This is a genomic window from Phenylobacterium sp. (assembly GCF_036495085.1).
Taxonomy (GTDB): domain Bacteria; phylum Pseudomonadota; class Alphaproteobacteria; order Caulobacterales; family Caulobacteraceae; genus Phenylobacterium.
On record NZ_DASXNL010000098.1, the window covers coordinates 1 to 55641 of the forward strand.

Sequence of the window (55641 nt, forward strand, 5' to 3'; positions counted from 1 at the left end):
ATGCCGACCGCGGTGATCGCATAGCCGATCGAGGAGACCTTGTTCCAGTAGGCGAAGCCTTCCGGGTAGTCGACGTAACGACGCGGCATGCCCTGCAGGCCCAGGAAGTGCTGCGGGAAGAAGATCACGTTCACGCCCACGAAGGTGATCCAGAAGTGGGTCACGCCCAGCCACTCGCGGTACTTCACGCCGAAGATCTTCTCGAACCAGTAGTAGAAGCCGGCGAAGATCGCGAACACGGCGCCGAGGCTCAGCACGTAGTGGAAGTGGGCCACCACGTAGTAGGTGTCCTGGAATTGGTAGTCGACGCCGGCATTGGCCAGGACGACGCCGGTGACGCCGCCCAGGGTGAACAGGAAGATGAAGCCGATCGCCCACAGCATGGGCGTCTTGAAGTCGATCGACCCGCCCCACATCGTGGCGATCCAGCTGAACACCTTGATGCCCGTGGGCACCGCGATGACCATCGTGGCGGCGACGAAATAGGCCGTCAGGTTCACGTTCATGCCGGTGGTGAACATGTGGTGCGCCCACACCAGGAAGCCGATGAAGCCGATGGCCACCATGGCGTAGGCCATGGCGAGATAGCCGAACACCGGCTTGCGGCTGAAGGTCGACACGATGTGGCTGATCATGCCGAAGCCCGGCAGGATCAGGATGTACACCTCGGGGTGACCGAAGAACCAGAACAGGTGCTGGTACATGACCGGGTCGCCGCCGCCGGCCGCGTCGAAGAAGTGGGTGTGGAAGTTGCGGTCGGTGAGCAGCATGGTGATCGCGCCGGCCAGCACAGGCAGCGAGAGCAGAAGCAGGAACACCGTCACCAGGATCGACCAGACGAACAGCGGCATCCGGTGAAGCGTCATGCCGGGCGCACGCATGTTGAAGATCGTGGTGATGAAGTTGATGGCGCCAAGGATCGAGCTGGCGCCGGCAAGGTGGATGGCCAGGATCGCGCAATCCATCGCCGGACCCGTGTGGCCCGACGTCGATAGCGGTGCGTACATGGTCCATCCGCCGCCGAACCCTCGTCCCGGTCCGCCGTCGACGAACATCGACGTGCACAACATGATCCACGAGGCGACCAGCAGCCAGAAGGAGATGTTGTTCATCCGCGGGAAGGCCATGTCCGGCGCGCCGATCATCAGCGGCACGAACCAGTTGCCGAATCCGCCGATCATCGCCGGCATGACCATGAAGAAGATCATGATCAGGGCGTGCGCGGTGACCACGACGTTGTAGCCATGCTTAGACCCTTCGATCAGGCCCAGCTGGGCGATCAAGGAGTGCGGCTGGAAGACCTGGATCCCCGGCTCGGCGAGCTCCCAGCGGATCAAGCCGGAGAGCGCCCCGCCCACCAGGCCCGCCATGATGGCGAACAGGATGTAGAGGGTGCCGATGTCCTTGTGATTGGTCGAGAACAGCCAGCGAGCGATGAAGCCCGGCTTGTGGTCGTGGGTGTCGTGATGATCGTGGGCGGCGGCGTGGGCCATCTTACGCGGGTCCTGGATCAGTGCGCGGCCGGCGCCGGGAGCGCTGGCGTGGTGGTGGGGGCGGGGGCGGCGGCCACAGTCGTCGGCGCTGCGGCGGGCTTGGCGGCGGTCTTGGAGGCCACCCAGGCGTCGAAGTCGGCCTGGCTCACCACCTTCACCTCGATCGGCATGAAGGCGTGGTCCACGCCGCAGAGCTCACGGCAGCTGCCATAGTAGGTGCCGATCCGGTCGACCTTGAACCAGGTCGAATTCACCCGGCCGGGGACGGCGTCCATGATTACGCCGAAGGCCGGCACGGCGAAGGCGTGGATCACGTCAGCGCCCGTTACCAGCACCTGGATCGTCTGGTTCACCGGGACTACGAGCGGCTGGGTGGCCGCCAGACGGTACGGCACGCCCTTGGCCTTGGCCTGATCCTCAGGAAGCACGTTGGAGACGAATTCGGGGATCTTCTTGTCCGGATATTCGTAGCCCCAGTACCACTGATAACCGGTGGCTTTCACGGTCATGTAGGGCTTGGGCATGTCGTGGTACTCGAACAGAAGCTTGAACGAGAAGACCGCGATCACCACGAGAATCAGCACCGGGACCAGCGTCCAGGCGACCTCGAGCGGGGTATTGTGGCTCCACTTCGCCGGCACCGGGTTCGCCCGCTTATTGAACCGGACGATGCACCAGATCAGCAGCCCCAACACGAAGAACGTGATCCCCGTGATGATCGGCAGCAGGATCGCGTTGTGGAAGAAGATTGCGTCATGCTTCAGGGGCGTGACCCCAGGCTGCATGCCCATCGCCCCGTCTGTAGGCTGACCGATTAGATCGGCCGCAAAGGCCGACGCACTCCAAAACGCTGTCACCGCGCCGGTCGCGATTCCCGCCGCCAACGCCTGCATCCCCTGAAACCTAGACTTCATGTCCCCTCGGTCTGGTTGGCCGGCCTCGCCGCGCGAATCTGGCGGTCGAGTCGACTGAACAGAACGGCGCGCGCAGGCGCTCACGCGCCGCCTAGCCCTTCATCGCGGGTGCATACGCGCATCGCTTGTGCTTGCCAAGGCGCTAGGACGCGACCACGGCGCCGCTGTGCGCACGGCGGCGGAAAGAAGCCCGAACAACCACGTTCTTTGGCAATTTTCAGCGATCCGCGTTCGAAAGGAGCGGGTCCGCCGCATCGCGATTTGTGATTCATGGGTGAGCACGGCCGCCGGGGCCCGCCATGACGCTGTGGCGAAATAGCCGCCGCCTGTCGCAAGTCGCTGGGTGACGCCCCGCGGTCGCCCTCCTATCTTGCTGGGATGAACGCCCACACCCCCTCCCCCTCGATCCTCGAATCAGCCGGCGTCGCCCCCGATCGGGCCGGCGACATCCTAGGCGAGGCGCTGCGAGGCGCTGACGACGGCGAACTGTTCGTAGAACGCTCCGAAAGCGAAAGCTTCCTGTTCGACGACGGCCGGCTGAAATCGGCGGCGTTCGACGCCACGGAGGGATTCGGCCTGCGCGTGGTGGCCGGCGAGACGGCCGGCTACGCCCACGCCAGCGAGATCTCCGAGGCCGCCATCGGTCGCGCCGGCCAGTCGGCGGCCCTGGCCAAGCGAGGCTACTCGGGCGTCGCCGCCGAGGGGCCGCGTGCGACCAACGCCAAGCTCTATGGTGAGGACGATCCCCTCGCTTCGCCGGATTTCTCGGACAAGGTCGCCCTGTTGCAGGAGATCGACGCCTGGGCCCGCAACCGCGACCCGCGCGTCGTACAGGTGATGGCTTCGCTGGCCGGCGAGCGACGCACGGTCGAGATCCTGCGCGCCGACGGGCGGCTGCTCCGCGACATCAGGCCGCTGGCCCGCATCAATGTGCAGATCACCGTCGAAGGCGATGGCAAGCGTGAAAGCGGCTACTCGGGGGCCGGCGGCCGCGCGGGCTTCGAGGCCTGGATCACCCCGCAGAAGTGGCAGGAGCAGGTCGATGAGGCGCTGCGCCAGGCGCTGGTCAACCTCGAGGCCGTCCCCTGTCCCGCCGGGGAGATGGATGTGGTCCTGGGCCCCGGCTGGAACGGGGTCCTGTTGCACGAGGCCGTAGGCCACGGGCTGGAAGGCGACTTCAACCGCAAGGGCACGTCGGCCTTTTCGGGCCGCATCGGCGAGCGGGTCGCCGCGCCGGGCGTCACCGTATTCGACGACGGCGCGATCCAGGGTCGCCGCGGCTCCCTGACCATCGACGACGAAGGCACCCCGACCGGCCGCACGGTACTGATCGAGGACGGCGTGTTGGTGGGATACATGCACGACCGGATGAGCGCGCGATTGATGGGGTTAGAGCCCACAGGAAACGGACGGCGCCAGTCCTACGCCCACCTTCCCATGCCCCGGATGACCAACACCGGCATGATGGCCGGCGACACCCCCCGCGAGGAGATGATCGCCTCGACCAAGCGCGGTCTCTATTGCGCCAATTTCGGCGGCGGCCAGGTGGACATCACAAACGGCAAGTTCGTCTTCCAGTGCACCGAGGCCTATCTGATCGAGGACGGCAAGGTCACGACCCCGGTGAAAGGCGCGACCTTGATCGGGGATGGACCGTCGGCCCTCACACGCGTGACGATGATCGGCAACGACTTCGGGTTCGATCCCGGCGTCGGGGTTTGCGGCAAGTCCGGCCAGAGCGTGCCGGTCGGCGTCGGCCAACCCTCCCTCAAAATCACCGGGCTGACGGTCGGAGGAACCAGCGTCTGACGCACCGATTGACTCTTAGATTTACAGCTGTAGTTTTCAGCTGGCGTCAGTGGCCGATGCACAACCTGTCGGCGAATTAATCCAGGTTACGGTCATTTAATTGGCCCCTGGAAGCCGGCGCGGGCCACCTGCGCGGACTTCTGGGGAGTTGCATGCTGTTCCTTGTCCTCGCCCAGGTGGCGGCCGGCGCCGCGCCTGTCGCAATCACAGATTCAGTCGCAGGCAAGGGCGTCGTGTCCTACGGGCCGGAGTTCTTCGCCGCGCAGAATCCGAACAACGCCCTCGACATGGTGGGTCGACTCCCGGGTTTCATCCTCGATACGGGCGACACCGTGCGCGGCTTCGAGGGCGCGGCGGGCAACGTTCTGATCGACGGTCAGCGTCCCTCGTCCAAGACCGACGCCCTGGACCTGATCCTGCAACGCACGCCGGCCTCCAAGGTCGCGCGCATCGATGTGATCCGCGGCGGGGCGCCCGGCATCGACATGCAGGGCAAGACGGTGATCGCCAACGTGATCCTCAAGACCGGCGGCGGCACGCGGGGCCTGATGGCGCTCTCCAACTACACCCTTGGCGACGGGCGCACCTTCCTGGCCGGGCGCGCCGAAGCCTCGGGCGCCTGGGGAGGTCAGCGCACATGGGAAGCGGCGCTGCGCGCCGGCTCCAGCCCGGACGACGGGGTATCGACGGGCCGCAGCGAGACCACCTTTGCGGACGGCAGCCCCACGCAAGTGGCGCTTCTCGAATCCCGAGGCACGGACGTCAACGGCTCGGCCACCGGGGCCGTCGAAACCCCTCTGGCCGGCGGGCGGCTCCGGCTGAGCGGTCGGCTCTACCAGGAAAAATTCGACGAGCCGGAAGTCGACACGATCATCGCGCCCACGCCGGACGTCCAGACCTTTGGCTACGTGCAGAAGACCACCGACACCGAACTCGGCGGACGCTACAGCCGCGCGTTCGGGTCCAGCACCAACCTGGAGCTGATGGCGTTGCGGACAACACGTGATCGCGACACCGATTCACTGTCCGTCATCTCCGGGTCGATCAGCGACTTTCTGTCCACGGCGAAAAGCAGCGAGGCCATCGTCCGCGGGGTGGTCAAGCGCCGCTTCGGCGAACGCGTTTCGCTTGAGGCGGGCGCGGAGGGCGCTGACAACAAGTTGGACAGCCGCACCCGCTTCACCGTCGACGCCGTCGATCAGCCCCTGCCTGCCGCCAACGTTCAAGTCGAGGAAAAGCGAGCCGAGATCTTCGCCAAGGGCACTTGGCGGCCGAGCGCCAAATGGACCATTGACGGGGCGCTCCGGTATGAAGGTTCCGACATCACCTCGAGAGGCGATGTCGTTTTTGCCAAGACCCTTTATTTCGCCAAGCCCCGGCTAACGGTGAGTTGGGATCCCATCGCCGCGACCGAGGTGCGCCTTCGCCTCGAGCGGTGGGTCGGTCAGCTCGATTTCAACTACTTCGTCGCCTCGTCGAACCTCAACAACAGTGTCGGTGTCACCGCGGGCAACCCCGACCTGAACCCGCAGCAGGCGTGGATCAGCGAGATCGCCGTCGAGCAGCAGCTGTGGAAGGGCGCCAGCGTCCTGCTCACCGCCCGCCATCAACAGCTTTCCGACGTGATCGATCTCGGGCCGGTGTTCGCCAGCGACGGGACGGTGTTCGATCGTCCGACCAATATCGGCGACGGGACCGAAGATGAGCTGATCTTCGATTTCACCTTGCCGTTCGATCGGCTGGGCTGGGCGGGCGCGCTCGTCAAAGGTGAGGTGCTGCGGCGGTGGACCGATGTTCGCGACCCGACGACGGGCGAGCACCGCGAGATATCCGGCCTGCACCCCAGTGACTGGAACCTGAGTTTCAGCCAGGACCTGCCGAAACAGAAGCTGACCTTCGGGGTCGATTTCTACGGCGGCTTCCGGCGCAACTACTTCCGCTTCGACCAGATCGAGAACTTCAAGCTCGCGACCTACATCCGGCCCTACGCGGAGTGGAAGCCGACGCCGGCCTGGAGCCTCCGAGTGGAACTGCCGCTCGTTAATGCGCCTCCGGTCCGCCTGCGCGACACCTTCCAGGTCTTCCCAGGTCCGCGCAATCTAGGCGGACAGCCTGACATTCAGGATCGGCACTTCAGCTTCCCGAACGGCCTTTATCTCCGCGTGCTGAAAAACTTCAACTGACCGCAGGCGGCGCCTGCGAACGCCAATTCGCTCCGCGCCTCTTTCGGCGCGCAGGACTTTAGGAGGCGCGATCCGCGGGGATCGCGATCGCCTCAGGCTGGATGTGGCCGGCCGCCTCGTTCGCCCCGTTCGCCCAATGCTTGATGAAGAAGCTGGCGGCGATGAACACGACCCCGCAGCCGACACCCGCCCACCCCAGCTTGTTGAAGCCGTCGAGCGAGGTCATCAGCGCGCCGTGCGGATCCAGCACCTGCCCCCCCACCGTCTCGGTCCCCATCAGCCCGGCGATCTTGCCGCCGACAAACTGGGCGATGGAGGAGGACAGGAACCAGACCGCCATCATGAAGGAGACGATCGAGGCCACCGATAGCTTGGTGATCTCAGAGAGGCCCACCGGCGACAGGAAGAGCTCGCCCGTGGTGTGCAAGAGGTAGAGCAGGCCCAGCATGAACAGCGGCATGCGGAAATGCTCATCGGCCATGCCCTGCGCCCAGACCACCACCAGGAAACCCAGACCGACTTGGACGAGGCCCAGCCCGAACTTCATTGTCGGGTCAGGATCGCGACCGCGGGCGGCCAGCCAGGCCCACATAGCCGCAAAGATCGGCGCGAAGATCAGGATGAAACCGGCGTTGAACGACTGGGTCTGGGCGGCCGACACGCCCATCAGATCGACGTTTCGTGCTGCGAACAGGTTCAGTGAGGTGCCGGCTTGTTCGAAGAGCGTGAAGAACACCACCGCGCCGAAGATCAGCACCATGGCCAGGCCCATGCGCTCCCGTTCCACCCGAGTGCACTTCGCCACCATGAAATAGCCGATGTAGGCGATGGACAGGACCGTGCAGATCCCCAGTCCCCATCCCACGATGGTGTTCACCTGCACGAGGAAATAGACCGGGATGACGCCAAGCAGGCCCAGCGCATAGATCGTCCACTCGCGGTTGACCGGGCCGACGACCTTTTCCCGAAGCACCGCCGGCGCCGGCGGCTCGCCATGGCCCTCCAGGTATTTGCGGCCGAGCATGAAGACAACGAAGCCCGCGCTCATGCCGACGCCCGCCAGGCCGAAGCCGGCCCACCAGCCGATGCTTTCACCCACCAGGCCGCAGAGCACCGAGGCCCAGAACGCGCCGAGGTTGATGCCGTAATAGTAGAGGGTGAACCCGCTATCGCGCCTGGGGTCGCCTTGCGGATACAGCTGTCCCACGATCGTCGAGATATTGGGCTTCAGGAAGCCGACGCCCATGATGATCAGGCTCACCGCCAGGTAGAAGGCCGCCTTTCCGAAGGGGTCGACCTTCGACGTCATCGTAAAGGAGCCCTTGGGCAGGTCGGCCGGAAGGGAGGCGCTTACGGGCAGGCCCTTGATCGCCATGCCGCCGTCCGCCGCCGGGCCGAACTCATAAGGCTTGCCCGCCACCATCAGTCGGACCTGGCGGCTCTCCATGCGACCCTCCGCCGCAACCGGGAAGCTCTGGCCGGCGTACTGCAGGGTCTGCTGGGCGGGGTGTCCCTCGACCGCCATGGTCAGGTGCCCGGCCACCAGCAGCAGCGCGCCGAACGCCACGGCCTTGCGGGTGCCCAGCCAGCGGTCCGCGATGATCCCGCCGGCCAGCGGCAGCAGATAGACCAGGGAGGTGTAGGAGCCGTACTGGGCGCTCGCTGTCTTGTCGTCGAACAGCAGATGCTGGGTCAGGTAGAAGATCAGGATGCCGCGCATCCCGTAATACGAAAACCGCTCCCACATCTCCGCGAAGAACAGGATGATCAGGCCGCGCGGGTGGTTCTTGCGCAACTGAAGCATCACCGGCACGCCCGTCGCGAGTGTGACGATGACGCCGATAAGGACGATGGGATTCATTAGCTCGCGGTTCCTGGGCGGCGCGCGAACTTAAGGGACACGCTTCCCCGCAGCAGCGCATTTGCGGGGAGAAAATCACGCGCCCCTACTAAGCACAAGCAAGGCGGCGCCCCATGTAAGGCCGGTCCGGAGCCCGGGTCGCAGCCTAGGGGTTCCTGTCGGCGAAGGAGATCCGCATGAAGACACCCGGCCCCGACCATCCGATTGCCGTGGAAGCCGCCAAGAAGCGCTGGCGCGCGCTCTTCGCCGGCCACGTTATCGCCGACACCAACAAGGCCCTGGTCCTGAAGGAGGCGGGCTATAAGCCGGTGGTCTATTTCCCCCGCGAGGACGTGGCCATGGAGTACATGAGCCGCACCGCCCACACGACCCACTGCCCCTACAAGGGCGACGCGGCCTACTACACGCTGTTGATGGACGGGCAGTTCGCCGACAACGTCGTGTGGACCTACGAAGACCCCTACCCCGCGATGCAGGCGATCGAAGGCCTGCTGGCCTTCTATCCCGACAGGGTGGAGATCTATGAGGTCGACGACGAAGCTGTGAACCCGCCCCGTGACGAGGTCCGCACCGGAGGAATGCGGTGACGATCAGGAAGGCTGAAAACTAGTATGCGAAGGCTTCGAAGACCCTGCCTGCGTCGCCCTTCCACGGCCCGTTGTAGAGTTCGAGCAGCCGTTCGGCCGGCGTGACGCCGCTGGCCGCAATCTCGTCGAGTTCGGCCAGGTAGCCGCTCTCGTCCACCAGCCCGCCGGAGAGGCGATTGCGGCGCTTGAGGCCCTCACGGGCGATCGCCAGCATGTCCTTGGCCACCTCCTGCACCGAGCGCCCGGCGATCTCGGCCTTCAATCCGCGCCGGGCCACATCGGCGCGCAGGCGCTCGTGGTCCTCGATTCTCCATTCCTTGCAGAGGTCCCACGCGGCGGCGAGCGCGGCCGAATCGTAGAAGATCCCCGTCCACAGCGCCGGTAGCGCACAGAGACGGCTCCAGGGACCCGAGTCGGCCCCACGCATCTCCAGGTACTGCTTGAGCCGAACTTCCGGAAAAATGGTCGTCGTGTGGTCGGCCCAGTCCTTGATTGTCGGCTTCTCGCCGGGAAGCTCGGCCAGCTTGCCCTCCATGAACTCGCGGAACGAGCGGCCGGCGAGGTCGATGTAGCGGCCGTCGCGCTTGGCGAAATACATCGGCACGTCGAGCGCGTATTTCGCGTAGGTCTCGAATCCGAACCCATCCCTGAACACGAAGTCGAGCATGCCCGTGCGGTCAGGGTCGGTATCGGTCCAGACGTTGGCGCGGGCCGAGACGAAGCCCGACGGCTTGCCCTCCACGAACGGCGAGTTGGCGAAGAGCGCGGTGCAGATCGGCTGCAGGGCAAGGCTCGTGCGGAATTTTGCGACCATGTCGGCTTCGGAGCCGAAGTCGAGATTTGCCTGCACGGTGCAGGTGCGGAACATCATGTCGAGGCCAAGATTGCCGACCTTGGGCATGTACTCGCGCATGATCTTGTAGCGGCCCTTGGGCATCACCGGGACCTGATCGCGACGCCAGATCGGCGTGTAGCCCAGGCCGAGGAACCCCACCCCGAGTTCGTCGGCGACGACCTTCACCTCCTGCAAGTGTTGGCCGGTCTCCTCGCAAATGTCGTGGATGGTCTCCAGCGGAGCCCCGGAGAGTTCGAACTGGCCACCGGGCTCAAGGGAGACGTTCGCCATGCCGCGCTCCAGCGCGATGACGTTTTCGCCCTCCATCACCGGCGTCCAGCCATAACGGGTCAGGCCGTTGAGCAGCGCTTTTATGCCGTTGGGCTCATAGGGGACCGGCTCATGGCTCCCCAGGCGGAAGACGAATTTCTCGTGTTCGGCGCCTACGCGCCACGCGGACTTCGGCTTGGAACCCTTGTCGAACCAGGCGACCAGGTCCTGGAACGTGAGGGGACGATCCTTGCAGGCGATCTCAGCCATAAATATTCTTCCCCAACCCAACCCGGGCCGCGTTCTTGCGCGCGCGGTCACGCTCTTTACGTCGGGAGTCTAGGTGGGCGCAAATCGGCGAAGCTCAAGGGCCGGTCGCACTCGCTCGCCAATCGCCGAGCGCGGCCTGCCAGAGCGCCAGCGCGGTGATCGCGGCCGTGTCGGCGCGAAGGATCCGCGGTCCCAGTGACGCCGGCGTGGCGTAGTCGAGCGCGCGCAACGCGCGCCGCTCACTGGGCGAAAAGCCGCCTTCGGGCCCGATCAGAATCGCCCAGGGCCCGACAGTTTCGTCCTTCAAGGCCTCAAGGATCGGCTCTGCATCTCCCGCCTCGTCGCAGAACAGAAGCCGCCGCCCTGCCTCCCAGCCGCCGATCAGCTTCTCCAGCTTCACCGGCTCCAGGATCGCTGGAACGTCCAGCCGGCCGGTCTGTTCGGCGGCCTCAGTGGCGATTGCGGTCAAGCGCTCGACGCGGGTTCGCTCGGCGTTGGTGCGCTCGGTGACGACCGGCTGCACGCGCCGCACGCCTAATTCGCAGGCCTTCTCGACGATGGTCTCCAGCCTTGCGCGCTTGACGAGCGCCACGACCAGATCGAGGTCCGGGCCCATCGCCTGCGGCCGCGTTGACGCCGCGGCCCGCACCGCCACCGCCCGCTTGGTCACGGCGCTGATCGTCGCGCGCCATTCCCCATCTCGCCCGTTGAACAGGTGAACATCGTCGCCGACGCCCAGACGCATCACCGCGACAAGGTAGCGGCTCTGCCCGGGATCGAGGGCGAGTTCGGCGCCAGGCGCCAGATCATGCGGAATGAACAGCCGGACCATCCGCCCGTTCTAGCGTCCTGCGCCGCATCCGGCATAGGGTTCAGCTATGGCGAAAGACCACCACCACAAACACGCGCGTGACGAGATCGAGGCCCTGCAAGTCGACCTGGTGCGCTACCAGCTGGAGGCCATCGCCTCAGGCGCCAAGGACCTGGTGATCTTCGAGGGTCGCGATACGGCCGGCAAGGATGGCGCGATCAAGCGCATCGTCGAGCACCTGTCGGTGCGCAACACCCGCGTCGTGGCCCTTCCCAAGCCTACCGAGCGCGAGCGGACCGAGTGGTACTTCCAACGCTACGTTCGCTATCTGCCGGCGGCCGGCGAACTCGTGATCTTCAACCGCTCCTGGTACAATCGCGGCGGGGTCGAGCCGGTGATGGGCTTCTGCACGCCCAGTGAGCATGAGATCTTCCTGCGCGATGCGCCCGCCTTTGAAGCCATGCTGGTCGAGAACGGCATCCGCATCATCAAGCTCTGGCTCGACATCTCCAAGTCCGAGCAGGCCGCGCGCCTGAAGGCGCGCGAGACCGATCCACTGAAGACCCTGAAGATCAGCCCCCTCGACGCCGTCGCCCAGAATAAGTGGGACGCCTATTCCGATGCCCGCGACCAGATGCTGCGCCTGACCAACACGGCCGAAGCGCCGTGGTTCATCGTCCACACCGACAAGAAGGATGAGGCCCGCATCGCCATCATGCGCCACATCCTCAGGAAGCTGGCGCACAAGGACATCGCCAAGAGCGTCGCAAAGGCCGACCCCGAGGTGCTCTACGAATTCGACGTCGAGGCGATCAACGACGGCCGGCTGGAACGCTAGGAGACCACTGCCATGCAACAAAACCGCCTGGGAACCACCGGTCTGAAGGTCTCTCGGCTTTGCCTTGGCTGCATGACCTACGGCTCGCCCGCCTGGCGCAGCTGGGTGCTCGACCAGGAACAGTCCAAGCCGTTCTTCCAGGCCGCCGTCGAAAAGGGGATCACCTTCTTCGACACCGCCAACGTCTACTCGATCGGCGCCAGCGAGGAGGTCACCGGCCACTGGCTGCGCGAGTTCGCCCGCCGCGAGGAAATCGTTGTCGCCACCAAGGTCAACGGCCCGATGGGCAAGGGCCCAAACGAGAAGGGCCTCAGCCGCAAGTCGATCATGGCCCAGATCGACGCCAGCCTGCGCCGGCTCGGCATGGACTACGTGGACCTCTATCAGATCCACCGCTTCGATTACGAAACGCCGATCGAGGAGACGCTGGAGGCCCTGAACGACGTCGTGAGGGCCGGCAAGGCCCGCTACATCGGCGCCTCGTCGATGTATGCGTGGCAATTCTCGAAGATGCTGGCCACAAGCGAGCGCAACGGGTGGGCCCGCTTCGTCTCGATGCAGCCACAGTACAACCTCGTCTACCGCGAGGAAGAGCGCGAGATGTTGCCGCTCTGCGGGGCGGAGGGCGTCGGCGTCATCCCTTGGTCGCCGCTTGCCCGCGGCTTCCTGGCCGGAGGTCGCGCCCAGCCCAAAGAAGGCAACACCGAGCGCGCTCGCACCGACGAGTTTTCCCCCCGGCTCTATTTCCGCGAAGCCGACCACAAGGTGGTGGACGCCGTGAGCGAGGTCGCCCGGGCGCGCGGACTCTCCAATATGCAGGTGGCGCTGGCCTGGGTGCTCAGGAATCCGGCGATCACCGCCCCGATCATCGGCGCCTCGAAGCTCGGCCACATCGAAGATGCGGTTTCGGCCCTGGACGTCAAACTGACCGATGACGAGGCAGCAATCCTTGAATCTCCCTACCAGCCCAAGCCCGTGCTGGATCACGCCTGAATTCTGCGTCTGTTCCGCACATCAAAGCGGTGAAGGTAAACGCGTTAACCATTCTTAACAGCCGCATTGTTCTTAATTTGTTCACCAGCTAGACTCTTCCGGCGACTCGAACCCACGGACGCGGGACCTGATGCCCAAGGACAAGCTCACCGCGGGCGAGGCCCGCCGCATCGCCCTCGCCGCCCAAGGTTTCGGGACGCCCCGTCCCGACCGCCCGATCGGCAAGCGCCAGTTGCTCAAACTGGTCGACCGGCTGGGCGCTGTGCAGATCGACAGCGTCAACGTCGTTTCCCGCACGCACTACCTACCCGCCTTTTCCCGGCTGGGCGCCTATCCGCGGGCGCTGCTGGAAGAGGTGGCCTGGGGGAAGAAGCGGCCGCTGTTCGAGTACTGGGCGCACGAGGCGTCCCTGCTGCCGTTGTCAGCTCAACCGCTTCTGCGCTGGCGGATGCAGGACGCCCACGACGGCGTGGGCGTCTGGAAGGGAGTCGCCAAGTTCTTGCGCGAGCGGCGCGACTTCGTGGACCGGGTTCTGGAGGAGATTGCGACCCGTGGCCCGATGTCGGCTTCCGAACTCGACATGGGCCACAAGGGACAGGGCGGCTGGTGGGGATGGAGCGAGGCCAAGCGCGCGGTCGAATGCCTGTTTTGGACGGGTGAGCTCACCACCGCGACCCGGCGAGGAACCTTCGAGCGGGTCTACGGCCTGCCTGAGAAAGTGCTGCCTGCGGCGGTGCTGGCTGCGCCGAGCCCGTCACGCGAGGACGCGCACCGCGAGCTTTACAGGATCGCCGCCCGGGCGATGGGCGTCGCCACCTCGAAGGATCTTCGCGACTACTTCCGGATGCCGGTGGAGGGAGCCAAGGCGCGCCTGGCCGAACTCGTGGAGGACGGCTCCCTCCAGCCGGTGAGCGTGAAGGGCTGGCGCGAGACGGCCTATGTCGACCCCACCGCCAAGCGGCCTCGCCGCATCGAGGCCCGGGCCCTGCTCTCCCCATTCGATAACCTGATCTGGTATCGCGAACGCACTGAGCGGATGTTCGGCGTCCGCTACCGGATCGAGATCTACACGCCGGCCGAAAAGCGCACCCACGGCTATTACGTGCTGCCCTTCCTGGAGGGGGATGCTCTCACCGCCAGGGTCGATCTCAAGGCCGACCGCAAAGCCGGCGTCCTCGTCGTGCAGGCCAGTCACGCCGAGCCGTGGGCGAGCGACGCCACGCCGGGGAAGCTAGCGGCCGAGGTGAAGCTGATGGCCGGCTGGCTCGGCCTGGAGGGCCTGCGGATCGAGCAGCGGGGCGATCTGGCCGCCGCATTGAAGGACGGCGTTAACTAGGTGGGCGAGCCTTTCGCAGCTACACCCACCCCTCGGTCACAGCATGCAGCCGCGCGTAGGCGCCGCCCTTTTTCACCAGCTCGGCGTGTTTGCCTTCCTCGACGATGCGACCTTCCTCGAACACCAGGATCCGGTCGGCGCCGCGGATCGTGGAGAGGCGGTGGGCGATGACGATAGTGGTGCGGCCCACCATCAGCTCTTCCATCGCCGCCTGCACGCGGCGCTCGGTCTCAACGTCCAGCGACGACGTCGCCTCGTCCAGCACCAGGATCGGGGCGTCGGCCAGGAAGGCGCGGGCGATCGCCACCCGCTGCCGCTCGCCGCCGGATAGCTTCACCCCACGCTCGCCGACCAGGGTCTTGTAGCCGGCCGGCAGCCTTGCGATGAACTCGTCCGCCCGCGCCCGCTTGGCGGCGAGTTCCACCTCGTCCTGCGTAGCGCCCGGGCGCGCATAGGCGATGTTCTCCGCAAGGGTACGGTGGAACAGCGCCGGGTCCTGCGGCACCACGGCGATGGCGCGCCGCAGGCTTCCCTGGCTGACCGCGGCGATATCCTGCCCGTCCACCAGGATCTGGCCGCCCTGCACGTCGTAGAGCCGCTGGATCAACTTCACGAACGTGGATTTGCCCGCTCCCGTGGGACCGACCAACGCCACCCGTTCGCCGGGCGCGATCCGCAGGGTGAAGTTGTCGTAGAGCGGCTCCTGGGCGGACTTGTAGCGGAACACCACGCGGTCGAAGACGATCTCGCCCAGATCGGCCCTGAAGGCCTGGGCCGCCGGTCGATCAAGCACCTGCGGCGCCATCGTTGAATATCGGGCGATGTCCTCGACGTCGTCGAGGCCTTTCTGGGTCATGCGGATGTTGTCCCCGATGTTCCGCAGGTAGCCGGTCATCAGCATGAAGGAGGTGATGACGAAGGCCACATCGCCCGGCGTCGCCTCCCCCTTGGCCCAGAGGCGGATCAGCAGGCCGGTAAGACCCGCCTGCAGCACCACCAGCAAGGTGTTGTGGAACAGCCAGATGTCGGTGAATCGGTTCCAGGTGCGGTTGGCCGCACGGCGCCACATGTCGGTGACGCCGGCGATGCGGGCCTCCTCGCGGGCCTCGGCCCCGAAACTCTTCACGGTCGGGTTGGACGCGATGGAGTCCGACAGGGCCCCGCCAATGCGGCTGTCGAGGGCCACCGAGCGCAGGTTCATCGGCCGCGCATAGAGGTTCGTCAGCACGACGTTGGAGCCGATGTAGAGCGCCACCATGATGGTTGCGAACAGGCCTACCATCGGCCAGCGCACGGCCATGATGGCGCACAGGCCGATCAGCACCAGGATGGCGGGCCCCAGGAACACCAGTGCTGCGTCCGAGACGCTGTCGTAGCCCCACATCGCGCGGCTGAGGCGCCGCACGGTGGCGCCGGCGAAGGTGTTGGCGTGCCAGTCGGCGCTGAAGGACTGGACCTTCTTGAACCCCTCGTCGGTCATCTCCTTCATGTTGGCCGAGGCCAACGGGATCCAGAACCGCATCGACAGGTTCCGGATGGTCGAGAAGGCGAAATAGACGCCGACGAACACCGCCCAGGCGCGCCAGGCGGTCGCCAAGCGATCGGGCCCGCCGGAGACGGCGTCCACCAGTCGGCCGGCAGCCCAAGGGGTCGCCAGGTCGAAGGCGATGGCCAGCACCACGAAAACCACGGTGCCGGCCAACAGCCAGGGGCGGCGGACCCAGAAGCCCGCGATAAAGCCCAGCACCTGGCTGTTCTTCAGAACCCGCTCCTTCTGGTCGTCGGTATCCTCGTAGTGATCCGTCATTGGAAAGCTCGATATCTCGGCGCCGGCGGACCGCAGACGTTCCCCTTCGAGGGGCGGCGGCGCTCGGCGGCGCGAATGAAAATCCTGGGTGAGGCGGGGGGCGCATGAACCCCGGCGGGCCTCGGGCACGCGGGACGGCTTCGTGAAGCGGGCCGATCAGGCCCCCGGACGAAGCGTTCCGGTTGACTTAGAAGCGCGGCGGCGGCCCGGCGAACCTTTGAGGAGCGGCTGGAACGATGAATCGCATCTTGGCCCTCCCTTCGGGTTGCTAGGCCGGGGAAGCTAGGCGCGGTGAATTCATGCGTCAAGGTGGCTCCAGGGCAGCGCCGGCTCCCCCTTGGGCTTTGCCGGGAGGGTGTCTCCGCGGCCACAGTCGTTCGAGACCGGTGGGGCCGGCTAGCGCCGGCTCGACCCGCCCCATAAAGGGGAGGGATGACATCGACCGCGCCCTTGCCCGACGCCGTGCCGACGAATTGGGTCGACCGATTTGCACCGGCAGGCTTGCGGCCCTGGCTAAAGCTCGGGCGGTTCGATCGGCCCGTGGGTATCTGGCTCCTGATGCTGCCCGGCTGGCAGGGAATCGCGCTGGCCGAGGCCATGGAGCACCGGCTGCCGAATCCGGGCCTCTTGGCGCAAATGTTCCTCGGCGCGGCCCTCATGCGCGCGGCCGGCTGCGCCTACAACGACATCGTCGACCGCGAGATTGACGCCAAGGTGGCGCGCACGGCTCTGCGCCCTATCCCGGCCGGGCAGATCGGCGTCGGACAGGCCTGGATCTTCCTGATCGCCTGTTGCCTGGCCTCGTTCAGCATCCTCCTCACCCTGCCGCCGACTGCGGTGGCGCTGGGCCTCGCCTCTCTGGTGCTCGTCGCGGCCTATCCTTTCATGAAGCGGATCACCTGGTGGCCGCAGGCCTGGCTCGGGCTGACCTTCAACTGGGGCGCCCTCCTCGGCTTCTCGGCGGCCACAGGCGCAGGCCCGGCCTTTTGGCGGCAGATCGCGCCGTTTGTGCTGAGTACCGGCGACGTACGCTTCCTGATGCGCGCAGCGGCCGACAGCGCCCTGCAGTGGCCGGCGGTCCTGCTTTATGCGGCAGGCGTGTTCTGGACCCTGGGCTACGACACCATTTACGCCATCCAGGACCTGGAAGATGACGCGCTCGCCGGCGTCAAATCCTCCGCGCGGCGGCTTGGCCAGCAAGCGCCGCTCGCCATCCTCGGGTTCTACCTGACGAGTCTGGCCTTAATGCTGGCGACCGGCGCCGCGGCGGGCCTCGGCCCGTTGTTCTACCTGCTGCTCATCGCCTATGGGATCCAGCTCTGTCTGCAGGTGCGACGGGTTCGCCTCGATGATCCGCTGCAGGCGTTGCGGCTCTTCAGGTCAAACACCTGGGCGGGCCTGCTGCTGTTTGTGGCCATCGTGATGGGAACGCGGCTCGCGATCCTGGCCCACCTCTAGCGCCCAAGAGCCTGTGCTTCGAACGGTCATTCTGTCTTCGCCAAGTTTTCGGCGTTACAATTGACCCATGGCCGTCGCTGCTCGGGTTGATCCCAAGACCTTTTTCTCGCCCTCCGAATGGGCGCCGCTGTCGCGCCGTTCGCCCTGGAAGGGCCTGGCGCTGCTGGCGCATGCCTGGATCGCCATAGGGCTCGCCATCGCCACGGCCATCCTTTCGCCGCTCTGGCTGAAGCCGATCACCATTCCGCTCGCCATCGCCATCATTGGCGCGCGCCAGTTGGGCCTTGCGATTCTGATGCACGACGCCGCCCACGCGGCCTTGCATCCCGACCTGAAGGTGAACGACTGGGTGGGCAACCATCTGACCACTGGCGGCCTGCTCGGCTACCGGAACTACCACCTGACCCATCACAAATACGCTCAGCAGACGGAGGACCCGGACCTGGCGCTATCAGCGCCGTTCCCGATCACGCGGCTATCCCTACGGCGCAAGATCATCCGCGATCTGACCGGCCAGACCTATTACAAGCAGCGCTGGTCAGGCCTGGTGAAACGCATCGCGGGCCGCAAGCCTGGCGAGCCGCTGCTGCCGATTCTGCGCGAGGCCATTGTCGCCCGGCGCCGCTTCCTGATCGGCATGGTCGTGACGCTCGCCGTCACGGCGCCCTTCGGCCTCTGGTGGGTGTGGCCCGTGCTGTGGCTGGTTCCGCAGGCGACCTGGCTGCCGATGGTCACGCGGCTTCGCAACATCGCCGAGCATGCCTGCGTAGCCAAGAACGAACCGGACCCGCTGCAGCACGCGCGCACCACCCGCGCCAACTGGATCGAGCGCGCCTTCATCGCGCCCTACTACGTGAACTACCACTGCGAGCATCACATGTTCATGCATGTGCCCTGCTACAACCTGCCGCGCGCCCACCGACTGCTGAAGACCAAGGGCGTCATGGACGACATGCTGATTGCGCCCGGCTATCTGAGCATGCTGAAGGTCGCGGCCTCGAAGGCCGCCTAGCCCTTTCGTTGGGGATTGCCGGACCGCCTCGATCCCGTCGAGACGGGCGCTTGCGAATTACCGGACGGCGGCCAAGAGCCGCCGGCGGCTTCGCAGCATGGCGCCTGCGCCCCCGAAGCCCGCCATCATCAGCGCCCAAGCCGCCGGCTCGGGCAGTTCGCCGACAACGCCTCGCCCCTCCGGCGTCGTCACCTCGATGTCCTGCGCGCCCCAGGCCTCATCACCCATGCCCTGGAAGCCGGCGTCGGGGCCGCCGAGGCTCGTGTAGCCGAATGTGAGGGTGTTCAAACCGGAGGCGAGCGTCACTGGCGTGGCGATGTCCACCTCGCCACCCGTGAAGGTGATTGCTGTTCCATTGCCCGACACGTTGGTGATCGTTGCGCCCGCCGGCTCGAGGAACACGACGTCGGCGCCGCCGCCGCCCAGGTTGAAGGCGCCGGCGATCAGCGCCGCGCCGTTCAGGCTCAGGCTGAAATCGTCTTCGAACGTATTTCGGCCATCCAGGCTTCTGAAGCCGTCAAGGATGAAGGAGAGGGTGGCCATGCCGCCGGAGCCACCATTGAAGCTCACGTTGAAGCTGCTGTCCGTCGCCATCTGCGCCGAGGGGGACGCACCCGCAAACAGGATCGCGGCGTGTGCGGCGGTGACGGCTATGAGGCCCAGCGCCGCCGATGAGGCAGCCAAACTCAAGCGCAGTCTCATGATGCATCTCCGGGTTGCGCGGGCCAAACCCACTCGCCTCGCTGTAGTTCCCGTCTCCGGTTGACCTTTCTTGTTTACGTCTGTAATTGTACACTATTACGGTCGTAATTTGGAGGAATTCCGCGTGGGGAAGTTCAGAATTTGTGCATCCGGCCTGGGCCTCGGGGCGATGGCGGTCCTGGCCTCGCCCGCCTTCGCTCAGCCACCTGGCGGTGACGCAGCGTTGAAACCCATTCCGCTGGCGGACCGCCTAACGCTGAGCGGCGTCTTCGCCCACGCATCGATACCGATGAAAGCGGTGGTTTGGGGCCTGGTCGCCGCCGCGCTCGCCGCGGTCGCGACATGGCTTCTGCAGGTCGTACGTATCCGCCAGGGAAGGTCCAACGGAACAGCAGGCGCCATAGCCTACCTGTCCGCCCAGGCCGCCGCGGCGCCGATGTTCGGCCTCTTCGGCATGGCCTACGCCCTCCTGAACGGCTTCATCGGCATAGCCAACGTGCGGCCGACGCCCAGCCTCACCGTGCTCGCACCCGGGCTCGCAGAGGCTTCGCTGTCGCTGGGGCTGGGCCTGCTCGCCGCGGCGATCGCCGTCGTTGGAGACCGGCATCTGCGGGCCAGGCTCCGCCGCCTCGACCGGCCGGAGCCCGCGGCCGCGCGGCCTGCTCCGCCGATATCCGATCCCGCGCGCGCCGTAGCCTGACAGCGCGGGCCAGGCCTTCCGGGGCGGCTTACCGATAGCCCGTTCCCGGAAGGCCGCTCCTCTCGGCCGACCCGAACGGAATCTCCGTCTGCAGCGTTCAGAAAGACCGCTCCCAGGGGAGGCCCGTTCATGCCCACGACCCTCGAAGGCTCCTGCAGATGTGGGGCGGTGCGCTTCACCTGCCAAAGCCACACCCCGCAGCCCTACCAGCGCTGCTACTGCTCGATCTGCCGCAAGACCGCCGGCGGAGGCGGCTACGCCATCAACCTGGGCGCCGATGCTCGCACCCTGAAAGTCGACGATCCCGGCCAGGCCATCGGCGTCTATCGCGCCGAGATCTGCGACGAGGACGGCCGTTGCGAGGTCTCGACCGGTGAGCGCAGCTTCTGCACCGTCTGCGCCAGCGCACTGTGGCTGTTTTCGCCGGAGTGGCCCGACCTCGTGCATCCTTTCGCCTCGGCGATCGACAGCACGTTGCCGGTCCCGCCCTCGCGGGTCCATCTGATGCTGAAGGACAAGCCGGCCTGGGTCGCGCTGAACCTTGGCCCAGAAGACGCGACCTTCGAGCTCTACCCCGAACAATCGATCGAGGACTGGCACAAGAGACGAGGGCTTTGGGTGGATTGAGCTCCAGCTAGCGCTCCAGGCGCCGGGCTGTGAACAGGGCCTCGACCTCGTCGGGACGCGGATTATTGAAATCCAGTCGGACCCGGCCGTCTTCGGTGCGGCTGACGACGACCGGGGCGCTCGAGTTGGTCAACTCCCAGCCCTTGGGCAGGACGACGGCGTTATTGGCGCGCCCGAAAGTGCGGTCGAAGACCAGCTCGTCGCCCACCAGCCGATAGCGGCTGGGATCAGTGTAGGTCTCGCTCATCCGCAGCCGGATCGACTGGCCGGCTTTCAGCGGTTTGAAATTGAACACTACGATCTCGCTGTCCGCCTTCACCGGCCCAAGCTCGGGATCGTCGATTCCGGCCCTGGTGATCTCCGCGCCCTTCAGGTGAACGGCCGCGATGGCCTCGCCGGTGTCGAGATTTCGCGCAGCGGGGTTGGAGGCGCTTGAACCTGCGCGAACCACGTTGATGTAGCGCCCTACCCCGGCCTTCTCCTCGGTGTAGTCGTGGTAGAGGTCGAAGGCATGGGTCTCCGGGGGCTGCAGGAAGTAGACGATGTCGCGCGTCTGCTTGGCCCGCTCCCCCATTTTGCCGCTGACGCTGGAGTGGGTTGCCGAGATCACCCCGGGGGCCGCGCGAAGGTTTAAGGGCGCCTCGCCTGGAGTGACATTGAAGAAGCTGACGCGGATGCGCCCGTCGGCCTCCTGGGCCACCTGGGACGGGTAGTTGCAAGCCACCAGCACATAGCCGGCCGGCAGCATCACCGCATTCTTCTTGATGCCTAGTGCGCGCTCGAAGACGATCTCGCGACCGTCGGCGCGATAGCTGCGGGCGTCCTCGTAGGTCTTCTCGATTCGCAGGCGTCCCTCGCCGCCTCCGGCCGGCACGGGTCGAGCGAGTTCGACACGGATGTAGTCGTAGGTCGGGTCGGCGTCAGGCAGGCCACTTGTCCGGGCCGCCTCGCCCGACACCACCCTGAAAGCCAGCGGCCGGCCGGTGGCGAGGTCCGTAACCCTCTCGTCCGAGGCGATGGAGCCCTTGCGGATCGGGTTGAAGAAGGCCGTCGCGCCCGGGCGCACGGCGGTGATGTCGTAGATGATCCGGAACTTGGCCGAGCCCGGCGCGAGGAGTTCGTAGCGGGTGTAGCCGTTAGCCTCCTGCGGCCCAGGCTTTGGCGTCTCAGCTGACGTGCTCCGCCCCACCGCCAGAACCAAGGCTATGACCAGCAAGCCCAGTCTCAGCATGTTGTCCAATCTCCGCCTCGAGTGTCCGAACCTCAGTCATCGGCCTTGGAAATCGTGAACTGATCAAGCTTGCCATTGGGGTAGGCGCGCTCGACGGCCATCAGCGCGCCTTTCGCAGTGAGGATTCGCCAGCTGCGGGTGTTGAGGCCGCCACGCACCTGTTCGCCCTTGAGTTCGAAGGTCCTGGGCGGGCCAAAGGGTGCGAGACCCGCCTTCTGGTCCGCCAGGACGGCGGGAGAGAGGTAGGCGTTGGCGTTGTCGGTGAAGAGGTTGCGGTCGATCTTCCCGGCCTGAAAGTCTCGGAACACCGCTCGCGCGCGCGCCTCAGCTTCCGTTGGCGGCACAACGACAAACGCCACCCGCGCCGCGACGTCGTCGGGGGTCGCCCAGTCGCTGTTGGTGAAGGCGGCGATCGCAATCTTCTCGGCCGGCCACATGGAGTTGGATGACAGGAAGCCCGAGCCGCCGCCCCCGTGGCTGAGCACAAGTCGCCCGTGATCGTCGCGCACGCCGAGGCCGGCGCTGTAGTGGCTGTCGCGGCCGTTGGCCAGCTTGATTGAGGTATAGAAGACATCGTAGGACGCCGGCTTCAGGAGGCTCCGGGCCATCAGGCTGATGTCCCACCGGGCGAGTTCGCGCGGGGCCATGGCCAGTTCGCCGGCCGCGAACAGCCAGCCTGGGCCCTCTTTTTGCGCGACCCGGATAGGGCCGTTGCCCCAGCGCGTATAGCCGATGGCGTCGGCGCTGGACTGATCGGCGTCGATGACGCCTTGCATGTGCAGGGGTTCGAAGACGTTGGTCCTGAGGAAACTCACCAGCGACCGGCCGGAGATCTTCTCAACGATCGCCCCGGCGATCACAAAGCCGGTGTTGGAATATTGCCAGTCCGTGCCGGGCGCAAAGTCCAAGGGCTTCTTGGCCCACTCGTCAAGCAACGCGCGGGTCGTTACCGGCCGGCCCATCTCGATGGTCACATAGTCCTGGGGCCAGTAGTCGCGATAGCCGGCGGTGTGGCTAAGGATTTGACGGATGGTCACCTTGTCGGCGCCGGCGAGGTCGGGAAAGTACTTGGCGACCTTGTCGTCCAGGCTGAGCTTGCCCTCTTCCTGCAGCTTGAGCATCGCCGCGGCGGTGAATTCCTTGGAGACGCTGTCGATAGCGTAGCGGGTCTCGGGCGTCGCGGCATGTCGGGGCGCCAGGCGGGCCGAGCCATAGGCCTTGGCGTAGGCGATCTCGCCACCGTTCACGACCGCGATGGAGACGGATGGCGCCCCGGTCCGGGCCAGCCATTCGCCAACGGAGACGTCGATGTCACGTTCCTGTTGCGCCGTGAGCGGGGCTGCGCCGACCGGAAGGGCGATGGCCGCCAGGGCCCCAGCCACCGCGAGTCCACCCCGGCTGATCATACGTCTCCCCCCTGCGCGCGCCCGACTATGGCCATCCTGTCCTCAGTGTCATCCGGCAAAGCGCCCACCGCTTGTGCGCGATGCCGCTCGACAGGCATCGCCGATCCTTCAGATCATCGCCAGCCGCCTCGGCGCAGCGAGGCGCCAACTGGTCAGCACGCGCGCTTCGACATGACCCCAGTCGGTGTCCTCGCCCGCCAGGCTAAGCCCGATCCAGCCTGAAGGCCCCAGATAGGCCGGCCAGCTATAGAGATCCGGGTCGGCCTCGATCAGCAGGTCCTGTTCGTCGCGTCCCATGGTCTTCAGACACACGCAGGTCAGGCCGTCGCCGTGATGATTGTGCCGGAAATAAGCGAACATCTTGCCCGCCACCCGAAAGCCCGGGGCGCCGTGAGAGACGATTTCGTCGGTCTCGGGCAGGGCCAGGCACAGGGCTCGCAAACGTTCCAGCACAGCTTGCGGATCGGCGCTCAGCACCCTTGCGGCTCGCGCTCACACCGCGCCGGCGGCGATCAGGCTCTTCGCGCAATCGAGGATCGTCTCCTCCAGGGGCCGGGGCTTCCAGCCGAGCATGCGCTGCGCCTTCTCCGAGGAGAAATCGTGCTTATGGCCCAGGCTGGGCGTCACTGAGCCCAGGTCCTTGTCGAAAAGGCCGGCCAGACGGATCACGAAGTCCGGCACCTTGCGGGTTGGCACCTTGGCCGCCTCTGCGCCAAGGCGCTCACGCAGGAGCGCGGCGAGGTCGCCCATCCAGGCATAGTTGGCCGCCGCAATGAACCGCTCGCCGGCCGCCTTCGGGTCGGTCATGGCGCGGATATGTAGGTCGGCCACGTCACGGACGTCGACCACATTGAAGCCGAGCCGCGGCAGGCCCGGCACCCGCCCGGAAAGCAGCCGTTCCACCACCTGGATCGATTCCGAAAAGTCGCCGCTGGTCACCGGCCCCAGCACAAGCGCCGGGTTTACGGTCGCGAGCGACGTCTCGCCGGCTGACGTGTTGATGAGGTCCCAGGCGGCGCGCTCGGCGAGCGTCTTGGATTGCGCATAGGCGCCTAACTTGGGCGCCTGCGGGTCGGTCCACACCGTCTCATCACTGACCCAGTCGCCGCCGGCGGCGCTCTTGCTGGCGGCCGCTACAGATGAGGTCAGGACAACGCGCTTCACGCCGGCCCTGATCGCTGCGCCCACCGAGCGCCTGGCGCCCTCGCGCGCCGGAACGATCAGATCGTTGGGATCTTTCGGATCGGCGACGCCGAGGGGAGAGGCGACGTGGAGGACGTAGTCGCATCCCTCGACAGCCGCGTCCCAGCCCTCGTCCGCCGTCAGATCGGCGACATGGAAGCTCAGGCGATTGCCGGGATCGACCTGCGTGGCGAGCGCAGCGCGAACTCCAGCCTCCTTGCCGAGGTCCCGCACGGTCGTGCGCACGACGTAGCCCTGTTTCAGAAGGCCCGTGACGCACCACCCACCGATGTAGCCCGACCCGCCGGTCACCAGCACCGTTTCGCCGCCGCTCATCTGCCATCCCCATGTTTACACTGCTAAGATAGGCCTCGAGAGCCGTAACTGACAGCGTTTTCTGAAATGCGGGGTCTTCAGTGGCGGCTGTTGCGCGCGATGAAGCCGGCCACGTCGTCGTGAAGGGCGCGCGCAGACGCGTCCTGGGCGTACACCATGTGGCCTGACGGATAGTAATGGTACTCGATGTTGGCCTGAAGGCTGTCCGGGATCTGCAGGTGGTGCATCTCGTACCAGCCCTGGAAGTAGGGCGTTGCGAGGTCGTAGTAGCCGCCCAGCAGCTGCACCTTGAGGCCGGGATTATACTTCATCGCCGAGGCGAGGTCGGGCATCACGTTCAACATGGCCCGCGGCGTGAAGCGGGCGCCCGGCGGGTTATGTGCGTTGTCCCAGGACCTGTAGAGTGGAACCGACGGCTTGAAGATCTTGCCCGCGCCATAGCCCAGGGTGCGCCGCGCGTAGTCGTTGAAGGCGCTGACGTAGGCCGACGACAGGGCCGCGGCCTGGGGGTCGTAATCGGCGTCCTTGGCCAGGGGATCCATGTCGGGGCCGAAGAAGCGGGTGTCGATGCGCCCGGTCGTCAGGCCGCGGCCCGACTGCAGGGTCTTCTCGAACTCGCCGCCGGTGATCCGCAGGTCGGCGCGCAGCACATAGTCCACCGGCAGGCCCGTGTAGGCCGCAAGCTTCTCGGCGACGGCGCGTTTGCGGGCAGGGTCGAGCTCGGAGCCCGCCTGAAGGGCCAGCGCGTAGTCCGTGCCGGCCCAGCGCTCGACCTCCTTCAGGAAGACCGTCACGTCGGCGGGCGCGTTCGGCACAAGCCTGTGATGCCAGGCGGTCGCCGCATAGGTCGGCAGCGCGGTGATGTAGGCCTCGTCACTGCCGGGATTGGACTCGACGCCATCCACGGTCAGCGAGAAGTTGAGGATCTGCGAGAGCAAGATCACCCCATTGAAGTCGACGCTGTCGCCTGTCTCCAGATTGTTGATCAGCACCGCTGAGCGCGGCGTGCCGTAGCTTTCGCCGAACAGGAACTTCGGCGAGTTCCAACGGCCGTACTGCGACAGGAACGCCAGGATGAATTGCTCGAAGGCATATGCGTCCTGGTCGACGCCCCAGAAGGCCTTTTCCTTGTCCTTGCCGGCGATGCGCGAGAAGCCCACGCCGGGCGCGTCGATGAACACCAGGTCGGTGGCATCAAGGATTGAGTTGTCGTTGTTGACGATCGAATAGGGCGCAGCCGGCGTGTGTGTGCCGTTGTCCACCGTCACCACCTTGCGCGGCCCGAAGGCGCCCATGTGCAGCCACATGGTCGAGGAACCTGGCCCTCCATTGTAGATGAACGTCACCGGCCGATCGGCGGAGGGGACGCCCTTCTTGAAGTAGGCGGCGTAGAACATCGAGGCCTCGGCCTGGACGTTGCTGCTGCTGTCGCCGAGGTCCTTGCCATCGGCGCTGGTGCGGTGCGCGGCGTCGTCCCACCCCTTGGGGTGCACGACGATCGTGCCGGCGACGGCATGGTAGTCGACCCTCTGGCCGCGGATCGTCACCGAGCCGTCGCTGCCGACGCTCTCCGGGCTGAACAGCACGCCCTTGTTCGGGTCAGCGGTGGCGGCCTCAGGCTTCTTCGCCTCGGCCGAGGACGGCGCGGGCTGGGCCGCCATGGCCAGACTGGCGATCAGAGACAGGCCCGCGCCCGCCAACAAGGCTTTCCTGAACACCGCGATATCCCCCGAAAATCAAAGCGGTGATCTATGCGGCAACCCTGGCCCGCCGCAACCTTTACCGTTGAAACCGGCGGTGCTTTATGGCCGGCATGCTCAAATTGCTCGCGCTTGCCGCCACCGTCCTCACCGCCATCCCCGCAGTCGCCTCGGCCGAGACAGCCAGCTTCACAGCCGTCTTCGGCGGCAAGAACGTCGGCCACCTGATCGCCCAGACCAACGGTGACACCACCACCATCGACTTCGACATCAAGAACAACGGCCGCGGCCCGACCGACGCCGAGGTGATCAAGTCGAACGCCGATGGCCTGCCCGTCGACTGGAAGATCACCGGGGCGACCACCTTCGGCTCCAAGGTCCGCGAAGAGTTCCACCAAGCCGGCGGCAAGGCGGAGTGGACCGACTCTACCGGAAAGGGCCAGGCCAACGTCGCCAAGCCCGGCCTCTATGTCGCCCAGGCCGGCAGCCCCTGGGGTGACGGCCTCGCCGCAAAGGCGCTTCTGAAGGCGCCGAGCATGACCATGGCCGCCCTGCCCGGCGGCACGCTGCACCTGGAGAAAGGCGAGACCCTGACGGTCCAGGGAGCCGGCGGGCCGGTGCAGGTCACCCGCTATGACCTTCTGGGCCTCGATCTGACGCCGACCACGCTGCTGCTGGATCCGAAGGGTGATCTGTTCGCCGAGGTGAGCTCAAGCTCGATCATCGTGCGCAAGGGCTACGAAGGCGAAGAAGTCCGGCTGCGCAAGCTCGCCGCCGGCTGGTCGACTGCTTGGCTTGTCGACATGGAAAAGCAGGTCGCCCACCGCTACGCCGCTCCGGTGCGGATCACGAACGTCCGGCTGTTCGATCCTGCGACATCGGCGCTGACCGCTCCGGTCTCGGTGATCGTGCGCGGCAAGGAGATCGCCGCGGTCGAATCGCTCGACAGCCCAGCCACGCCCGGCGAGGTGACCATCGACGGCGCCGGCGGGACCCTGGTGGCCGGCATGTACGAGATGCATGCGCACCTCAGTCAGGACGGGGCGCTCCTCAACCTCATCGCCGGCATCACCAGCGTGCGCGACATGGGTAACGACAACGCAGTGCTCGACCGCCTCGTCAATCGCATCGACACCGGCGAGATCGGCGGACCGCACGTGATCCGCTCAGGCTTCATCGAGGGCAAGAGCCCCTTCAGCGCCAACAACGGCATCCTGGTCGACAGCCAGGAGACCGCCATCGACGCTGTGCGCTGGTACGGCGCGCGGGGCTACTGGCAGATCAAGATCTACAATTCAATGAACCCGGCGTGGGTCCCCGCCATGGTCAAGGAGGCCCATGCGCTAGGCATGCGTGTCGCCGGCCACGTGCCGGCGTTCGCCACCGCCGACGACATGATCACGGCCGGCTACGACGAGATGACCCACATCAACCAGTTCATGCTGGGCTGGGTGATGACGCCAGGCGAGGACACCCGAACCCTCTTCCGCCTGACCGCATTGAAGCGCCTACCGGCGCTCGACCTGCAAAGTCCCAAGGTGCAGCACACGATCCAGATGATGGTCGACGGTCACAAGGCGATCGACCCCACGCTGGGCATCCATGAGCAACTCACCCAGAACCGTGACGGCCAGGTTCCACCCGGGGCGGTCGACTACCTCGATCACATGCCGATAGGCTACCGCCGAGGCGCGATGAAAGCCTGGGTCGACACCTCCGCACCCGGCGATGACAAGGCCTACCGGGAGGCCTTCGAGCAGATCCTCAAGACCACCAAAATGTTGCACGACCGCGGTGTCTTCATTGTCTTCGGCACCGACACCGGCGGGTCGTTCACCTACCACCGCGAACTCGAGCTTTATCAACGCGCGGGCTTCACGCCGGCCGAGATCCTCAAGCGGGCGACCTATGACAGCGCCAAATACACCAGCCAGGACCAGCGCATGGGCTCCATCGAGAAGGGCAAGCTCGCCGACTTCTTCTTGATCCCGGGCGACCCGACCAAGGATCTGAAGGCGATCAAGACCATTCGCATGGTGGTGAAGGATGGGGCGTTCTACTACCCGAGCGAGGTCTACCCCCACTTCGGCATCCAGCCCTTCACCACGGCGCCCGCAGTGAGTGCGCCGAAGGGCTAGGGCTGGAACATCGCGTCCGGCGCCGCGCGCTTCTTTCGGCGCGGACGCTCCCGCATGACGCCCGGATACCCCTTTAGGGGCGCAAGCGGCTCGCCCTGGTAGGTCCAGTCCGCTTGCTCGACGAGGTTCATGTGATAGCGCGGCTCGCGCCCCGTCCGCTCGAAGAAGACGGCGCGTGGGATGTTGACCATCCTTGGTGCGCGGGCGCGCTCGTAGAGCATCGGCGTGCCGCAGCGGGCGCAGAAGCTCCGGGCCGTGCCGGCGTCAGCGTCCTCGTACCGACTGAGATGTTCGCTGCCCTCCAGGATCCGGAAGCGGCTCTTCCAGCTCCCGACATAGGTGGCGTAGGCGCAGCCCTGGGCGTGACGGCTGCGTGCGGCGTGGTCGTGCCAGGCCCAGACCGCCGGGACGTCGATCTCGACCTGCACGGCGCCGCACACGCACGCGCCCCGGGCCTGCACGGCCGACGACTTGTCGGCCCTGGGGCCCGCCGCCTTCCTCATCTCGAACCCTAGCGCTGTTCCGCCAGCGCCCGTGCCGGCTCCGACACCCGTGCGCCGGGGAAGATGCGCAGGAAGTTCTCGGCGTAGAAGGCCTCGCGCACGGCGTCGCTGCGCTCGCCAAGGAAGCCCTCGAACTTCTTGATCGGATCGCGCCCACCCTCGACGTGCGGATAGTCGCTGGAGAACAGGTAGAGGTCCGCGCCCGAGTGGTCGATCAGTTGGCCGACGTCTTCGAAGACGAAGGGCGTAAACGCCATCTGCTCGCGCAGCATGTCCGACGGTTTGCGGCTGAACGGCGACTGGCCCTTGTCCGCCCGGATCCAGTTCTTGGCCACCCAGTCCAGGCGCGTCAGCAGCGACGGAACCCAGCCGGCGCCCAACTCCACGCTGGCCCCGCGCAGGGTCGGGAAGCGTTCGAAGACGCCGTCGATCAGCATCATCGAGATGAAGGTTTCCGGGCCCTGGTGCAGGATGGCGATGTCCTTGGAGCGTAGGTTCTCGCCCCCACCCATCCAGTCCTTCACCGGGCCCCTGCCGTTGTTCATCCAGGCCCGCGCCTGCTGCAGTGGCGCGCCGCCGACGTGCAGCAGGAACGGCGTGCCGCTTTCCGCCATCCGCGCCCAGAATGGATCGAAGTCCAGGTGGCCGGGAGAGCGCTCCGCCGGCGGGCGGTGCGGAACCCAGACCGCCTTCAGGCCTGCGGCGATGGCGGCGTCCAGCTCGGCGATGGCCAGGGCCGGCTCATCCAGCGGGATGATCGCCACTCCCAGCAGCCGGTCATCCGCACCGCAGAAATCAGCCATATGCCGGTTGTGCGCCCGCGTCGCCGCATAGCGCAGCTCAGGCGTGATCTTCGACGAGGGCGAGAACGGCATCGCTACGCTGTGGGTGGCGAAGACCAGCTGTTTCTTGAAACCCAGGAGGTCGAGCGCGCGGCTGCGGTCGTCCCGGTCGAAGGCGCCCAGGGCCTGGATCTCCTTGGAACTCTCGATCAGCCGGTCGCCGAGCGCGACTTGGGCGGCGACGTGCTCGGCGCTGTGCCGTCCGCCCTGGCCAACGATCACCGCGACCTCTTCGTCCGTGACCAGTGAGGCGGAGTAGCTCACCTCGGGGATCTCGTCGCGGACGCCAGGGTCGGCGTACCTCTTCAGGAAATCCGGTAGCTCCATGATGTGGCTGTCAGCGTCGTAAAACGCCCGGTGCGACGGCGCGTAGGCCATGATTCGTCCTCCGCGGGCCCTCGTGGGTGCGGCCCTTCGCCCCGACTATTGGGCCGGGACCATGGCTTGTCACTAGCTCAGGGCTACGCCGCGACCGGCCGGGGCTTGACCTCGCGGCCGGGCGCGCCAACAGGGGCGTGATGATCCCCCCCACTCAGCAGGGCCGCCGCGAATTCATCCTGGCCAACACGCGCCTGCAGCGGCCGCCTCATGTGCCCGAGATCGAGCTCCACCTGGCCGATGAGATCACGCCGATCTGGATGCTCACCGAGGAGGCGCTGGCCGAGATCGGCTTGCCGCCGCCGTTCTGGGCCTTTGCCTGGGCGGGGGGCCAGGCGCTGGCCCGTTTTCTGCTCGATAGCCCGCAAGCGGTGGCCGGCAAGCGGGTGGTCGACTTCGCCTCCGGCTCGGGGCTCGTGGGCATTGCGGCCAAGCTGGCCGGGGCGAAGGACGTGCTCTGCGCCGACATCGACGCCTACTGCGAGGCGGCGCTGGCCTTGAATGCGCAGACCAATGGCGTCGCCTGCAGCTTCACTGGCCAGGACCTTCTGGATGCGCCGGCGCCGGCTTGGGCCGAGGTCATCCTGGCCGGCGACATCTGCTACGAGAAGCCGCTGGCCGAACGGCTGATGGCCTGGCTCGCCGTCGCGCGCGCCGCAGGCGTGACGGTGCTGATCGGCGACCCTGGGCGCAGTTACTTTCCCCGATCGGGCCTGATCAAGCTCGCAGAGTACCAGGTCGCGACCACGCGAGAGCTGGAAGACATGGCGGTCAAGAGGACCTGCGTCTGGGCCATGCCGTGAGTTCCGTCTCGCCGCTGGTCCTGGCGCTGGTGCTGGGCTCGGCGCTGCTTCACGCCACCTGGAACGCCATGCTGCGCAGCGGCGCCGATCGGCTGTGGTCGATCAGCGTGATGTGCGCAATTTCCGCCGCCGCCGCAGCGCCGTTCGTCCTGATCCTGCCGGCCCCGGCCGCCGCCAGCTGGCCCTATGTCGGCCTCTCGACGGCCTTGCAGATCGGCTACTGCCTGTTCCTGGTCCGCGCCTATCGCGACGGCCTCCTGAGCCAGGTCTATCCGATCGCCCGAGGCGCCGCGCCGCTCCTGGTCGCGGCGGGGGCGGCCGCGTTCGCGGGCGAGCGCCTCTCCGGCCATGCGATCCTCGGCCTTACGCTTGTTTCCTGCGGCATCATGACTCTGGGCCTCGGACGCGATCGGCCAGACATCCGCTCGACCGCGGCCGCCGTTCTCAGCGGCGCCTTCATCGCCGGCTACATGGTCACCGACGGGGTCGGCGTACGGCTCTCCGGCCACCCCACATCTTACGTCGTCTGGATGTCGCTCGTGCAGGGCGCACCGATGCCGTTCGTCTACCTGATCGCACGCCGCCGGTTCCCGAACGTCCAGCTGGACCGCGAACTGGCGAAGTCGGTGGCCGGCGGCGTAATCTCCCTGGTCGCCTACGGTATCGTAGTCTGGGCCATGTCCACCACCGACATGGCAAAGGTCTCCGGGCTGCGCGAAACCAGCATCCTGTTCGCGACGATAATAGGCGCGCTGTTCTTGAAGGAGCCGATGACCCTCACGCGCGGCGTCTGCGCTGTGGTGATATCGACTGGCGCGATCCTGCTGGCCGGCTAACTGACGAGCTGGGCGTCGAGGGTGATCTCGGCGTTCAGCACCTTGGAGACCGGGCAGTTAAGCTCCGCCCCCCTGGCCAACTCCTGGAACTTCGCCGCGTCGAGGCGCGGGACCTTGGCGCGCAGGGTCAGGGCCGAGCGGCTGATTTTGAAGCCGGCGCCGTCGGGTTCGAGCGAGACTGCTGACTCGGTGTGGAGTTCCTCGGCCGGCGTCCCCGCCTGCTGCAGGGCAAAGGCCAACGCCATGGTGAAACAGCCTGCATGGGCCGCAGCGAGCAGCTCTTCCGGATTGGTCCCCGGCGCGCTCTCGAAGCGGGTCTTGTAGCTATAGGGTGTGGAAGCCAGCACGCCCGACGCCGTCGTCAGATCGCCCGCCCCATCACGTCCCGTACCTCGCCACACTGCGTTCGCCTTGCGGATCATCTCGAAGCTCCCTGAAGCTGCTTGCGTATCTGGGGACGTGGCGAGCGACCTGCTAGACCGCCTCCTCGCCCCATTCGCGCAGACGGTAGAGCGCGTGCACTTCGACCGCGGCGGCCTCGTAGTCGCTCGCCCAGGCGAGACCCTTGGCGCGCAGCCGTCGGGCGGTTTTGGCGTCGGGGCGGTATTCGGCGCGAGTGCGGCGGTGTCCCCGCCAGGCAAAGTTGGCCGGGCACCCCGAAGCGACCCCAGCGAGCGTCAGCGCCCTGCGGGCGTGGCCGGCAAGATCCGGGTCACGGCCGACAACCGCCTCGACCGCCTCGGTGTGCAGCGCCCAGGCGAACCACATGAGGTCACTATCGAGCGCATGGCGCCCCGCGGTCGACTTTCGCCAGTCGTCCGGCGCGATGCGGGCGTCGCGCTCCGTCGCCGCAGGCAAGGCGTCGATTGCGAAGCGGAAGGTCGCTTCAAGATAGTCGGCCTGGACCGCCGGGTCCGCCGGATCGCCGAAGTGGCGAGCGAAGAGCCGGCCGACCAGATCGTCCACCTCCATCACGGCCGCGGCCACCTCGGGCTTTCGCACTTCCGACCGGAAGGCCTCCGGACCGTTGTTGTTCAGCGCCCAATCGGCCCAGGCCGTCCAGGGCGGCGGGTAGCTGGTGTGCGGCATGAACCAGCCGAGCAGGCCCGGCTCGCCTTTTCCATCACCGAAGTAGAAGCGGCCCCTGGTCTCGGGGTGGTAGATGTCCCAGTACTCCGTCCACGCATCAAGTTCGTGGAACCAGGCCACGTAGCGCAAATCGTCCGGCGACACATCGGCCGCGGGGAGCGGCGCGCCCGGCGCCGCTTCCACACCCGGCTTAGCGGCCGACGTTGACAATGACCACAGCGCCGGCCCCGCCGGCCGCGCCCAATTGACCTCCAAGGTGGCCAGTGAGTTCCTTTTCCACCGCCGCGGCGACACCGTTCGCCACCGTCTCGGCGAGGCCCGGGGTCTTCAGCTGGGCCGCCTGCCCAATTATGCTCAGCGAACGCGAGACGTCGGCGAGGCGATCGACTTCCCAACCGCCGTGGTGGACCAGTTTCCCGTTCTCGAGCGTCCAATAGCCGGCGTCGCTGCCGACGCCGCCGATGATAATTATCCTCATAGTCGTCTCCACCGTGCTGGCCCGAGCAGGGTCGTCACGGGGCGCCGGGAGCGACCCATGCGCAGCTCGGGTGTTGAAGTTCCGGACGGGGCAGCCCCCTCCGTCTCAATTTTAGGCAACGCTCACAGGCCGCCTGGGCCCCTATGGACCGGCAGGCGAAGGCTCAGCCTTGCACGGCCATCACCCGCTTAACGAGTATCAAGGCTGATATTTCACGGAAACGTGGTTCACCCGAAGAAAACCTCAGGTAGCGGCGCGCGGTTTGTTCCGTTTTTGTTTCGGGCGGGGGCACGGCGGCGGTCTCTCCGCCGAAGGGAGGGCGAGGCATGCGCGAAGAGGCGAAGATCGACAATGTCGAGAGAGGCCATGGGGGCCAAGATGAGGGCCGCCGCTGGAATTATCGCCCGCCCACTTAAGCCCCCCGGCTCTCGGCATTAGCGGAGGGTGACGCCGCCCTAAGATCGGGGCATCGTGGAGCCTAAGAATCTGGGGGATCACATGCACCGTCGCAATTTCCTGACCGCCGTGGCCGCGGCCGGTGCAGCGTCGGCGTTTATCCCCGCAGCGGTGCGAGCCGCCGGGCCGCCCGAAGGTCGGCCGCTGACTGCCGGCGCGACGCCGATCTCAGCCGACGAGCGCCGCGCGCGGGTGGCCAAGCTGCAGCGGCTGATGGCTGAGCAGGGCGTGGGCGCCCTGATCGCGGAGTCCGGCTCGAGCCTCGACTATTTCACCGGCATCCAGTGGTGGCGCTCGGAACGGACGACCGTCGCGGTGATCCCAGCGCGGGGAGAAGTCGTCATCGTCACCCCCGCTTTCGAAGAACCCTCCGTACGCGAGACCCTTGCGGTCGGCGACGACGTCCGGCCCTGGAACGAGCACGAAAGCCCCTTCGAGCGGATCGTCCAGGCCCTGAAGGACCGCGGCGTTACCTCGGGGCCAATCGCCTTCGAGAGCACCACCCGCCTCTTTATTGTCGATGGCGTGCGCGACGCCGCGGCCGGCGCCTTCAGCGTCGTTTCGGGGGATAGCCTGGTGCGCGCCTGCCGGATGATCAAGTCGCCGGCCGAGCTTGCTCTCATGCAGCTGGCCAACACGATAACCCTGGAGGCCATCCGCCACGCCCATGCTTCGACGCATCCGGGCATGAGCCCTGGCGAGATCGGAGCGCTGATCGGGGCGGCGACGACGGCGGCCGGCGGCGGCTGGGACGGCGGCCTCGTCTTGCTCAACGAAGCCAGCGCCTATCCGCACGGCTCGCACCAGAAAGAGATCGTGCGCGAGGGTTCGGTCGTTCTGGTCGACGTCGGCTGCACGGTGCACGGCTACACCTCCGACATCAGCCGCACCTGGATCGTTGGCGCGCCCAGCGCAAAGCAACGCAAGGTCTGGGACACCGTCAAGCGAGGCCAGGAGATCGCACTGGAAACAGCGCGGCCGGGCGTTGCGGTGGGTTCGATCGACGACGCGGTGCGGGCCTACTACGAGACGCAAGGCTGGGGCCCGGGCTACCGCCTGCCAGGACTTTCCCATCGGACCGGCCACGGCATCGGGCTCGACGGACACGAGCCGCCCTACCTCGTGCATGGCGATGCGACGCCGCTCGCGCCTGGCATGTGCTTCTCCGACGAGCCAGGCATCTATATCCCAGGGGAGTTTGGCATTCGGCTGGAGGATTGCTGGCATATGACGCCGGCCGGCCCGAAGCTTTTCACTCCACTCGCACCGTCAATCGACCAGCCTATCTAGGCGCGAGCCGCCGGCGCGCCCCAACCCAGGGTTTCACCTATGGTTGCGCTTGTTCGTTCCTTGTACACCTTTTACGTGTTCTCTGAGGGCCTCGGTTGGGCGGGGGCGCTCAAATCGCGGAGGCTGGCGTGGACGCCCCAGCAGAACTCTACTCGGTCGATCTGGATCACTTAGGCCTGGCGGGACCTGCTCGAGGCCGGCCGAGTGCGGATGAGCGCCGCGAACTCGATCACCGGCTCGCCAACAGCCTGCAGCTTGCCGCTGATTTCCTGCTCTTCGAGCAGGCCCGCGTGACCGATCCCGTAGCGAACGCCGCGCTGCTCCAGGCTGCTTCCCGCCTGTCGACGGTCGCCCAACTGCATCGCTTCCTCAGCGACCACGAAGAGATGCGCGACGTCAACCTCGGGCCGTTCCTCGGTGAGCTGTGCCGGCTCGTGGAGGATGGGACAGGCCTCGAATGCACGGTCGACGCCGAGCCGGTGACAGTGCCGGGCGGCGTCGCCCAGCAACTGGCGATAGCGATCAACGAACTGGCGATGAACGCCGCCAAGCACGCTTATCGGAAGGGCGAGCGCGGCGGCCTGCACGTCGACTGCCGCAGGGACGGCCTTGCCCTTCGCCTCACGGTCTCCGACCACGGCGAGGGACTGCGGCAGGACTTCAGCGCTGAGCAGGCGACGGGCCTGGGCATGTCCATCCTCAAGGCCGTTGTTCGTCAATTGCGGGGATCGCTGGAGGCCCACAACGATCACGGCGCCAAGTTTACGATCACCATGCCGCTGCCGCAGGTGCGCACTCTGGCGCAGGCCCGCTCATTCTCGCCGCGCGCCTAGATTCCTCACCAATACCGCTCGTCCCCCGTCGGACGAGCGGTATTGAACCCAGACGTTAGTGATTGCCAGCCGAGGAGCTGGCCGCGCCGCCCTTCGCCGCGGAGTCCTTTTCCTGGTTCCGCGCGCCCGCCAGCATTCCCGGCAGAGCGTAGTTTCCCTCGTGGCAGGCGTATTCGTAGATAACGCCCTGCAGGGGTGAGAACTCGTACTCACCGCCCCACGGCTTTTCCCACATGGTCGGGTCTTCGAGCGTGTACTGATAGAGCACGTGGTTCTTGCCGACGCGGGTGAACCGCTCGGTGACCTTCAGGTTCTGCCACGAACCGCGGTAGGCTTGGGCTTGCGGGATGTTGGTGGTCTCCACCACCAAGGTGTCACCGTCCCAGTGGCCGATCGAGTCACCCATCCATGGGCGCTCCCCATCGGTGCGGTGCTGGCCGTTCAAATGCACGATACGGGTGTCGTGGACCATCTCGACCTCGATGACGAAGGCGTCCTTGGTCTGCACGAACTGGTAGTTGTTGTTATAGAAGCCGTTGGGCAACATCGGCGGCCCGGCGTTGCGGCCGAAGCCCATGATGCAGCGCTCGCCGAGCGAGCGGTTTTCCGGATTGTCGAACGAACCCATGCCGCGCGCGAAACCGCCGGCCCCGCCGCCACCCTTACGCGGCGGGGGCTGGCCGTTGGCCGTGGTCAGGAACGAGGTGCGCGGCTCGCCGTGCACTCGCATCACACTCGAGCCGGGATCCAGCCAGCCGCGGTTATAGCCGCCGACGTCACCGCCGGCCGCCGCGAACTCCGGACGCAGAGTCTTGGGATCGGCCTTGCCGCCCTCGGCGCCCGAATTCGGGTCGGTGGGCTTGTTGCCGTCCTCGACTTCCTTGGCGACGGCGCCCTCCAGTTTGGCGACTTCCGCCGGGGTGTAGACCGCCCGATCGCCAAGGGCCGCGGGACGCTGTTCCGGCGTCAGGGTGGCGTTGGACCAGAACCCGGTCAGGTCCGGCTGCCCGAAGGCATTGCGAGGCGCAACGTAAGGCGCGGCGGCCTTGGCGGGCGCGGCCTTGGGACTTTGGGCTTGCGCCACCGCCGGGCCGGCAAGAGCGATCGGTACGGCGCAGAGGGCAGTTCCGACGGCGAGGATAAGGGCGCGATGCACGGCTTACTCCAGACAATAATGCGTCCGCGGCGAGGCGCGGCTAAGAATCCGCGGAACTTACGGATTCAGAGGCTTCGGCGAAACAACAGTTTGGTTACACGCGCGCAATGCAGCGCAGCGCGCTTTCAGGTCTCCTGGATGGCGGAAAGCTTCCAAGGCCCGCCGGTTTGTCGCGCAAAAGTCCAGAGCTCGGTGGTCTGGCTGGGCTTGGTCGGATCTCCCGACAGAACCGTCCCTGATGTTCGGTCGCGCATCAGGTCGATGCTCTCGTACCGCATCGCCGCAGTGGCGTAGTCGGTCGAGCCTTCGCGCCAGGCTTCACCGACGTCGGCCTTAAGCAGGCGCGTGCCGGTGACCTCGTTCCGCCGCCCGTGGGTGGCGTTGTCGCTCAGCTCTTCGGCCAGAAAGGACATCACCTCCGGCGTGCAGCGCTCGCGGAGCGCTGCGTAGTCCTCCCGCCCGAAGGCGTCCTGGACTTCCTTCAAGAGGGTTTCGAATGTCTGCTGGTCCTGCGGGGTGATCGGGATCTCCCAGGCGGGACCCGTGGTGGGCACATAGGGCGAGGCCGGCGCCGCACCCGATCCGAAACCACCGCCCCCGAAGCCGGCGTCCTGGAAACCTTGCGCGCCGCCAAAGGCCGCCTTCTGCTGGTCCCAGGGCATCGAGGCCGACGCCCGCGGCCGTGCGAACCTTCGCATGACCCAAGAGACGACGAAGAACAGGATCGCGAGCTGAATCAGAATCGTCAGGAAGCCCATCCCGCCTCCACCGTAGCCGCCGCCCCACCCACCGCCCCAGCCGTGGCCCATCAGCCCACCGATCAGGCCGCCGGCCAGGAGGCCGCCCAGGAAGCCCCCGCCCATTCCACCGAACGGCGAGCCCGGACGATTGTAGCCGTAGCCCGGCTGGCCGGGCTGGGGCGCATAGGCGCCGCCGGGCTGGGCGCCCGGGGTCTGCGGGGTCATCGAGCGCTGGATGGGCGCCACACTACCCGGCGCGGTTTCGGTCTGGCGCGGTTGCGAATAGGTCCGCGACCCGCGGCTCCCAAAGCTGCCGCCGCGCCGCGCGTCGGCGGGTTCGGCGGCGAGCATGCCAAGCGCCAACGCCACACCGAGCGCCGCGCCGATCTTGGACCGGAGACTGGCCATCGAATCCTCCTGATTCGCGCAAGATGTAAGGGCCCCGCGGCCGGGCCGCCAGATCGCCCAGGCCCTGCGCGGCTGCGGCCTAACGGCCGGCCTTGGGGTGCTCAGTGGGATCGACCTGAATCGGCATGTCGATATTGGGCAGGTTCTCCGCCTTAAGCGCGTCGGGGATCGAGCGGGGTCCGTCGCCGTCCGTGGTCGTGAAGGCCAGCGATGCGGGCTCGGCGCGGTGCTCGGCGATGTTCGCGAAGCCGCCTTGCGGCGTGGCGTTGAACGTCAGCGCGTAAGCCTTATGGGGGTCGGTGGTGCAGAGCAGGACGAAGGTCTTGCGGTCCTCAAGCAGTCTCGGCGTCTTGAGGCAGTTGGGCATCTCGCCGCCCGCCCCCGGGCCGAAATCGAAGCCCGTTTCAATCATCTTCTGGTCGAAGGTGACGGTTAGGATGAGCACCCCGGCCGACAGCGCCTGGCCCGCCGCAGGGTACGTCGCGGTCACCTTCGGGGGATCGGTCTTGGCGTAAACCGTCACCCCGGACACCTCATGCGGCGGCTGCGGGGGTAGCGCCGGCGGCGCGGCCAGGGCAGACCCGCCGCAGAGGAAACAGACGACGCTTGCGAAGGTAGCGATGCGCATAGGCTCAACTGTGTGAGCCAAGAGCGACGGTAACAAGGCCCGGCCGTTACAGACTGCAACCTCCGCAGGAGGTCTTGCTGCGATTCGGCATCGCACGCGCGCCCCTCGCCTCTGCGCGCACCTCTGCTATCACTGCTCCGCTTTTGCCCTACGGAGCTTCGGTCGCCATGCGTCGCCGCACCTTTCTCGCCGCCGTTCCGGCCGCCGCCCTGGCGGGACGGGCCTTCGCCACGAGCCGGCAGGAAAACCCCAACCGCAACCGGCCTGACGTCCATGGCGGGGACAGGATCGACGGGGCGACGTGGGCCAGCCGTTCGGCCGCATGGGGCCTGCACGGGGCGGCCGCGACCGCCCATCCGCTGGCCACCCAGGCGGCGATCGACATTCTGAAGGCCGGCGGCTCGGCGGTGGACGCTGCCGTCTGCGCCAACGCAGTGTTGGGGTTTGGCGAGCCGATCTCATGCGGGATCGGCGGCGACTGCTTCGTGATGCTGTGGGATCCGAAGCAGCGCAAGGTGATCGGCCTGAATGGCTCGGGCCGCAGCCCCAGGGCGCTGACGCTCGCCGAACAACGCAAGCGCGCCAACGCCAAAGGCGTGATCAACCTGCACGGCGCGGTCTCGGTCAGCGTACCAGGGGCGGTCGACGCGTGGTGGAGCCTGCATCAGCGCTACGGCAAGCTGCCGTGGAAAGACCTCTTCCAGCCGGCCATCCGCCATGCCGAAGATGGCGCCCCGATCGTCCAGAACGTCGCCTACTACGTCGGCAGCTCCTATCGCATCTTCACCGAACCGGGCGCCCAGATCGAGGAGGTGGACAACTTCAAGAAGGTCTGGGCCCCGGAGGGCAAGACGCCCCGCGAAGGCGACATCTTCAGGAACCCCGGGCTTGCGCGCACCTATCGACTGATCGCCGAGGGCGGCGGCCGCGCCTTCTACGAGGGCGAGATCGCCCAGACGATCGAGGCCTATTTCAAGCGGATCGGCGGCTGGATGACCGCCGCCGACCTGGCCGCCCACCATTCCGAATGGGCGGAGCCCGGCACGATCAACTATCGCGGGGTCGATGTCTGGGGCTTGCCGCCCAACAGCCAGGGGTTCGTGACCCTGCAGATGCTCAACATGATGGAGCAGTTCGACATCAAGGCCATGGGCTTCCAGTCAGCGGCGGCGATCCATCACTCGGTGGAGGCCAAGCGACTGGCGTTCGAAGACCGCGCGCGGTTCTACGCCGACCCCCACTTCTACAAGCAGCCGAGCGAATGGCTGCTCTCCGAGGACTACGCCCGCGAGCGCGCCAAGCTGATCAGACCCGACAAGATCCTGCAGACCGTCTATCCCGGCCAGGCGCCCAGCCATGGCGACACCACCTATTTCACGGTCGCCGACAAGGACGGGATGATGATCTCGATCATCCAGTCCAACTATTCCGGGATGGGCTCGGGCCTGATGCCCGATGGACTTGGCTTCATGTTCCAGAACCGCGGCCAGCTCTTCGCGCTGAGCGATGGCCACCCGAACATCTACGCGCCCGGCAAGCGGCCCTTCCAGACGATCATCCCGGGTTTTGCGACCAAGGGCGGCGAGCCGCTGCTCTCCTTCGGCGTCATGGGCGGTGACATGCAGCCCCAGGGCCAGGCGCAGGTGATCTCCAACCTCGTCGACTTCGAGCTTGGCCTGCAGGAGGCCGGCGACAGTCCGCGCTGGCACCACGACGGCGGCCATGAGCCGACCGGCGAGGACTTGGGCCCGATCGGAAAGCTCAATCTGGAGACCGGCGTGCCGCAGGCGACACAAAAGGCGCTGGCGGCCCTGGGCTGGCCGCTGGCGCCCGCGCCGGGAGGCTACGGCGGCTACCAGGCCATCCAGCGTTGGCCCGGCCGCTACGCCGCCGCCACCGAGATGCGCAAGGACGGAGTCGCGCTGGCATACTGATCAGCCCACCGTGAGATTGACGCCTTGCCTCAGGAGCGCAGATTGGCGGCCGCAACCGCGGAAGGAGGCCGCATGACCGCCGACGAAATGGACGCCATCGTCATGTCCTTCCCAGCGGCGGAGAAGGGGATCAGCTACGGGCGGCCCTCCTACAAGGTGAACGGGAAATTCTTCACCCGCCTGCGCCGCGAGGACGACAGCATGGTGCTGCTGGAGGTTTCCTTCGACGAGCGCGAGATGCTGGTCGAGGCTGACCCGGAGACCTTTCACTTCACGGCCCACTACAAGGACTATCCGAGCGTGCTGGCCCGCATCGACACCCTGCATCCGGGCTCGCTCCGGAATTTCCTCGAACGCCGCTGGCGCAGGATTGCGCCGAAGAAGCTGGTGAAGGAATACGACGCCAAGGCCGAGGCGTGACCCTGTTTTAGGCCCAGCTTGGAGCGTCCAATGGCCATAGAGCCCCCCGCCGCTACGCTTGGCGAGAGCGTGATCGCCGAGGAAACCGGCCTCGGCCGCTACCAGGTCGAGGCCAGGGTTGGCTCAACCGCCTTCCTGGTCGACGAGCCCGTCGCTGTGGGCGGCCTGGGATCGGGGCCGAACCCCTTCGACCTTATGAGTGCGGCGCTGGGATCCTGCACGGCCATGACGATCCGCCTTTACGCGAATAAGAAGGCATGGCCGCTTTCGCGCGTGCGCGTCCGCGTGGCTCACCATCGTGGCGAGCTGCAGGAGCGCGACGTCTACAGCCGGGAAATCCATCTCGAGGGCCAACTCGACGACACCCAACGGGCCCGTCTGGTGGAGATCGCCGAACGATGCCCGGTACACCTCTCGCTCGAGCGCGGCGCCGACGTAACCACGACCCTCGCCCCAGCCACCCATGCCCTCAGCGGGGAGACCGGGACGCTGGGCGAGCACATGAAGAATATGGAAGAAGCCTGCGAGGCTTAGCGACGCTCGCGCGCCCGGTTTGAGTGCACCGCTACGGCGGTTATCCACTTCCCGTGGGGTCTAGAATTCGTCTTCCATCATCGAGCGGAACTGCTCGAAAATCTCCTTGGCCCGTTCTTCGGGCGACGTCGGCGGCTCGGGTTCGGGCTCAGACTTCGCGGCCGCCGCGCCGCCGGTAAGCCGGCCGACTACGACCCCGTTCTGCACCAGCAGCACCTCTTCGCCTTCTTCCGCCGCACTCAGCAGGGCGGCCAGCTTCGGCGGCAGATCGTCGAGGTCGATGCGTTTCATGACGCCATGCTACTCCCACCAAGCGTGACAGGGGAGGCCTACGCCCCTTAAGGAGGAGCCATGGCGTACCGGTCGATGCGGGAATTCATGGGCAAGCTGGAGGCGGCGGGCGAGCTCGTTCGCGTCACCGAGCCCGTTTCCACCGTTTTGCAGATGACCGAAATCCACCGCCGCCTCCTGGCCCAGGAGGGGCCGGCGGTTCTGTTCGAGAACGTTGTCCGCGCCGATGGCGAGCGCTCGACCATGCCCTGCCTGGTCAACCTGTTCGGGACCGTGAAACGCGTGGCGATGGGCGTCACCCTGGAGGGCCGCGAACGCTCGACGGCTGCTGACCTGCGCGAAGTCGGCGAGCTCCTTGCCTTTCTCCGCGCGCCCGAGCCGCCACGCGGCCTGAGGGACGCCTGGGACATGCTGCCGCTCGCAAAGACGGTCATGTCCATGCGCCCGGCCACGGTGAAGAAAGCCCCCGTCCAGGAGGTCGTCTGGAAGGGGACGGACATCGATCTCGCCAAGCTGCCGATCCAGACCTGTTGGCCAGGTGAGCCCGCGCCGCTAATCACCTGGCCACTGGTGGTGACCAAGGGGCCATCGGAGGATCGCGAGGACGACTACAACCTGGGTATCTACCGGATGCAGGTCCTGGGCCCGGACCGCACGGTGATGCGCTGGCTGGCCCATCGCGGCGGCGCCCAGCATCACCGCCGCTGGAAATCCCAGGGCAAGCGCGATCCTCTGCCCGCCTGCGCCGTTATCGGCGCCGACCCAGGCACGATCCTGGCCGCCGTGACGCCGGTCCCCGACACGCTCTCTGAGTATCAGTTCGCCGGCTTGCTGCGAGGCGCCAAGGTCGAGCTGGTCCCCGCAAAAACCGTGCCCCTGATGGTGCCGGCCAACGCCGAGATCGTGATCGAGGGCCATGTTCTGCTCGACGACTACGCAGACGAGGGGCCCTACGGCGATCACACCGGCTTCTACAACTCGGTCGAAAAATTCCCGATCTTCCAGGTCAGCGCGATCACCATGCGCAAGGACCCGATCTACCTGACCACCTTCACCGGCCGGCCGCCTGACGAGCCCAGCGTATTGGGCGAAGCGCTGAACGAGGTGTTCATACCGCTGCTGCGACAGCAATTCCCGGAGGTCGTCGACTTCTGGCTGCCGCCGGAAGGCTGCTCCTACCGTATCGCCGTGGTCTCGATGAAGAAGGCCTACGCCGGCCACGCCAAGCGCGTGATGATGGGCGTCTGGAGCTACCTGCGTCAGTTCATGTACACCAAGTGGGTGATCGTCGTGGACGACGACATCGACGCGCGGAACTGGAAGGACGTCATGTGGGCGATCTCCACCCGAATGGATCCGTCGCGCGACATCACGGTCATTGAGAACACCCCCATCGACTACTTGGACTTCGCCTCGCCGGAGAGCGGACTGGGCTCGAAGATCGGCCTCGACGCCACCGACAAGTGGCCGCCGGAAACCCATCGCGAGTGGGGTCGCAAGCTGGGCATGGACAAAGACACGGTCGACGCAGTCAGCGAGATGTGGGCGAGGTTGGGGCTGCCGGGCGACGGCCGGCCGGTCGACTGACCTTGCGGGACGCAGCGAAGCGCGACCAACTACGCCGCTGACGGGTGGCGCGCGGGGGCTAACGCTATGGATGCAAACCTCTCCGCACATGCGGCCGCGCTCTGGGTCGGCCTGCATCTGGCCCTGCTGCTCGTCCTGTCGGTGCGGGTGGTAGGCCAGCGTCGCCGTCACGGTGTTGTCCTGGGCGACGCAGCCATCCCCGAACTTGCCCAGGCGGTCCGCGCGTTCGGCAACGCCACCGAATATGTGCCCGCGGGCCTCATAGCGATCGTCGTACTGGCGATCGTTGGCGCGCCGCCGATGGTGGTGCACCTGACCGGCCTGACTCTGCTGGTGGGCCGCGTCGCGCACGCGGTTGGCCTTTCGCGCAGCGGCGGCGCGTCGATCCTGCGCTCGGCCGGCATCATACTGACTTGGCTCGCCTACATCCTGGGCGGGGTGGAGCTGATCTTCTACGCAATCCCGTAAGAACCGCTCGGCTTGTCGCGAGGCGTCTGCTCGGCCATATGGCCAGGATGGACGAAAACCTGCTGAACGACGTCGTGGCCCAAGCCCTGGCCGAAGGCGCCGACGCCGCCGAGGCCGTAGGCGCCGAGCGCCGCGCCCTTTCGATCACCGTGCGCCTGGGCGAGCTTGAGGAAGTCGAGCGGGAGGAATCCCGCGACCTGGGCCTGAGGGTGTTCGTCGGCCGACGCCAAGCCAGCGTCTCCGGCTCCGACATCAGCCCCGAAGCCCGCGCGAAACTGGTGGCCCGCTGTATCGCCATGGCCAGGCTCGCGCCCGAGGACCCCTACGCCGGTCTCGCCGATCCGGAGCGGCTGGCCCGCGGCCCGTTGCCCGACCTGGACCTCTATGACGCCGCAGAGCCGACGCCCGAGGCGCTGGAGGCCAAGGCGCGAGCCGCCGAGGACGCAGCCCGCGCCGTACCAAAGGTGACGAACTCCGATGGCGCTTCAGCGTCCTGGTCCACGAACCAATGGCGGATGGTCACCAGCGCCGGGTTTTCCGGTCTGCACCGCGCCTCCGGCTTCTCGCTGGGCGCCGCGGCGATCGCCGGCGACGAGGCCGGCATGGAGACCGGCTACGAGGGCCGATCGGTGCGTTGGCAGTCCGACTTGCCCGAGGCCGACGCCATTGGAGCCGAGGCCGGCCGTCGCGCGGCGGCCCGGCTTGGCGCGCGCAAGATCGCCTCGACCACCGCACCGGTAATATTTGAAAACAGACTGGCGGCTTCGCTGCTTAGCCCCCTGATCGGCGCGATCTCGGGCCCGTCCATCGCCCGCGGCACATCATTCCTGAAGGACAAGCTTGGCCAGATGGTCTTCGCCAAGGGCGTGGCGATCACCGACGAGCCGCATCGTCGGCGCGGCTTGGGATCGTCACCCTTCGACGACGAAGGGGTGGCGAACGGCGCGCTCAGCCTGATCGACGACGGCCTGCTCACGACCTGGCTGCTGAACACGTCTTCGGCCCGTCAGCTGGAGCTGACGACGACCGGCCACGCGTCGCGCGGACTGGCGGGTCCGCCCGGCGTGTCGACCTCGAACCTGACGTTGCAGCCAGGGACACGGTCCCAGGGCGAGCTGATGAAGGACGCCGGCGCCGGCCTCCTTGTGACCTCGATGTTCGGGCCATCCTTGAACGGCAACACCGGCGACTGGTCGGTCGGCTGCTCCGGCTTCTGGTTCGACGAAGGCGAGATCGCCTACCCGGTGAACGAGATCACCGTGGCGGGCAACCTGATCGATATCTACGCACGCCTGGTCCCCGGCTCGGACCTGCAGATCCGCGGCTCGTCCAACGCCCCGTCGCTCCTGGTGGATGCGATTGCCATCGCCGGCCTCTAGAAACGATTGATCCCGAGGCGGTGGGAGCCTATCGCCTCGTTCACAAATCGTTTCAGGCGATACGAGGCCGGCCATGTCCGACAAACAGCTTCTTCACCTGGTGATCGGCGGCGAGTTGAAGAACCTCGAGGGGCCTGCCGAGTTCAGGGACCTAAGATCGGTCGACCTGGTCGGCGCCTTTCCGAACTACCAGCAGGCGCTCACCGCCTGGCGCGGCAAGGCTCAGTCGACCGTCGACAACGCCCTGATGCGCTATTTCATAATCCACGCCCACAAGCTGCTCGACCCCGAAAGCGACGAGGACCACGACCAGTAGGTCATTCGCGGCGCAGCAGCTTCTCGGTCAGCACCGAGCCCAGCATGCCGGCGCGGAAATCGGCTTTCATGCCGACCGGGTCGTACATCGGACTCTCGACCCACTCGAGGAACGACATCCCGGCGGGCTCGCCTTCCGAAAGGTAGCGTTCGAAGATGTAGTCCAGCACGCCGGTCTTGCCCTGCTTCACGTGCAGGTAGCGCAGATCCAGCTGGTCCATGGCCTCGCGGATCGTCTTGCCCTGCCGGAAATGCATATAGAACACGCTCATGATCCCCGCCCGGTCCGCGCCCGACTTGCAGTGGATCAGGGCCGGATAAGCGATGGTCTCGTAGAGCCGCTTGGCGCCCAGCACCCGCTCGCGGCTGGGCACCTCTCGCGAGGTGATCGTGAAATCGACCATCTCCAGGGCGAGCCGCTGGCAGGCGTCCTTTTCCAGCGCATGAAAGCTGGCGTCGAAGCCGCCCCGCAGGTTGACGATGGTCTTGATCCCGCGGTCCTTCCAGGCGGCAAGTTGGTGCGGCCAGGGTTGGTTGGTGCGGACGAGCTCGTCGGAGATCCAGTGGGCGTTCTGGAAGCCGAGCCTCAGGTAGGCGTGATCGTTCCAGAGGTAATCGGCATAGGTCTTCAACCGCCCGAACGGGGTGGCGAGGTCGAATCCGGGGTCGGTCGGCGCGATCGTCATTGCGCCCTACCTAGTGCGCGAGGCTCCCCGACGGAAGCCGCCGCAGAGTCGCGGCCACGGAAGGACCGAGGCTCAGGCGCCGCGGCGACGTCCCTTTGCTGGACCGCGGCAGGCGCGGATCGGCCCGTGTTTTCGGGCCAGAGCGTCGTGGCGCCCCTGGACTGACCAGCGCCATCAGGTCTCAGCTTCACAAGGCTGGGCGTGGCGAATCCGGACAGATTCCGGCGTTCGGCGCTCGGCCGCCGTGACGACCCGCCCGCTTGACTTCATTCCCGCATCGGACGACCCCAGCCCTATGAGCGAACGCGCCAAGCCTGAGCTTTCCGCCCGAGCCCTGATCAGCCGGGTGGCCCGGGTGTACCTGGCGCCGCGGTGGAAGGGCTGCGTCGCCGCCATCGTTGCGGCTGTCGTCGTGGCTTACGGCACGAGCATGCTCGTGCAGGTCGTGGAACCAGCGACGAACGATCTGCTGGTGTTCCACAAAGCGCACGCCATCATCCGGTGGCCGCTTTACATCGTGGCCTATGCCGTGGTGCGCGCCATCGCCGCGATCGCGCAAGCCGCCATGGTCAACCGGATCGGCAACGGTGTCGTCGCCGACGTCCAGGTGCAGCTGTTCGGGAAGCTGGTGCGCGCCGATCTGGCCAGGCTGCGCAGCCAGCATACCGGCGCCTATGTCTCCTCCGTCCTCTACGACGCGGGCCTGATCCGCGAAGCCTCGACAGCGGGGATCGTAACCTACACCCAGAACCTGCTGCAGGTGATCGGGGCCATCTCGGTGATGATCTCCAACGACCTCGTTCTGTCGCTGGTGATGATCATCGCGGCGCCCGGGGCGAGCGCGATCATGCGGCGCTTTTCGAAGCGGACCCGCAAGGCCGCCAAGGGTGCGATGACCGAGACCTCGGCGCTTTCCACCGCGATCATGGAAAGCCTGGACGGCGTGCGGGTGGTGAAGATTGAAAACCGCGAAGCCTACGAAGAGGAGCGGGTCTCCGAGGTGGTGAGCCGCCGCCAGCGGCATTTGGTGAAGGGCTCCAACGCCCGCGCCTTCGCCGCCCCGGCGACCGAGCTCCTGATGACGCTGATCACAGCCGGCGTCTTCGCCTACGCCGGCTGGCGTTCGTTGCACCACCACATGACGCCCGGCGCCTTCACCGCCTTCATCCTGGCCCTTGGCGTCGCCTCGCAGTCACTACGCCAGCTCGCCAACCAGCAGACCGTGTTCGCCGAGGGCATGGCCGCCGCACGGCGGCTGTTCGCCGCGCTGGACGTCGAGCCGGAGGTCCGCGAGCAAGCGGGCGCGCAAGCGCTGCCCCCGGGCCGCGGCGACATCGTCTTCGAGAAAGTGGACTTTGCCTATGACGACGGCGGCCCAACCCTGACCGGCGTCAGCTTCGAAGTCCAACGAGGGGAAACTGTCGCCCTGGTCGGCCCGTCCGGCGGCGGCAAGACGACGATCCTGAACCTGATCCCCCGCTTCTACGACGCCACCAAGGGCCGGGTGACCGTCGATGGCCACGACGTACGCTCGGTGACCCTGACCTCGCTGCGCGACCGGATCGCGCTCGTGACCCAGGAACCGTTCCTGTTCGACGACACGATCCGCGCCAATATCGCCTACGCCCGCCCGGACGCCTCGCAGCAAGAGATCGAACGGGCGGCCCGCGAGGCCGCAGCGCATGACTTCATTCTCACGCTGCCTCAGGGCTATGAGACCCAGGTTGGCGAGGCTGGTGCGCGTCTCTCCGGCGGCCAGCGGCAGCGCATCGCCATTGCGCGCGCCTTCCTCAAGGACGCTCCGATTCTGCTGCTGGACGAAGCCACCAGCGCGCTCGACACCGAAAGCGAGGCCCAGGTGCAGGCCGCGCTCAGCCGACTCATGGCCGGCCGCGCCACGATCCTGATTGCCCATCGGCTCTCGACGGTGCGCGGGGCCGACCGCATCTATGTCATCGACCAGGGCCGGATCGTCGAAACCGGCAACCACCAGAGCCTCGTACGCAAGCGGGGCCTCTATGCGCGCCTAGCGGCCAGCCAGCACCTGGACGCCTTCGCAGACGCCCCCGGGGACGCCCACGGGGCGGCGGAGACGGCGGCTTGAAGAAGCTGCTGCGCAGCGACGCGGTGCAGGCGTTCCTCGGCTGGATGCTGGGCGTCTATATCCGGCTGATCCTGGCGACCGTGCGCTGGCGCCACGAGAACCTGGAGTGCGTCGAATCGGTCCTGGCCGGCGACGCCGGCGCCATCGCCCTTTTCTGGCACGGCCGCATCCCGCTCTGCCTGGCCACCGCGCCGCAGTGGTGGCGCAAGCGCACCAAGGCGCTGATTTCCCCCTCCGCGGACGGCGAGTTCATCGCCCAGGCCCTCGCCATGGCGGGCTTTCCGGCGATCCGTATCTCCACGGCCAAGCCCGGCGACACAGCCAAGGCGCGCCAGGCTGTCGTGGCTTTCCGTGAGGCGGTCACCCACGTCGCCGAGGGGGGTGCGCTGGTGGTGACGCCCGATGGCCCGCGCGGCCCGAACGAAGTGATCGCCGCCGGCTCCCTGCAGATCGCCAGACGGTCGAAGCAACCGGTCTTCCTTATGGGCATCGCGGCCAAACCCGCGATGCAATTCGACACTTGGGACAAGGTGGTGTTCGCGAGCCCCTTCGGCCGTGGGGCGGTGGTCTGGGAAGGCCCGCTCTACGTCCCGCCCGATGCCGACGAAGCGACTGTCAGCGCCCTGATCGTCGACTGGTCGGCCAGGCTGTCGGCGGTCACGCGTCGCGCCGAGGCCCTGGTCGGCGGCACGCCGCATTGATCCCGCCCGCAGGCGGTGAGACATAGGCGCAGCATGGCCCACGCGCACCACGACCACGACCACGGCCCTCATGACCACAATCATGGGCACGGCCATGACCATGGGCACAGCCACAGCCACGGCCATGGCCACCATCACCATCATGTTCCCGCCGACATGGGCCGGGCCTTCGCCATCGGGGTCGGGCTGAACACCCTCTTCGTGGCCGTCGAGGTCGCCGCCGGGTTCTGGGCGGGCTCGATGGCGCTGCTGGCCGACGCCGGTCACAATCTCTCCGACGTTCTGGCCCTGCTGCTGGCCTGGGGCGCGACCATTCTCGCCAAGCGCGCGCCGACCGCGCGGCGCACCTATGGCCTGCGAAAGGGGACCATCCTTGCCTCCCTCGCCAACGCAGTGTTCCTGCTGCTGGCGATCGGAGCGATCGTCTCGGAGTCAATTCAGCGGCTCGGGGAGCCTCACGTCGTCGCCACCAGGACGGTCATGCTGACAGCCGCGCTGGGCGTGGTGATCAATACCGCCACGGCCCTGCTCTTCATGCGCGGCAGCAAGGGCGATCTGAACGTACGCGGGGCCTTCCTGCACATGGCGAGCGACGCGGCGGTGTCGGTGGCGGTGGTCATCGGTGCGATGATCATTGCGCTGACCGGACTGCAATGGATCGACCCGGCGCTCAGCCTTGCCATTGCTGTCTTCATCGTCTTCGGCACCTGGGGCCTGTTGCGCGATTCGGTGAACCTCGCCCTGGACGCCGCTCCGCGCGGCATCGACGTGGCCGAAGTGCGCGCGTGGCTGGCCGCCCTGCCGGGCGTCGAGGAAATCCACGACCTGCACATCTGGGCCATGAGCACGACCGAGACAGCGCTAACCGCCCACGTAATACGGCCGGCGAACGACGACGGAGATCGCTTCCTGCATGCCGCCTGCGAGGGGCTGGCCGTTCGTTTCAACATAGGCCACGCGACGTTGCAGGTGGAGACCGACGCCGACACCGCCTGCCGGCTGGCGCCTGCCGGGGTGGTGTGAGCCGCACCCCGCGCACCCTTCCGCTAGCGCTCTACGCGGCGGCGACCGGCTTTCTTGAGCCGCTGGCGCCGGCGTTGCTGCGACGGCGCGCGCGCATCGGCAAGGAAGATGCAGGTCGCGCGATCGAGCGCCTTGGACGTTCGGTCACGACGCGGCCTTCCGGGGGGCTCGTCTGGTTACACGGGGTCAGCGTCGGCGAGAGCCTTTCGCTGCTGCCGCTGATCGAAGCCCTGAGGTCACGGCGGCCGGATCTCGTCCTGCTGGTGACGTCGGGCACCGTCACATCCGCCGAGGTGCTCGCCAAACGTCTGCCCCCAGGCGTGATCCACCAGTTCGCCCCGATCGATGCGCCCGGAGCGGCGAGACATTTTCTCGACCACTGGCGGCCGGCGACGGCTCTTCTCGTGGAGAGCGAGCTGTGGCCGAACCTGATCCTGGCCGCCAAGGACCGCGGCGTGCGCCTCGCCCTTCTTTCGGCGCGGATGACTGAGACCAGTGCGCAGGGCTGGAGCCGGGCGCCCGTGACGGCCAGCGCGCTGCTAAAGGCTTTCGACCTTGTCCTGCCGCAGGACGCCGCGACGGAGGAGCGCCTGGCCCGCCTGGGAGCCCGGGTGGGACCGCACCTCAACCTCAAGCTTGTCGGCGAGGCGCCGCCGGTGGATGACGCGCTGGCTGGGGCCGTAAAGGCCTGGGCCGGCGGCCGCAAGATTGTGCTCGCGGCCAGCACCCACCCTGGCGAGGAGACCCTGATCGCCGAGGCGTTCCTGGCGGCGACACGGGAGGGCCCGGCGGCGGTGCTGGTCGTGGCCCCGCGCCATCCGGACCGCGGCCCGCAGGTCGCCGCGGAGCTGCAGCGCCTTGGCCTCCCGGTCGCACGCCGCGCCGGCGGCGAGGCGCTCGAGGCGGCGACCACCGCCTATGTCGTAGACACTTTGGGCGAGCTTGGGGCCTTCTACACAACAGCCGACGCGGTGGTGATGGGCGGCAGCTTCATCGACGGGATCGGTGGCCACAATCCGTTGGAGGCCGCTCGGATGAAGGCCGCTATCGTCACCGGCCCTCACGTCTTCAACGCCCGCGACATCTACGCTGGAATGTTCGCCGAGACCGCGGCCATCGAGGCGCTCGACCCCCCGGACCTGGCCCGCCACCTGCGCGGCCTGCTCGACAGTCCCCAGATGGCCCGCGGGCTCGGCAAGGCCGCGGCCCTCTATGCGGAACGCCAAGGCGCGGCGATGGAAACCGCGCTTACGCTCATCGAACCCCTGCTGCCCGCATGAAGCTCGCAACGCCTCGTTGGTGGTATACGCGCGAAACGAGCGCGCGACGCGGCGGAATGCCCACGACGCGCGCCCTCTTGACGCCGATCTCGTGGATCTGGGCCGCCGTCACGGCGCGACGGATCGCCCGGACGATGCCCTTCGATCCGGGTGTCGCGGTGATCTGCGTCGGTAACCTGACCGTGGGGGGCGCCGGCAAGACGCCGGTGGTGCGGGCGACAGCGGAGCGCCTGGCAAGGCAAGGCCGGGCGGTCCACCTCTTGTCGCGGGGCTATGGCGGGCGTCTCGAAGGTCCTGTGCGGGTCGATCCTGCGCGGCACACCAGCGCCGAGGTGGGCGACGAGCCGTTGATGCTGGCCCGCGACTTCCCGGTCTGGGTCGCGCGCGACCGCGCTGCCGGCGCCAGGGCCGCGGCGCAAGCCGGCGCGGAGGTCATCGTCATGGACGACGGCCACCAGAACCCATCTGTGAAGAAGGCGCTATCGCTTGTCGTCGTGGACGGGGAGACCCGCGGCGACGAATGGCCGTTCGGCGACGGGCGGGTGTTCCCGGCCGGCCCGATGCGCGAACCCCTTGGCGCTGGCCTGCGCCGAGCCGACGCGGTGCTGGTCCTGCTGCCTGCCGACCTTGCTGCGACGGAGTCGGAGCTTGAGGATCAGCTTCGCGGGCCGCCGCTGATGGTCGCTCATCTGCGGCCGGCCGCAGCGATGCCACCCGGGCCGCAGGTCGGCTTCGCCGGCGTCGGCAAGCCCTGGAAGGTGGAGCGCGCCCTGCAGGCTGCAGGCTGCGAACTCGCCGACTTCGCCGATTTCCCCGACCACGCCGGTTACGATGAAGCGACGCTGACGCGACTGGCCGAACGCGCGCAGCAGTTCGGGGCGGGGCTGATCACCACCGAAAAGGACTGGGTGCGTCTGCCGCCGCACTGGCAAGCGCGCGTCACGCCCTGGCCGGTGCGCGCGGAGTTCGACGACCCCGCGGCGTTCGACGCCTTGCTGAAAAATATCGGTCCCTAGGCGAGCGCGCCGGCCTTCTCCGCGAAGCGCCAGCTCGCCTGGGCAAGGGAGACGACGCGATCGGCCTGTTGCGCGGCGTGCGGGCTGTTGGCGGTGCCATCCCGCACCCGCCCGACGATCCCCTGAAGGATGCCGGCGAGCCGGAAAGCGTTGTAACTGAAGAACCAGTCCAGGTCGTGCAAGCCGGTGCGGCCCGTAAGGCTGCAGTAGTAGTCCACCGTTTCCTGCAGGGTTGGGATCCCATGCGCCTTCGGGTCGGGTATCGTCGATATCGAGCCGTTCACCCAGTTCATCAGCAGGTAGGTGAAATCGGCCAGGGGCTCCCCAAGCGTCGACAGCTCCCAGTCGAGCACCGCGATCACCCTGGGCTCGGTCGGATGGAAGATCATGTTGTCGAGGCGGTAGTCGCCATGCACGATCGAGGTCCGCTCCTGGGCCGGCAGGGTCCTGGGCAGCCATTCGATCAGCCGCTCCATTTCCGGGATGAGCCGGGTCTCCGAGGCCTTGTACTGCTTCGTCCACCGATCGACCTGACGGCCCATGTAGTTGCCGGGCTTGCCATAGTCTGAGAGGCCGATGGCCTCGTAGTCGGTGTTGTGCAGGGCGGCGAGCGTCTTGATCTTGTCCATGAAGATCGCGTGCCGCTCGGCCGGCTCGTACTGCGGCAGGGTCTGGTCCCAGAGGATCCGGCCCTCGACCATGTCCATGATGTAAAACCAGGTTCCGATGACCGCATCATCGGTGCAGAGCCCGTAGGTCCTGGCCACAGGGAAGCCGGTAGTCCCGACCGCGGTGATCACCTTGTATTCGCGGTCGACCGCGTGAGCTGAGGGCAGGAGCTTGCCCGGTGGCTTGCGGCGCAGGACGTACTTCTTGCCGGGCGTGATCAGCTGATAGGTCGGGTTCGACTGGCCGCCTTTGAACTGGCGCACTTCAAGCGGGCCGGCGTAGCCCGCCACGTTGGCGGTCATCCAGCGGGCGAGCGAGGCCTCATCGAATCTGTGGGTCTCCGCAACGGGCTTGGTGCCGGTGTTCAGCGCCTCGCGCTCTTGCTCGGCGGCGTCGACGACGTCGGCCATGGCGTTCCCCTTACAACTGTTTGAACCCACTTTACCGGCGCGGAGCGCGCCGGAGCAAGGCGGCGATCAGCGGCCGAGCGCTCTCCAACCGATATCGGTACGGTGGAAGCCCTGTGGCCAGTCGATCAGGGCCACAGCGCCGTAGGCGCGCTCTCGCGCCTGGCCGAGGTCCTCGCCCGTCGCGCAGACGTTCAGCGCGCGCCCTGCGCCGGCCAGGATCGCGCCGTCGGCGCCGGCCGAGGTCCCTGCATGGAACACCACCACGTCGGGGCCAAAGTCGCGATCCAGGCCGCGGATCACGCTGCCCGCCTTTGCCGGACCCGGATATCCGTCGGTGGCCAGGACCACACAAACCGCGTCCTCGTCGCGCCACTTCGGTTCGGGCATCTCGTTCAGCCGGCCGGTCGCGCAGGCGATCAGGTAGGGGACAAGGTCGCTTTCAAGCCGCAGCATCAGCACCTGGCATTCGGGGTCTCCGAAGCGGGCGTTGAACTCCACGAGCTTGGGACCGTGCCGCGTGGCCATAAGCTCGACGAAGAGCGCGCCACGATAGGGCGCGCCGTCGGCCGCGATGCCTTTGAACGCCGGCTCGACAAGGCGCGTGCGCACCTGCTCGACGAGGTCATAGGTGAAGACGGGGGCTGGGGAATAGGTGCCCATCCCGCCCGTGTTGGGCCCCTCGTCGCCATCGAAGGCGCGTTTGTGGTCCTGGGCCCAGCCGAACAGCATGGAGGCCTTGCCGTCGCAGAGCGCGAAGAGCGAGCCGATCTCGCCCTCCAGGTACTCCTCGATCACCACCCGGGCGCCGGCCGCGCCGAAGCTGCCCCCGAAGGCGTCGTCGATGGCGGCTTCGGCGCCCGCGCGGTCCTGGGCGATCACCACCCCCTTGCCCGCAGCCAGCCCATCGGCCTTCACCACATAGGGCGGGGCGAAATGGTCCAGCGCCGCCTTCGCCGTATCCGCATCGTCACAGATCCGATAGGCGCTCGTGGGCAGATGGTGGCGATCGCAGAAGGCCTTGGTGAAGGCCTTGGACGACTCCAGGCGCCCTGCCGCGGCGCTGGGACCGAAGCAGGGGATATTTTCAGCCTCAAGAGCGTCGGCGAGCCCGGCTTCGACGGCCACCTCCGGGCCGATGACCACAAGGTCCGCGGCGATCTCCTTGGCGAGAGCGACCTGGCGAACGACCTCGGTGGCCTTGATATCGCGGGTCTCGGCGATCGCGGCCATGCCGGGGTTGCCCGGTGCGCAGACAAGCCGGGTCAGGAGCGGCGACTGTTTGATCTTCCAGGCCAGCGCATGCTCGCGCCCGCCGGAGCCCACGAGGAGGATGTTCATGGGCTGGGCGTTTCGCGCGCGCCGCTGCTGTGGTCAAGGACCAGCTCTGCGGCGGGGATCAGGCGGGGGCCGAGATCCTGGACATCCAGAGCTTGGCCTTGTGCAGGGCGTCCGGACGGTCGAGCGGTCGAGCCGCGGAGGCCGGGCAGGTGATCTCCAGGATCACCCCGTCCGGATCGGCGAAATACGTCGAGCGCCGATCCCCGTGGGTTTCTTCCCAGTGGTCGACGCCTGCGGCCCGGAGTTTCGCGCGCCAGTCTTCGAATTCCGCCTCGTCGCTGCAGGCCAAGGCGTAGTGGCGCGCGTCGATCGGGACGCCGCGGTAGTCGGGCGCAGGCGCGCCGGCCAAGGCCACGGCGACGATCTCCTGGCCGCCCTCCAGTCCGAAGATCATCATCAGCCAGGGATAGCCGTCCCAGTCGTCGCCAGTCAGCGCCGCGGTCAGCGGCAGGCCCAGAGTTTCGCGGTAGAAGGCCAGGGTGCGCGCGGCATCGCGCACGGGGAAGACTACATGGTCCAGCTTGAGCATCGGCGTTCTCCAGGCCGC

General features: G+C 67.0%; 52 protein-coding genes. 27 read left to right on the forward strand and 25 right to left on the reverse strand.

Annotated elements, in window-relative coordinates; genetic code table 11:
- Both VGI62_RS11390 and coxB read right to left on the reverse strand, forming a co-directional pair.
- Window positions 1-1493 (reverse strand): cytochrome c oxidase subunit 1 (locus tag VGI62_RS11390; protein ID WP_331504606.1); only part of this gene is annotated, 1493 nt, incomplete at its 3' end.
- Between the two features lie 17 nt (window positions 1494-1510).
- Window positions 1511-2407: a cytochrome c oxidase subunit II gene (gene coxB, locus VGI62_RS11395; RefSeq protein WP_331504607.1), complete on the reverse strand. Its 897-nt coding sequence runs from the start codon at window positions 2405-2407 to the stop codon at window positions 1511-1513.
- Between the two features lie 378 nt (window positions 2408-2785).
- Here coxB and tldD point away from each other — a divergent pair, with 378 nt between their 5' ends.
- Together tldD and VGI62_RS11405 are read left to right on the forward strand one after the other, a co-directional pair.
- Entirely contained in the window at window positions 2786-4216 is a 1431-nt protein-coding gene (tldD, locus tag VGI62_RS11400; protein WP_331504608.1) for a metalloprotease TldD, read from the forward strand.
- Window positions 4217-4368: 152 nt separating this feature from the next.
- Window positions 4369-6399 carry a TonB-dependent receptor plug domain-containing protein gene (locus VGI62_RS11405; RefSeq protein ID WP_331504609.1) on the forward strand — a complete coding sequence of 677 codons (2031 nt, stop codon included), beginning with the start codon at window positions 4369-4371 and terminating at the stop codon, window positions 6397-6399.
- 58 nt (window positions 6400-6457) lie between these two features.
- Here VGI62_RS11405 and VGI62_RS11410 read toward each other — a convergent pair whose 3' ends face one another.
- Entirely contained in the window at window positions 6458-8260 is a 1803-nt protein-coding gene (locus VGI62_RS11410) for an oligopeptide:H+ symporter (protein WP_331504610.1), read from the reverse strand.
- A gap of 176 nt (window positions 8261-8436) precedes the next feature.
- Between VGI62_RS11410 and VGI62_RS11415 the strand changes: the two genes are divergently transcribed.
- Complete coding sequence (locus VGI62_RS11415; protein ID WP_331504611.1) at window positions 8437-8847, forward strand: DUF427 domain-containing protein; 411 nt, start codon at window positions 8437-8439, stop codon at window positions 8845-8847.
- A 19-nt stretch (window positions 8848-8866) separates the two neighbouring features.
- Here VGI62_RS11415 and VGI62_RS11420 read toward each other — a convergent pair whose 3' ends face one another.
- On the reverse strand, window positions 8867-10222 hold the full coding sequence (locus VGI62_RS11420) for a glutamate--cysteine ligase (RefSeq protein WP_331504612.1): 1356 nt from the start codon (window positions 10220-10222) through the stop codon (window positions 8867-8869).
- Between the two features lie 94 nt (window positions 10223-10316).
- Window positions 10317-11054, reverse strand: coding sequence for a 16S rRNA (uracil(1498)-N(3))-methyltransferase (locus tag VGI62_RS11425; RefSeq protein ID WP_331504613.1), 738 nt, complete (start codon window positions 11052-11054; stop codon window positions 10317-10319).
- Window positions 11055-11100: 46 nt separating this feature from the next.
- Between VGI62_RS11425 and ppk2 the strand changes: the two genes are divergently transcribed.
- From ppk2 to VGI62_RS11440, 3 genes are all read left to right on the forward strand, one after another.
- Entirely contained in the window at window positions 11101-11871 is a 771-nt protein-coding gene (gene ppk2 / locus VGI62_RS11430) for a polyphosphate kinase 2 (RefSeq protein WP_331504614.1), read from the forward strand.
- Window positions 11872-11883: 12 nt separating this feature from the next.
- On the forward strand, window positions 11884-12864 hold the full coding sequence (locus VGI62_RS11435; RefSeq protein WP_331504615.1) for an aldo/keto reductase: 981 nt from the start codon (window positions 11884-11886) through the stop codon (window positions 12862-12864).
- 130 nt (window positions 12865-12994) lie between these two features.
- Window positions 12995-14200 (forward strand): winged helix-turn-helix domain-containing protein, encoded by a 1206-nt coding sequence (locus VGI62_RS11440; protein WP_331504616.1) that lies wholly within the window; start codon window positions 12995-12997, stop codon window positions 14198-14200.
- 19 nt (window positions 14201-14219) lie between these two features.
- On the opposite strand, the gene VGI62_RS11445 is transcribed toward VGI62_RS11440, so the two are convergent.
- Complete coding sequence (locus tag VGI62_RS11445) at window positions 14220-16007, reverse strand: ABC transporter ATP-binding protein (RefSeq protein WP_331504617.1); 1788 nt, start codon at window positions 16005-16007, stop codon at window positions 14220-14222.
- Window positions 16008-16439: 432 nt separating this feature from the next.
- Between VGI62_RS11445 and VGI62_RS11450 the strand changes: the two genes are divergently transcribed.
- On the forward strand, window positions 16440-17465 hold the full coding sequence (locus tag VGI62_RS11450) for a UbiA family prenyltransferase (protein ID WP_331504618.1): 1026 nt from the start codon (window positions 16440-16442) through the stop codon (window positions 17463-17465).
- Window positions 17466-17532: 67 nt separating this feature from the next.
- Window positions 17533-18477, forward strand: coding sequence for a fatty acid desaturase family protein (locus VGI62_RS11455; RefSeq protein ID WP_331504619.1), 945 nt, complete (start codon window positions 17533-17535; stop codon window positions 18475-18477).
- Between the two features lie 57 nt (window positions 18478-18534).
- Here the strand turns inward: VGI62_RS11455 and VGI62_RS11460 are convergent, their stop codons facing one another.
- On the reverse strand, window positions 18535-19179 hold the full coding sequence (locus VGI62_RS11460; RefSeq protein ID WP_331504620.1) for a PEP-CTERM sorting domain-containing protein: 645 nt from the start codon (window positions 19177-19179) through the stop codon (window positions 18535-18537).
- A 124-nt stretch (window positions 19180-19303) separates the two neighbouring features.
- Here VGI62_RS11460 and VGI62_RS11465 point away from each other — a divergent pair, with 124 nt between their 5' ends.
- The gene (locus VGI62_RS11465; RefSeq protein WP_331504621.1) at window positions 19304-19879 is read left to right on the forward strand and encodes a MotA/TolQ/ExbB proton channel family protein; all 576 of its coding nucleotides are present in this window, start codon (window positions 19304-19306) and stop codon (window positions 19877-19879) included.
- A gap of 129 nt (window positions 19880-20008) precedes the next feature.
- Window positions 20009-20506: a GFA family protein gene (locus VGI62_RS11470; RefSeq protein WP_331504622.1), complete on the forward strand. Its 498-nt coding sequence runs from the start codon at window positions 20009-20011 to the stop codon at window positions 20504-20506.
- A 7-nt stretch (window positions 20507-20513) separates the two neighbouring features.
- On the opposite strand, the gene VGI62_RS11475 is transcribed toward VGI62_RS11470, so the two are convergent.
- The 5 genes from VGI62_RS11475 to VGI62_RS11495 form a co-directional block, all read right to left on the reverse strand.
- Window positions 20514-21737, reverse strand: a complete 1224-nt coding sequence (locus VGI62_RS11475; protein WP_331504623.1) for a hypothetical protein — start codon at window positions 21735-21737, stop codon at window positions 20514-20516.
- A gap of 32 nt (window positions 21738-21769) precedes the next feature.
- Window positions 21770-23143, reverse strand: a complete 1374-nt coding sequence (locus tag VGI62_RS11480) for a serine hydrolase domain-containing protein (protein ID WP_331504624.1) — start codon at window positions 23141-23143, stop codon at window positions 21770-21772.
- 108 nt (window positions 23144-23251) lie between these two features.
- Window positions 23252-23620 (reverse strand): MmcQ/YjbR family DNA-binding protein, encoded by a 369-nt coding sequence (locus VGI62_RS11485; protein ID WP_331504625.1) that lies wholly within the window; start codon window positions 23618-23620, stop codon window positions 23252-23254.
- A gap of 15 nt (window positions 23621-23635) precedes the next feature.
- Window positions 23636-24661, reverse strand: coding sequence for an NAD-dependent epimerase/dehydratase family protein (locus tag VGI62_RS11490; protein WP_331504626.1), 1026 nt, complete (start codon window positions 24659-24661; stop codon window positions 23636-23638).
- Between the two features lie 77 nt (window positions 24662-24738).
- Window positions 24739-26379 carry a S10 family peptidase gene (locus VGI62_RS11495; RefSeq protein WP_331504627.1) on the reverse strand — a complete coding sequence of 547 codons (1641 nt, stop codon included), beginning with the start codon at window positions 26377-26379 and terminating at the stop codon, window positions 24739-24741.
- Window positions 26380-26465: 86 nt separating this feature from the next.
- Here VGI62_RS11495 and VGI62_RS11500 point away from each other — a divergent pair, with 86 nt between their 5' ends.
- Window positions 26466-28499 (forward strand): amidohydrolase family protein, encoded by a 2034-nt coding sequence (locus VGI62_RS11500; protein WP_331504628.1) that lies wholly within the window; start codon window positions 26466-26468, stop codon window positions 28497-28499.
- Here the strand turns inward: VGI62_RS11500 and VGI62_RS11505 are convergent.
- The gene (locus tag VGI62_RS11505) at window positions 28496-29002 is read right to left on the reverse strand and encodes a GFA family protein (protein ID WP_331504629.1); all 507 of its coding nucleotides are present in this window, start codon (window positions 29000-29002) and stop codon (window positions 28496-28498) included. The genes VGI62_RS11500 and VGI62_RS11505 overlap by 4 nt on opposite strands.
- An 8-nt stretch (window positions 29003-29010) precedes the next feature.
- The gene (locus VGI62_RS11510) at window positions 29011-30222 is read right to left on the reverse strand and encodes an amidohydrolase family protein (protein ID WP_331504630.1); all 1212 of its coding nucleotides are present in this window, start codon (window positions 30220-30222) and stop codon (window positions 29011-29013) included.
- Window positions 30223-30362: 140 nt separating this feature from the next.
- On the opposite strand from VGI62_RS11510, the gene VGI62_RS11515 reads away from it, so the two are divergent.
- Window positions 30363-31025, forward strand: a complete 663-nt coding sequence (locus tag VGI62_RS11515) for a methyltransferase (protein WP_331504631.1) — start codon at window positions 30363-30365, stop codon at window positions 31023-31025.
- Window positions 31022-31861, forward strand: coding sequence for a DMT family transporter (locus tag VGI62_RS11520; protein ID WP_331504632.1), 840 nt, complete (start codon window positions 31022-31024; stop codon window positions 31859-31861). The genes VGI62_RS11515 and VGI62_RS11520 overlap by 4 nt, the downstream gene beginning before the upstream one ends.
- Here VGI62_RS11520 and VGI62_RS11525 read toward each other — a convergent pair.
- Genes VGI62_RS11525 through VGI62_RS11535 form a run of 3 tightly spaced genes read right to left on the reverse strand, consistent with a single transcriptional unit; the run spans window position 31858 to window position 33428 of the window.
- Entirely contained in the window at window positions 31858-32283 is a 426-nt protein-coding gene (locus VGI62_RS11525) for an OsmC family protein (RefSeq protein WP_331504633.1), read from the reverse strand. The two genes, VGI62_RS11520 and VGI62_RS11525, sit on opposite strands and share 4 nt — an antisense overlap.
- A 52-nt stretch (window positions 32284-32335) precedes the next feature.
- Window positions 32336-33133: a hypothetical protein gene (locus VGI62_RS11530; RefSeq protein WP_331504634.1), complete on the reverse strand. Its 798-nt coding sequence runs from the start codon at window positions 33131-33133 to the stop codon at window positions 32336-32338.
- Window positions 33134-33140: 7 nt separating this feature from the next.
- Window positions 33141-33428 carry a hypothetical protein gene (locus tag VGI62_RS11535; protein WP_331504635.1) on the reverse strand — a complete coding sequence of 96 codons (288 nt, stop codon included), beginning with the start codon at window positions 33426-33428 and terminating at the stop codon, window positions 33141-33143.
- Window positions 33429-33926: 498 nt separating this feature from the next.
- On the opposite strand from VGI62_RS11535, the gene VGI62_RS11540 reads away from it, so the two are divergent.
- Window positions 33927-35174 (forward strand): Xaa-Pro peptidase family protein, encoded by a 1248-nt coding sequence (locus VGI62_RS11540; RefSeq protein ID WP_331504636.1) that lies wholly within the window; start codon window positions 33927-33929, stop codon window positions 35172-35174.
- Window positions 35175-35302: 128 nt separating this feature from the next.
- Window positions 35303-36007, forward strand: a complete 705-nt coding sequence (locus VGI62_RS11545; RefSeq protein ID WP_331504637.1) for a sensor histidine kinase — start codon at window positions 35303-35305, stop codon at window positions 36005-36007.
- A gap of 55 nt (window positions 36008-36062) precedes the next feature.
- Here VGI62_RS11545 and VGI62_RS11550 read toward each other — a convergent pair whose 3' ends face one another.
- The 3 genes from VGI62_RS11550 to VGI62_RS11560 form a co-directional block, all read right to left on the reverse strand.
- Window positions 36063-37163, reverse strand: a complete 1101-nt coding sequence (locus VGI62_RS11550; protein ID WP_331504638.1) for a hypothetical protein — start codon at window positions 37161-37163, stop codon at window positions 36063-36065.
- A 125-nt stretch (window positions 37164-37288) separates the two neighbouring features.
- Window positions 37289-38311: a Tim44 domain-containing protein gene (locus VGI62_RS11555; RefSeq protein WP_331504639.1), complete on the reverse strand. Its 1023-nt coding sequence runs from the start codon at window positions 38309-38311 to the stop codon at window positions 37289-37291.
- 79 nt (window positions 38312-38390) lie between these two features.
- Entirely contained in the window at window positions 38391-38939 is a 549-nt protein-coding gene (locus VGI62_RS11560; RefSeq protein ID WP_331504640.1) for a hypothetical protein, read from the reverse strand.
- 167 nt (window positions 38940-39106) lie between these two features.
- Here VGI62_RS11560 and VGI62_RS11565 point away from each other — a divergent pair, with 167 nt between their 5' ends.
- The 3 genes from VGI62_RS11565 (at window position 39107) to VGI62_RS11575 (ending at window position 41827) form a co-directional block, all read left to right on the forward strand.
- Window positions 39107-40873 (forward strand): gamma-glutamyltransferase family protein, encoded by a 1767-nt coding sequence (locus VGI62_RS11565; RefSeq protein ID WP_331504641.1) that lies wholly within the window; start codon window positions 39107-39109, stop codon window positions 40871-40873.
- Between the two features lie 72 nt (window positions 40874-40945).
- The gene (locus VGI62_RS11570; protein WP_331504642.1) at window positions 40946-41293 is read left to right on the forward strand and encodes an MmcQ/YjbR family DNA-binding protein; all 348 of its coding nucleotides are present in this window, start codon (window positions 40946-40948) and stop codon (window positions 41291-41293) included.
- A 30-nt stretch (window positions 41294-41323) separates the two neighbouring features.
- Window positions 41324-41827, forward strand: a complete 504-nt coding sequence (locus tag VGI62_RS11575; protein WP_331504643.1) for an OsmC family protein — start codon at window positions 41324-41326, stop codon at window positions 41825-41827.
- Between the two features lie 60 nt (window positions 41828-41887).
- On the opposite strand, the gene VGI62_RS11580 is transcribed toward VGI62_RS11575, so the two are convergent.
- Window positions 41888-42118 carry a hypothetical protein gene (locus VGI62_RS11580; protein ID WP_331504644.1) on the reverse strand — a complete coding sequence of 77 codons (231 nt, stop codon included), beginning with the start codon at window positions 42116-42118 and terminating at the stop codon, window positions 41888-41890.
- A 60-nt stretch (window positions 42119-42178) separates the two neighbouring features.
- Here VGI62_RS11580 and VGI62_RS11585 point away from each other — a divergent pair, with 60 nt between their 5' ends.
- The 4 genes from VGI62_RS11585 to VGI62_RS11600 all read left to right on the forward strand — a co-directional run bounded on the left by VGI62_RS11585 (window position 42179) and on the right by VGI62_RS11600 (window position 45868).
- Window positions 42179-43705 (forward strand): UbiD family decarboxylase, encoded by a 1527-nt coding sequence (locus tag VGI62_RS11585; RefSeq protein ID WP_331504645.1) that lies wholly within the window; start codon window positions 42179-42181, stop codon window positions 43703-43705.
- A 66-nt stretch (window positions 43706-43771) separates the two neighbouring features.
- On the forward strand, window positions 43772-44173 hold the full coding sequence (locus VGI62_RS11590) for an MAPEG family protein (protein ID WP_331504646.1): 402 nt from the start codon (window positions 43772-43774) through the stop codon (window positions 44171-44173).
- 47 nt (window positions 44174-44220) lie between these two features.
- Window positions 44221-45552, forward strand: a complete 1332-nt coding sequence (locus VGI62_RS11595; RefSeq protein ID WP_331504647.1) for a TldD/PmbA family protein — start codon at window positions 44221-44223, stop codon at window positions 45550-45552.
- Between the two features lie 73 nt (window positions 45553-45625).
- Window positions 45626-45868: a DUF4170 domain-containing protein gene (locus tag VGI62_RS11600; RefSeq protein WP_331504648.1), complete on the forward strand. Its 243-nt coding sequence runs from the start codon at window positions 45626-45628 to the stop codon at window positions 45866-45868.
- Window position 45869: 1 nt separating this feature from the next.
- On the opposite strand, the gene VGI62_RS11605 is transcribed toward VGI62_RS11600, so the two are convergent.
- Window positions 45870-46553, reverse strand: a complete 684-nt coding sequence (locus tag VGI62_RS11605) for a fused DSP-PTPase phosphatase/NAD kinase-like protein (protein WP_331504649.1) — start codon at window positions 46551-46553, stop codon at window positions 45870-45872.
- 295 nt (window positions 46554-46848) lie between these two features.
- Between VGI62_RS11605 and VGI62_RS11610 the strand changes: the two genes are divergently transcribed.
- From VGI62_RS11610 to lpxK, 5 genes are read left to right on the forward strand one after another with little or no spacing between them, the layout of a single operon-like run.
- Window positions 46849-48657, forward strand: a complete 1809-nt coding sequence (locus tag VGI62_RS11610) for an ABC transporter ATP-binding protein (protein WP_331504650.1) — start codon at window positions 46849-46851, stop codon at window positions 48655-48657.
- Window positions 48654-49358, forward strand: coding sequence for a lysophospholipid acyltransferase family protein (locus VGI62_RS11615; protein ID WP_331504651.1), 705 nt, complete (start codon window positions 48654-48656; stop codon window positions 49356-49358). The genes VGI62_RS11610 and VGI62_RS11615 overlap by 4 nt, the downstream gene beginning before the upstream one ends.
- A gap of 33 nt (window positions 49359-49391) precedes the next feature.
- On the forward strand, window positions 49392-50381 hold the full coding sequence (locus tag VGI62_RS11620; protein WP_331504652.1) for a cation diffusion facilitator family transporter: 990 nt from the start codon (window positions 49392-49394) through the stop codon (window positions 50379-50381).
- Window positions 50378-51661 (forward strand): 3-deoxy-D-manno-octulosonic acid transferase, encoded by a 1284-nt coding sequence (locus tag VGI62_RS11625; RefSeq protein WP_331504653.1) that lies wholly within the window; start codon window positions 50378-50380, stop codon window positions 51659-51661. Before VGI62_RS11620 ends, VGI62_RS11625 begins: the two co-directional genes overlap by 4 nt.
- Window positions 51658-52677 (forward strand): tetraacyldisaccharide 4'-kinase, encoded by a 1020-nt coding sequence (gene lpxK, locus VGI62_RS11630; protein WP_331504654.1) that lies wholly within the window; start codon window positions 51658-51660, stop codon window positions 52675-52677. Before VGI62_RS11625 ends, lpxK begins: the two co-directional genes overlap by 4 nt.
- On the opposite strand, the gene VGI62_RS11635 is transcribed toward lpxK, so the two are convergent.
- The 3 genes from VGI62_RS11635 to VGI62_RS11645 all read right to left on the reverse strand — a co-directional run bounded on the left by VGI62_RS11635 (window position 52674) and on the right by VGI62_RS11645 (window position 55623).
- Window positions 52674-53756, reverse strand: a complete 1083-nt coding sequence (locus VGI62_RS11635; RefSeq protein WP_331504655.1) for a phosphotransferase — start codon at window positions 53754-53756, stop codon at window positions 52674-52676. The genes lpxK and VGI62_RS11635 overlap by 4 nt on opposite strands.
- A 66-nt stretch (window positions 53757-53822) precedes the next feature.
- A complete protein-coding gene (gene purD / locus VGI62_RS11640; RefSeq protein ID WP_331504656.1) occupies window positions 53823-55094 on the reverse strand; it encodes a phosphoribosylamine--glycine ligase in 1272 nt (423 codons plus the stop codon).
- Window positions 55095-55152: 58 nt separating this feature from the next.
- The gene (locus VGI62_RS11645; protein ID WP_331504657.1) at window positions 55153-55623 is read right to left on the reverse strand and encodes a VOC family protein; all 471 of its coding nucleotides are present in this window, start codon (window positions 55621-55623) and stop codon (window positions 55153-55155) included.
- Window positions 55624-55641 lie beyond the last annotated feature (18 nt).

Bases quoted from the DNA above. Each gene is read 5' to 3' on its own strand.
- coxB (WP_331504607.1), bottom strand. From the start codon at position 2,407: ATGAAGTCTAGGTTTCAGGGGATGCAGGCGTTGGCGGCGGGAATCGCG.
- tldD (WP_331504608.1), top strand. From the start codon at position 2,786: ATGAACGCCCACACCCCCTCCCCCTCGATCCTCGAATCAGCCGGCGTC.
- VGI62_RS11405 (WP_331504609.1), top strand. From the start codon at position 4,369: ATGCTGTTCCTTGTCCTCGCCCAGGTGGCGGCCGGCGCCGCGCCTGTC.
- VGI62_RS11410 (WP_331504610.1), bottom strand. From the start codon at position 8,260: ATGAATCCCATCGTCCTTATCGGCGTCATCGTCACACTCGCGACGGGC.
- VGI62_RS11415 (WP_331504611.1), top strand. From the start codon at position 8,437: ATGAAGACACCCGGCCCCGACCATCCGATTGCCGTGGAAGCCGCCAAG.
- VGI62_RS11420 (WP_331504612.1), bottom strand. From the start codon at position 10,222: ATGGCTGAGATCGCCTGCAAGGATCGTCCCCTCACGTTCCAGGACCTG.
- VGI62_RS11425 (WP_331504613.1), bottom strand. From the start codon at position 11,054: ATGGTCCGGCTGTTCATTCCGCATGATCTGGCGCCTGGCGCCGAACTC.
- ppk2 (WP_331504614.1), top strand. From the start codon at position 11,101: ATGGCGAAAGACCACCACCACAAACACGCGCGTGACGAGATCGAGGCC.
- VGI62_RS11435 (WP_331504615.1), top strand. From the start codon at position 11,884: ATGCAACAAAACCGCCTGGGAACCACCGGTCTGAAGGTCTCTCGGCTT.
- VGI62_RS11440 (WP_331504616.1), top strand. From the start codon at position 12,995: ATGCCCAAGGACAAGCTCACCGCGGGCGAGGCCCGCCGCATCGCCCTC.
- VGI62_RS11445 (WP_331504617.1), bottom strand. From the start codon at position 16,007: ATGACGGATCACTACGAGGATACCGACGACCAGAAGGAGCGGGTTCTG.
- VGI62_RS11450 (WP_331504618.1), top strand. From the start codon at position 16,440: ATGACATCGACCGCGCCCTTGCCCGACGCCGTGCCGACGAATTGGGTC.
- VGI62_RS11455 (WP_331504619.1), top strand. From the start codon at position 17,533: ATGGCCGTCGCTGCTCGGGTTGATCCCAAGACCTTTTTCTCGCCCTCC.
- VGI62_RS11460 (WP_331504620.1), bottom strand. From the start codon at position 19,179: ATGAGACTGCGCTTGAGTTTGGCTGCCTCATCGGCGGCGCTGGGCCTC.
- VGI62_RS11470 (WP_331504622.1), top strand. From the start codon at position 20,009: ATGCCCACGACCCTCGAAGGCTCCTGCAGATGTGGGGCGGTGCGCTTC.
- VGI62_RS11475 (WP_331504623.1), bottom strand. From the start codon at position 21,737: ATGCTGAGACTGGGCTTGCTGGTCATAGCCTTGGTTCTGGCGGTGGGG.
- VGI62_RS11480 (WP_331504624.1), bottom strand. From the start codon at position 23,143: ATGATCAGCCGGGGTGGACTCGCGGTGGCTGGGGCCCTGGCGGCCATC.
- VGI62_RS11490 (WP_331504626.1), bottom strand. From the start codon at position 24,661: ATGAGCGGCGGCGAAACGGTGCTGGTGACCGGCGGGTCGGGCTACATC.
- VGI62_RS11500 (WP_331504628.1), top strand. From the start codon at position 26,466: ATGGCCGGCATGCTCAAATTGCTCGCGCTTGCCGCCACCGTCCTCACC.
- VGI62_RS11505 (WP_331504629.1), bottom strand. From the start codon at position 29,002: ATGAGGAAGGCGGCGGGCCCCAGGGCCGACAAGTCGTCGGCCGTGCAG.
- VGI62_RS11510 (WP_331504630.1), bottom strand. From the start codon at position 30,222: ATGGCCTACGCGCCGTCGCACCGGGCGTTTTACGACGCTGACAGCCAC.
- VGI62_RS11515 (WP_331504631.1), top strand. From the start codon at position 30,363: ATGATCCCCCCCACTCAGCAGGGCCGCCGCGAATTCATCCTGGCCAAC.
- VGI62_RS11525 (WP_331504633.1), bottom strand. From the start codon at position 32,283: ATGATCCGCAAGGCGAACGCAGTGTGGCGAGGTACGGGACGTGATGGG.
- VGI62_RS11535 (WP_331504635.1), bottom strand. From the start codon at position 33,428: ATGAGGATAATTATCATCGGCGGCGTCGGCAGCGACGCCGGCTATTGG.
- VGI62_RS11540 (WP_331504636.1), top strand. From the start codon at position 33,927: ATGCACCGTCGCAATTTCCTGACCGCCGTGGCCGCGGCCGGTGCAGCG.
- VGI62_RS11555 (WP_331504639.1), bottom strand. From the start codon at position 38,311: ATGGCCAGTCTCCGGTCCAAGATCGGCGCGGCGCTCGGTGTGGCGTTG.
- VGI62_RS11560 (WP_331504640.1), bottom strand. From the start codon at position 38,939: ATGCGCATCGCTACCTTCGCAAGCGTCGTCTGTTTCCTCTGCGGCGGG.
- VGI62_RS11565 (WP_331504641.1), top strand. From the start codon at position 39,107: ATGCGTCGCCGCACCTTTCTCGCCGCCGTTCCGGCCGCCGCCCTGGCG.
- VGI62_RS11570 (WP_331504642.1), top strand. From the start codon at position 40,946: ATGACCGCCGACGAAATGGACGCCATCGTCATGTCCTTCCCAGCGGCG.
- VGI62_RS11575 (WP_331504643.1), top strand. From the start codon at position 41,324: ATGGCCATAGAGCCCCCCGCCGCTACGCTTGGCGAGAGCGTGATCGCC.
- VGI62_RS11580 (WP_331504644.1), bottom strand. From the start codon at position 42,118: ATGAAACGCATCGACCTCGACGATCTGCCGCCGAAGCTGGCCGCCCTG.
- VGI62_RS11585 (WP_331504645.1), top strand. From the start codon at position 42,179: ATGGCGTACCGGTCGATGCGGGAATTCATGGGCAAGCTGGAGGCGGCG.
- VGI62_RS11590 (WP_331504646.1), top strand. From the start codon at position 43,772: ATGGATGCAAACCTCTCCGCACATGCGGCCGCGCTCTGGGTCGGCCTG.
- VGI62_RS11595 (WP_331504647.1), top strand. From the start codon at position 44,221: ATGGACGAAAACCTGCTGAACGACGTCGTGGCCCAAGCCCTGGCCGAA.
- VGI62_RS11600 (WP_331504648.1), top strand. From the start codon at position 45,626: ATGTCCGACAAACAGCTTCTTCACCTGGTGATCGGCGGCGAGTTGAAG.
- VGI62_RS11605 (WP_331504649.1), bottom strand. From the start codon at position 46,553: ATGACGATCGCGCCGACCGACCCCGGATTCGACCTCGCCACCCCGTTC.
- VGI62_RS11610 (WP_331504650.1), top strand. From the start codon at position 46,849: ATGAGCGAACGCGCCAAGCCTGAGCTTTCCGCCCGAGCCCTGATCAGC.
- VGI62_RS11620 (WP_331504652.1), top strand. From the start codon at position 49,392: ATGGCCCACGCGCACCACGACCACGACCACGGCCCTCATGACCACAAT.
- lpxK (WP_331504654.1), top strand. From the start codon at position 51,658: ATGAAGCTCGCAACGCCTCGTTGGTGGTATACGCGCGAAACGAGCGCG.
- VGI62_RS11635 (WP_331504655.1), bottom strand. From the start codon at position 53,756: ATGGCCGACGTCGTCGACGCCGCCGAGCAAGAGCGCGAGGCGCTGAAC.
- purD (WP_331504656.1), bottom strand. From the start codon at position 55,094: ATGAACATCCTCCTCGTGGGCTCCGGCGGGCGCGAGCATGCGCTGGCC.
- VGI62_RS11645 (WP_331504657.1), bottom strand. From the start codon at position 55,623: ATGCTCAAGCTGGACCATGTAGTCTTCCCCGTGCGCGATGCCGCGCGC.